72 protein-coding genes (2 of these 72 running past the window's edge) are annotated in these 57671 nt (G+C 27.2%); 8 read left to right on the top strand and 64 right to left on the bottom strand.

The features are described 5' to 3' along the window. Window positions 1–100 carry the 5' end (the start) of a Cys-tRNA(Pro) deacylase gene (ybaK, locus tag J2Z25_RS12180; protein ID WP_209740785.1) on the bottom strand. It extends 368 nt beyond the left edge of the window, so the window shows 100 of its 468 coding nt (coding positions 1–100); it begins with the start codon at window positions 98–100; its stop codon lies off the left edge, out of view. 367 nt (window positions 101–467) lie between these two features. Here ybaK and J2Z25_RS12175 point away from each other — a divergent pair, with 367 nt between their 5' ends. Further along, window positions 468–1619 carry a double-cubane-cluster-containing anaerobic reductase gene (locus tag J2Z25_RS12175; RefSeq protein WP_209740784.1) on the top strand — a complete coding sequence of 384 codons (1152 nt, stop codon included), beginning with the start codon at window positions 468–470 and terminating at the stop codon, window positions 1617–1619. A gap of 9 nt (window positions 1620–1628) precedes the next feature. Next, window positions 1629–2402, top strand: a complete 774-nt coding sequence (locus J2Z25_RS12170; protein WP_209740783.1) for an acyl-CoA dehydratase activase — start codon at window positions 1629–1631, stop codon at window positions 2400–2402. A gap of 29 nt (window positions 2403–2431) precedes the next feature. On the opposite strand, the gene J2Z25_RS12165 is transcribed toward J2Z25_RS12170, so the two are convergent. From J2Z25_RS12165 to J2Z25_RS12155, 3 genes are all read right to left on the bottom strand, one after another. Next, entirely contained in the window at window positions 2432–4459 is a 2028-nt protein-coding gene (locus J2Z25_RS12165; protein WP_209740782.1) for a PAS domain-containing sensor histidine kinase, read from the bottom strand. A gap of 552 nt (window positions 4460–5011) precedes the next feature. After that, complete coding sequence (locus J2Z25_RS12160) at window positions 5012–5878, bottom strand: SDR family oxidoreductase (RefSeq protein ID WP_209740781.1); 867 nt, start codon at window positions 5876–5878, stop codon at window positions 5012–5014. Further along, window positions 5871–6035: a hypothetical protein gene (locus J2Z25_RS12155; RefSeq protein WP_209740780.1), complete on the bottom strand. Its 165-nt coding sequence runs from the start codon at window positions 6033–6035 to the stop codon at window positions 5871–5873. The genes J2Z25_RS12160 and J2Z25_RS12155 overlap by 8 nt, the downstream gene beginning before the upstream one ends. A 147-nt stretch (window positions 6036–6182) precedes the next feature. On the opposite strand from J2Z25_RS12155, the gene ilvA reads away from it, so the two are divergent. Then, a complete protein-coding gene (gene ilvA / locus J2Z25_RS12150; RefSeq protein WP_209740779.1) occupies window positions 6183–7382 on the top strand; it encodes a threonine ammonia-lyase in 1200 nt (399 codons plus the stop codon). Window positions 7383–7471: 89 nt separating this feature from the next. Here the strand turns inward: ilvA and J2Z25_RS12145 are convergent, their stop codons facing one another. The 9 genes from J2Z25_RS12145 to J2Z25_RS12105 form a co-directional block, all read right to left on the bottom strand. Beyond that, on the bottom strand, window positions 7472–7624 hold the full coding sequence (locus J2Z25_RS12145; protein WP_209740778.1) for a hypothetical protein: 153 nt from the start codon (window positions 7622–7624) through the stop codon (window positions 7472–7474). Between the two features lie 69 nt (window positions 7625–7693). Beyond that, complete coding sequence (locus J2Z25_RS12140; RefSeq protein WP_209740777.1) at window positions 7694–8206, bottom strand: hypothetical protein; 513 nt, start codon at window positions 8204–8206, stop codon at window positions 7694–7696. Between the two features lie 104 nt (window positions 8207–8310). Next, on the bottom strand, window positions 8311–9039 hold the full coding sequence (locus J2Z25_RS12135; RefSeq protein WP_209740776.1) for an HAD-IB family hydrolase: 729 nt from the start codon (window positions 9037–9039) through the stop codon (window positions 8311–8313). A gap of 47 nt (window positions 9040–9086) precedes the next feature. Beyond that, on the bottom strand, window positions 9087–10751 hold the full coding sequence (locus J2Z25_RS12130) for a ribonuclease J (protein WP_209740775.1): 1665 nt from the start codon (window positions 10749–10751) through the stop codon (window positions 9087–9089). A gap of 129 nt (window positions 10752–10880) precedes the next feature. Beyond that, a complete protein-coding gene (locus J2Z25_RS12125) occupies window positions 10881–12389 on the bottom strand; it encodes a DUF1846 domain-containing protein (protein WP_209740774.1) in 1509 nt (502 codons plus the stop codon). A 246-nt stretch (window positions 12390–12635) separates the two neighbouring features. After that, on the bottom strand, window positions 12636–13568 hold the full coding sequence (locus J2Z25_RS12120; protein ID WP_008679053.1) for a DUF6414 family protein: 933 nt from the start codon (window positions 13566–13568) through the stop codon (window positions 12636–12638). Window positions 13569–13644: 76 nt separating this feature from the next. Further along, the gene (locus J2Z25_RS12115; protein WP_008679054.1) at window positions 13645–13977 is read right to left on the bottom strand and encodes a hypothetical protein; all 333 of its coding nucleotides are present in this window, start codon (window positions 13975–13977) and stop codon (window positions 13645–13647) included. A 129-nt stretch (window positions 13978–14106) separates the two neighbouring features. Further along, window positions 14107–15003: an HD domain-containing protein gene (locus tag J2Z25_RS12110; RefSeq protein ID WP_209740773.1), complete on the bottom strand. Its 897-nt coding sequence runs from the start codon at window positions 15001–15003 to the stop codon at window positions 14107–14109. A 145-nt stretch (window positions 15004–15148) separates the two neighbouring features. Next, window positions 15149–15343 (bottom strand): hypothetical protein, encoded by a 195-nt coding sequence (locus J2Z25_RS12105; RefSeq protein ID WP_008679058.1) that lies wholly within the window; start codon window positions 15341–15343, stop codon window positions 15149–15151. Window positions 15344–15503: 160 nt separating this feature from the next. Between J2Z25_RS12105 and J2Z25_RS12100 the strand changes: the two genes are divergently transcribed. Both J2Z25_RS12100 and J2Z25_RS12095 read left to right on the top strand, forming a co-directional pair. Continuing rightward, the gene (locus J2Z25_RS12100) at window positions 15504–15893 is read left to right on the top strand and encodes a PadR family transcriptional regulator (protein ID WP_008679059.1); all 390 of its coding nucleotides are present in this window, start codon (window positions 15504–15506) and stop codon (window positions 15891–15893) included. Between the two features lie 343 nt (window positions 15894–16236). Continuing rightward, entirely contained in the window at window positions 16237–16716 is a 480-nt protein-coding gene (locus J2Z25_RS12095) for a hypothetical protein (RefSeq protein ID WP_209740772.1), read from the top strand. Between the two features lie 29 nt (window positions 16717–16745). Here J2Z25_RS12095 and J2Z25_RS12090 read toward each other — a convergent pair whose 3' ends face one another. The 11 genes from J2Z25_RS12090 to J2Z25_RS12040 all read right to left on the bottom strand — a co-directional run bounded on the left by J2Z25_RS12090 (window position 16746) and on the right by J2Z25_RS12040 (window position 24888). Next, window positions 16746–16943 (bottom strand): hypothetical protein, encoded by a 198-nt coding sequence (locus J2Z25_RS12090; protein WP_209740771.1) that lies wholly within the window; start codon window positions 16941–16943, stop codon window positions 16746–16748. A 74-nt stretch (window positions 16944–17017) separates the two neighbouring features. After that, window positions 17018–17551 carry a hypothetical protein gene (locus J2Z25_RS12085; protein WP_195954435.1) on the bottom strand — a complete coding sequence of 178 codons (534 nt, stop codon included), beginning with the start codon at window positions 17549–17551 and terminating at the stop codon, window positions 17018–17020. 15 nt (window positions 17552–17566) lie between these two features. Next, window positions 17567–17749: a hypothetical protein gene (locus J2Z25_RS12080; protein ID WP_008679067.1), complete on the bottom strand. Its 183-nt coding sequence runs from the start codon at window positions 17747–17749 to the stop codon at window positions 17567–17569. Window positions 17750–17789: 40 nt separating this feature from the next. Further along, on the bottom strand, window positions 17790–18371 hold the full coding sequence (locus J2Z25_RS12075; RefSeq protein WP_111927841.1) for a hypothetical protein: 582 nt from the start codon (window positions 18369–18371) through the stop codon (window positions 17790–17792). A gap of 502 nt (window positions 18372–18873) precedes the next feature. Then, window positions 18874–19053, bottom strand: a complete 180-nt coding sequence (locus J2Z25_RS12070; RefSeq protein ID WP_097032952.1) for a hypothetical protein — start codon at window positions 19051–19053, stop codon at window positions 18874–18876. 170 nt (window positions 19054–19223) lie between these two features. After that, window positions 19224–19487 carry a hypothetical protein gene (locus J2Z25_RS12065; protein WP_209740770.1) on the bottom strand — a complete coding sequence of 88 codons (264 nt, stop codon included), beginning with the start codon at window positions 19485–19487 and terminating at the stop codon, window positions 19224–19226. A gap of 514 nt (window positions 19488–20001) precedes the next feature. Next, on the bottom strand, window positions 20002–20787 hold the full coding sequence (locus J2Z25_RS12060) for an ABC transporter ATP-binding protein (RefSeq protein WP_209740769.1): 786 nt from the start codon (window positions 20785–20787) through the stop codon (window positions 20002–20004). A 10-nt stretch (window positions 20788–20797) separates the two neighbouring features. After that, the gene (locus tag J2Z25_RS12055) at window positions 20798–21820 is read right to left on the bottom strand and encodes a FecCD family ABC transporter permease (RefSeq protein ID WP_195954433.1); all 1023 of its coding nucleotides are present in this window, start codon (window positions 21818–21820) and stop codon (window positions 20798–20800) included. Further along, window positions 21813–22820, bottom strand: coding sequence for a FecCD family ABC transporter permease (locus J2Z25_RS12050; protein ID WP_209740768.1), 1008 nt, complete (start codon window positions 22818–22820; stop codon window positions 21813–21815). The genes J2Z25_RS12055 and J2Z25_RS12050 overlap by 8 nt, the downstream gene beginning before the upstream one ends. Window positions 22821–22981: 161 nt before the next feature. Further along, window positions 22982–23926 (bottom strand): ABC transporter substrate-binding protein, encoded by a 945-nt coding sequence (locus J2Z25_RS12045; RefSeq protein WP_209740767.1) that lies wholly within the window; start codon window positions 23924–23926, stop codon window positions 22982–22984. Window positions 23927–24036: 110 nt separating this feature from the next. Continuing rightward, complete coding sequence (locus tag J2Z25_RS12040; RefSeq protein ID WP_008679084.1) at window positions 24037–24888, bottom strand: helix-turn-helix domain-containing protein; 852 nt, start codon at window positions 24886–24888, stop codon at window positions 24037–24039. Between the two features lie 61 nt (window positions 24889–24949). Here J2Z25_RS12040 and J2Z25_RS12035 point away from each other — a divergent pair, with 61 nt between their 5' ends. Continuing rightward, window positions 24950–25684 carry an alpha/beta hydrolase gene (locus tag J2Z25_RS12035; RefSeq protein ID WP_195624210.1) on the top strand — a complete coding sequence of 245 codons (735 nt, stop codon included), beginning with the start codon at window positions 24950–24952 and terminating at the stop codon, window positions 25682–25684. 185 nt (window positions 25685–25869) lie between these two features. Here the strand turns inward: J2Z25_RS12035 and J2Z25_RS12030 are convergent, their stop codons facing one another. Both J2Z25_RS12030 and J2Z25_RS12025 read right to left on the bottom strand, forming a co-directional pair. After that, window positions 25870–27147 carry an FAD-dependent oxidoreductase gene (locus J2Z25_RS12030; RefSeq protein ID WP_209740806.1) on the bottom strand — a complete coding sequence of 426 codons (1278 nt, stop codon included), beginning with the start codon at window positions 27145–27147 and terminating at the stop codon, window positions 25870–25872. Then, complete coding sequence (locus J2Z25_RS12025; RefSeq protein ID WP_209740805.1) at window positions 27147–28082, bottom strand: sulfide/dihydroorotate dehydrogenase-like FAD/NAD-binding protein; 936 nt, start codon at window positions 28080–28082, stop codon at window positions 27147–27149. Before J2Z25_RS12025 ends, J2Z25_RS12030 begins: the two co-directional genes overlap by 1 nt. On the opposite strand from J2Z25_RS12025, the gene J2Z25_RS12020 reads away from it, so the two are divergent. Continuing rightward, a complete protein-coding gene (locus J2Z25_RS12020) occupies window positions 28083–28568 on the top strand; it encodes a helix-turn-helix domain-containing protein (RefSeq protein ID WP_209740766.1) in 486 nt (161 codons plus the stop codon). Window positions 28569–28658: 90 nt separating this feature from the next. Here J2Z25_RS12020 and J2Z25_RS12015 read toward each other — a convergent pair whose 3' ends face one another. The 12 genes from J2Z25_RS12015 to J2Z25_RS11960 all read right to left on the bottom strand — a co-directional run bounded on the left by J2Z25_RS12015 (window position 28659) and on the right by J2Z25_RS11960 (window position 36490). After that, window positions 28659–30998, bottom strand: a complete 2340-nt coding sequence (locus J2Z25_RS12015; RefSeq protein WP_209740765.1) for a type IV secretory system conjugative DNA transfer family protein — start codon at window positions 30996–30998, stop codon at window positions 28659–28661. Continuing rightward, the gene (locus J2Z25_RS12010; RefSeq protein WP_209740764.1) at window positions 30995–31267 is read right to left on the bottom strand and encodes a hypothetical protein; all 273 of its coding nucleotides are present in this window, start codon (window positions 31265–31267) and stop codon (window positions 30995–30997) included. The genes J2Z25_RS12015 and J2Z25_RS12010 overlap by 4 nt, the downstream gene beginning before the upstream one ends. Window positions 31268–31281: 14 nt before the next feature. Then, window positions 31282–31710, bottom strand: a complete 429-nt coding sequence (locus J2Z25_RS12005; protein ID WP_209740763.1) for a hypothetical protein — start codon at window positions 31708–31710, stop codon at window positions 31282–31284. A gap of 298 nt (window positions 31711–32008) precedes the next feature. Beyond that, window positions 32009–32290, bottom strand: coding sequence for a hypothetical protein (locus J2Z25_RS12000; RefSeq protein WP_209740762.1), 282 nt, complete (start codon window positions 32288–32290; stop codon window positions 32009–32011). 9 nt (window positions 32291–32299) lie between these two features. Further along, window positions 32300–32500, bottom strand: coding sequence for a hypothetical protein (locus J2Z25_RS11995; protein WP_209740761.1), 201 nt, complete (start codon window positions 32498–32500; stop codon window positions 32300–32302). Beyond that, entirely contained in the window at window positions 32482–33354 is an 873-nt protein-coding gene (locus J2Z25_RS11990) for a ParM/StbA family protein (RefSeq protein WP_209740760.1), read from the bottom strand. Before J2Z25_RS11990 ends, J2Z25_RS11995 begins: the two co-directional genes overlap by 19 nt. A 189-nt stretch (window positions 33355–33543) precedes the next feature. After that, window positions 33544–33750, bottom strand: a complete 207-nt coding sequence (locus J2Z25_RS11985) for a helix-turn-helix transcriptional regulator (protein ID WP_209740759.1) — start codon at window positions 33748–33750, stop codon at window positions 33544–33546. A 52-nt stretch (window positions 33751–33802) separates the two neighbouring features. Beyond that, window positions 33803–34012, bottom strand: coding sequence for a LexA family protein (locus J2Z25_RS11980; protein WP_245173313.1), 210 nt, complete (start codon window positions 34010–34012; stop codon window positions 33803–33805). 19 nt (window positions 34013–34031) lie between these two features. Next, window positions 34032–34289: a hypothetical protein gene (locus tag J2Z25_RS11975; protein WP_209740758.1), complete on the bottom strand. Its 258-nt coding sequence runs from the start codon at window positions 34287–34289 to the stop codon at window positions 34032–34034. 260 nt (window positions 34290–34549) lie between these two features. Continuing rightward, the gene (locus J2Z25_RS11970) at window positions 34550–34975 is read right to left on the bottom strand and encodes a hypothetical protein (RefSeq protein ID WP_209740757.1); all 426 of its coding nucleotides are present in this window, start codon (window positions 34973–34975) and stop codon (window positions 34550–34552) included. A 54-nt stretch (window positions 34976–35029) separates the two neighbouring features. Then, on the bottom strand, window positions 35030–36061 hold the full coding sequence (locus J2Z25_RS11965; RefSeq protein ID WP_209740756.1) for a tyrosine-type recombinase/integrase: 1032 nt from the start codon (window positions 36059–36061) through the stop codon (window positions 35030–35032). Window positions 36062–36154: 93 nt separating this feature from the next. Further along, on the bottom strand, window positions 36155–36490 hold the full coding sequence (locus J2Z25_RS11960) for a hypothetical protein (RefSeq protein WP_209740755.1): 336 nt from the start codon (window positions 36488–36490) through the stop codon (window positions 36155–36157). A 166-nt stretch (window positions 36491–36656) separates the two neighbouring features. Between J2Z25_RS11960 and J2Z25_RS11955 the strand changes: the two genes are divergently transcribed. Continuing rightward, entirely contained in the window at window positions 36657–36851 is a 195-nt protein-coding gene (locus tag J2Z25_RS11955) for a helix-turn-helix domain-containing protein (RefSeq protein ID WP_209740754.1), read from the top strand. 109 nt (window positions 36852–36960) lie between these two features. On the opposite strand, the gene J2Z25_RS11950 is transcribed toward J2Z25_RS11955, so the two are convergent. From J2Z25_RS11950 to J2Z25_RS11825, 26 genes are all read right to left on the bottom strand, one after another. Beyond that, on the bottom strand, window positions 36961–38055 hold the full coding sequence (locus tag J2Z25_RS11950) for a P63C domain-containing protein (protein WP_209740753.1): 1095 nt from the start codon (window positions 38053–38055) through the stop codon (window positions 36961–36963). A 203-nt stretch (window positions 38056–38258) separates the two neighbouring features. Next, entirely contained in the window at window positions 38259–39170 is a 912-nt protein-coding gene (locus tag J2Z25_RS18610; RefSeq protein ID WP_245173311.1) for an N-acetylmuramoyl-L-alanine amidase, read from the bottom strand. Window positions 39171–39172: 2 nt separating this feature from the next. Further along, window positions 39173–39460, bottom strand: a complete 288-nt coding sequence (locus J2Z25_RS11940; RefSeq protein ID WP_209740752.1) for a hypothetical protein — start codon at window positions 39458–39460, stop codon at window positions 39173–39175. A gap of 1 nt (window position 39461) precedes the next feature. Then, window positions 39462–39743 (bottom strand): hypothetical protein, encoded by a 282-nt coding sequence (locus tag J2Z25_RS11935; RefSeq protein ID WP_209740751.1) that lies wholly within the window; start codon window positions 39741–39743, stop codon window positions 39462–39464. 199 nt (window positions 39744–39942) lie between these two features. Beyond that, window positions 39943–40413 (bottom strand): hypothetical protein, encoded by a 471-nt coding sequence (locus J2Z25_RS11930; RefSeq protein WP_209740750.1) that lies wholly within the window; start codon window positions 40411–40413, stop codon window positions 39943–39945. A 9-nt stretch (window positions 40414–40422) separates the two neighbouring features. Next, on the bottom strand, window positions 40423–40707 hold the full coding sequence (locus tag J2Z25_RS11925) for a hypothetical protein (protein WP_209740749.1): 285 nt from the start codon (window positions 40705–40707) through the stop codon (window positions 40423–40425). 1 nt (window position 40708) lies between these two features. Continuing rightward, window positions 40709–41854 (bottom strand): hypothetical protein, encoded by a 1146-nt coding sequence (locus tag J2Z25_RS11920; protein ID WP_209740748.1) that lies wholly within the window; start codon window positions 41852–41854, stop codon window positions 40709–40711. A gap of 207 nt (window positions 41855–42061) precedes the next feature. Then, entirely contained in the window at window positions 42062–44125 is a 2064-nt protein-coding gene (locus tag J2Z25_RS11915) for a polysaccharide deacetylase family protein (RefSeq protein ID WP_209740747.1), read from the bottom strand. A gap of 2 nt (window positions 44126–44127) precedes the next feature. Continuing rightward, entirely contained in the window at window positions 44128–44352 is a 225-nt protein-coding gene (locus J2Z25_RS11910; RefSeq protein ID WP_209740746.1) for a hypothetical protein, read from the bottom strand. 15 nt (window positions 44353–44367) lie between these two features. Then, a complete protein-coding gene (locus J2Z25_RS11905; protein WP_209740745.1) occupies window positions 44368–47181 on the bottom strand; it encodes a phage tail spike protein in 2814 nt (937 codons plus the stop codon). A gap of 34 nt (window positions 47182–47215) precedes the next feature. Next, window positions 47216–47908, bottom strand: coding sequence for a phage tail family protein (locus tag J2Z25_RS11900; protein ID WP_209740744.1), 693 nt, complete (start codon window positions 47906–47908; stop codon window positions 47216–47218). Between the two features lie 10 nt (window positions 47909–47918). Beyond that, window positions 47919–51278: a phage tail tape measure protein gene (locus J2Z25_RS11895; protein ID WP_209740743.1), complete on the bottom strand. Its 3360-nt coding sequence runs from the start codon at window positions 51276–51278 to the stop codon at window positions 47919–47921. 61 nt (window positions 51279–51339) lie between these two features. Beyond that, on the bottom strand, window positions 51340–51714 hold the full coding sequence (locus J2Z25_RS11890; RefSeq protein ID WP_209740742.1) for a hypothetical protein: 375 nt from the start codon (window positions 51712–51714) through the stop codon (window positions 51340–51342). Window positions 51715–51770: 56 nt separating this feature from the next. Continuing rightward, window positions 51771–51998, bottom strand: a complete 228-nt coding sequence (locus tag J2Z25_RS11885; RefSeq protein ID WP_209740741.1) for a hypothetical protein — start codon at window positions 51996–51998, stop codon at window positions 51771–51773. Window positions 51999–52029: 31 nt separating this feature from the next. Next, a complete protein-coding gene (locus J2Z25_RS11880; protein WP_209740740.1) occupies window positions 52030–52434 on the bottom strand; it encodes an esterase in 405 nt (134 codons plus the stop codon). A 12-nt stretch (window positions 52435–52446) separates the two neighbouring features. Further along, a complete protein-coding gene (locus tag J2Z25_RS11875) occupies window positions 52447–53001 on the bottom strand; it encodes a hypothetical protein (RefSeq protein ID WP_209740739.1) in 555 nt (184 codons plus the stop codon). Between the two features lie 14 nt (window positions 53002–53015). Continuing rightward, window positions 53016–53351 carry a hypothetical protein gene (locus J2Z25_RS11870; protein WP_209740738.1) on the bottom strand — a complete coding sequence of 112 codons (336 nt, stop codon included), beginning with the start codon at window positions 53349–53351 and terminating at the stop codon, window positions 53016–53018. A 4-nt stretch (window positions 53352–53355) separates the two neighbouring features. Further along, the gene (locus tag J2Z25_RS11865; RefSeq protein WP_209740737.1) at window positions 53356–53703 is read right to left on the bottom strand and encodes a hypothetical protein; all 348 of its coding nucleotides are present in this window, start codon (window positions 53701–53703) and stop codon (window positions 53356–53358) included. After that, entirely contained in the window at window positions 53700–54149 is a 450-nt protein-coding gene (locus J2Z25_RS11860) for a hypothetical protein (RefSeq protein WP_209740736.1), read from the bottom strand. The genes J2Z25_RS11865 and J2Z25_RS11860 overlap by 4 nt, the downstream gene beginning before the upstream one ends. Continuing rightward, window positions 54121–54444 carry a hypothetical protein gene (locus J2Z25_RS11855; RefSeq protein ID WP_245173304.1) on the bottom strand — a complete coding sequence of 108 codons (324 nt, stop codon included), beginning with the start codon at window positions 54442–54444 and terminating at the stop codon, window positions 54121–54123. Before J2Z25_RS11855 ends, J2Z25_RS11860 begins: the two co-directional genes overlap by 29 nt. Next, on the bottom strand, window positions 54444–54656 hold the full coding sequence (locus J2Z25_RS11850) for a DUF7210 family protein (protein WP_209740735.1): 213 nt from the start codon (window positions 54654–54656) through the stop codon (window positions 54444–54446). Before J2Z25_RS11850 ends, J2Z25_RS11855 begins: the two co-directional genes overlap by 1 nt. Before the next feature lie 57 nt (window positions 54657–54713). Next, on the bottom strand, window positions 54714–55748 hold the full coding sequence (locus J2Z25_RS11845; RefSeq protein WP_209740734.1) for a major capsid protein: 1035 nt from the start codon (window positions 55746–55748) through the stop codon (window positions 54714–54716). Window positions 55749–55767: 19 nt separating this feature from the next. Beyond that, window positions 55768–56121, bottom strand: a complete 354-nt coding sequence (locus J2Z25_RS11840; protein WP_209740733.1) for a hypothetical protein — start codon at window positions 56119–56121, stop codon at window positions 55768–55770. 14 nt (window positions 56122–56135) lie between these two features. Next, window positions 56136–56750: a phage scaffolding protein gene (locus tag J2Z25_RS11835; RefSeq protein WP_209740732.1), complete on the bottom strand. Its 615-nt coding sequence runs from the start codon at window positions 56748–56750 to the stop codon at window positions 56136–56138. Between the two features lie 142 nt (window positions 56751–56892). Continuing rightward, window positions 56893–57426, bottom strand: a complete 534-nt coding sequence (locus J2Z25_RS11830; protein ID WP_209740731.1) for a DUF1643 domain-containing protein — start codon at window positions 57424–57426, stop codon at window positions 56893–56895. An 88-nt stretch (window positions 57427–57514) separates the two neighbouring features. After that, a protein-coding gene (locus tag J2Z25_RS11825) for a hypothetical protein (RefSeq protein ID WP_209740730.1) crosses the window boundary here: on the bottom strand, window positions 57515–57671 show its end. Its footprint extends 170 nt past the window's final position; only the last 157 of its 327 coding nucleotides appear in the window; the start codon falls outside the window, past its right edge — the gene reads right to left on this strand; its stop codon occupies window positions 57515–57517.

Here is a 57671-nt window from a genome sequence, read left to right as displayed (position 1 = left end):
CCTCTACCCCACTTATTGCATCAGTATCTACGTAAGAGTAACTATTATATTTAATCTTCTTCTTATCTAAAATTCGCATTACATTTGTTTTTTCATCCATTTAGTATCCCTCCAAACAATACAATTATATCATTTTATAAAAATATTTCCATTTATAACATATCATAATTTAATCTATCTGTTATCATAAAACTATTCTATTAATATAGTACACCTATAGACTCTCACATTACTTAACATTAGATTCTTATATCCAAACCCTTTCATGCAAATTATTCAAAATTCATGTTGCAATAAATAAAACTTTATTAAATCGTTTTCTGTAATATACTTCCGTGTTAAAATATTAATATACAATATATTAAAGATATAATTTCTCATTTTTAAATTCTATAAAAAATATATTGTAAACACATTTTACTTGTTTACTTAATATTTATTAACATTATAAAAGGAGATTGAGATTTATGAAACTACAAAAAGAACTGCCAGAAATTTTTGAAACCTTTGGGGAAATTAGAAGGAATTCATTTATTACGGCAAAGGAACAAAAAGAAAAGGATATACCTCTTATAGGAGTATTTTGTACCTATTTCCCTCAAGAAATAGCTTTAGCAATGGGTGCTTCAACAGTATCTTTATGTGCATCTTCAGATGAAACTATACCAGATGCTGAGCAAGACTTACCACGTAATTTATGTCCATTAATAAAATCTAGTTATGGATTTGGTAAAACAGATAAATGTCCTTTCTTCTATTTCTCTGATTTAGTAGTTGGAGAAACAACTTGTGATGGTAAGAAAAAGATGTATGAATATCTTTCTGAATTTAAACCTGTTCATGTTATGGAGCTTCCAAATTCTCAAAGTGAAGATGGATTTAAGCTTTGGAAAAATGAAATTATAAAGCTAAAAAATACTTTAGAAAAACAATTTAACGTTAGTATATCTGAAGAAAATATAAGAAAAGCTATAAAAATAAAGAATAATGAAAGAAAGGCTCTTAAAGAATTTTATGAACTAGGAAAGCTAGATCCTGTACCTGTAACTGGAACAGATATTTTTAAAGTTTTAAATGGGACAACCTTTGCTTTTGATAAAGAAGCTATCCCAAAACAATTAAATGAATTAGTTGATAAAATTAAAACTGAATATAAAAATACAAAAAAATATAAATCTAAACCTAGAATTTTAATAACTGGCTGCCCTCTTGGAACAGCAACAGAAAAAGTTATTAAAGCTATAGAAGATAACGGCGCTTATGTAGTTGCTTTTGAGAATTGTAGCGGTGCAAAAGCTGTTGAAGATTTAGTTGATGAAGATAATCCAGATATATATGATGCATTAGCAAAGAAATATTTATCCATTGGTTGCTCTTGTATGACTCCTAACCCAAATCGTATTAAACTTCTTGATAAAATGATAGATGAATATAAAGTGGATGCTGTAGTTGACGTAATTTTAACTGCCTGCCATACTTATAATGTTGAAACATTATCAATTAAGAGATTTGTAAACACAAAAAAAGACATCCCTTATATGAGTATGGAAACTGATTTTTCTAATAGCGATATTGGACAATTAAATACAAGAATGGCAGCATTTATTGAAATGTTATAGGTAACATTTATGAGTATTTACACTTTAGGAATTGACTCAGGTTCAACATATACAAAAGGAGCTTTATTTGATGGTAAAAAAATAATTAAAACCTATAAAATAAGAACTTCTGCTAAGCCAAAGGAAAGTATTTATTTAGTCTATAATAATCTTTTTAATGAAAATGTTAAATATACTATTACTACTGGCTATGGAAGAGATTTATTAAAAGAAGCTGATAAAAAGGTCACAGAAATAACTTGTCATGCACAAGGAGCAGCTTTTTTAAATGAAAAAACTAGAATCATTATAGATTTAGGTGGACAAGATTGTAAAGTAATAAAGCTTGATAATTCATTAAACGTTATAGATTTTATTATGAATGATAAGTGTGCTGCAGGTACTGGACGATTTATAGAAGTAATGATGCGTATTCTTGAAGAAGATATCAAAAACATAGATGAATTTGTTAAGAATAAGAATAAAGTAAATATTTCCAGTATGTGTACAGTTTTTGCCGAAAGTGAAATCATCAGTCTTTTATCTCAAGATGTTGATAGAGGTGATATAGCCTTAGGAGTTATTCATTCAATTGCTAAAAGGACTGCAAATTTTGCTAGAAGATTAAAATTAGAAAACGATGTGTTTTTCACAGGTGGCCTTGCCACTTCAAATTCGTTTAAAGAAATATTAAGTGAGTATTTAAATTTTAAAGTTATAACTGGTGAATTAAGCCAATATGCCGGAGCAATCGGTGCATCTGTTATAGGTTACAAAAAATATAAAAAATTATGTACTAAATAAAAATAGCCAAAAATTTTGGCTATTTTTATTTAGTCGAGATATATGTTGGAAAATTCCATATCCATAGTTTGAACTAATCTATTGTCCATAAGATTCATATCTACTACTTTAGTATCAGTTGAAATAACTTTATTAGGAAGTATGATAGTAAAAGTACTGCCTTTTCCTAATTGACTTGTTAGTTCTATTCTTCCGCCCATAGAATTTATAAGAAGCCGAACTAGGCATAATCCTATTCCTGTTCCTTCTGACTTTCTTGTTAAATCATTATTTACTTGTCCAAACCTGTTAAAAATAACATCTTGCTTTTCTTTTGGAATACCTACACCCTCATCTTTAACATTAATATTAGTAAATCTATCATTAGAATCTAATTCTACCTTTACAGTCTTACCATTTTTAGTAAATTTAATTGCATTTGATAATAAATTAAGCAATATTCTTTCATATTTTTCATCATCAACAGCTATGATTTTTTTATCAATATTACAAGTAAACTCAAGATTAATATCCTTTCGCACAGCAAAGCTTCTAACAGATTCAGTAATTGCTTTAGACATACTTACAATATCATAATTACGTAAATTTACATTTAAATAACCAGCATCAGCTCTTGTTATATCTAAAAGGTTATTTACAAGTCTTAACTGCTGTAGTGTACTTAAATTTATTTTATCAATATAACCTACAACTTTTTCAGGTAAATCTTTTCTATAAACTAAATTTAACAATTGAGTTGTAGAACTCATAACTGTTAATGGAGTTCTAAACTCATGAGCAATAAATGAAAAAAATTCCTCTTGTGTTTTTAATATTTCTTCTAACTCTTGTTGATGGCTTACCTTATCCGTTATATCTATTCCAACTTTTATAACTTCCTTAATTTCTCCGTCAACATCAAAAATATATTGATAAAAAGTTTCTATATATCTCTCTTTTCCACTTAGTACCACTTTAATATTACTTCCACTAATCATAGCATTATTTTTTTGCTCTTTATCTAATGTTTCTCTATCATTACATGAAATTTGTAAAAACTTTGAGTAAATATTTTCATTTGAATATATTATTTCTTCTTTTACTTTTTTATTATAATGTATTACTTTAAAATCTGGATATGAAAATCTACATATAAGCAAATCTAAACTATTTATAATATTATAAAAATTGTCTCTTTGCTTTTTCAAGCAATTTTCAACTCTCAATGAATCATTTAGGCATCTAATACTTGTTATTGCTCCAACTATCTCATTATTCTGATTATACAAAGGATTACAACTTATATCTGTTTTGATAGTTTTATCTGGTCTTTCAGATACAACCCTCATGCTAGTTATATTTTCTCCCTTTAAAGCCCTTGCAGATGGTAGTTCATTTATTTCTAATGTATTTCCATTTAAATCATAATACCTAGTGTTATCAAGGGTTTGCCCTAATACGTCTAACTTATCTGGTTCATAGAAAAATTCTTCAGCTGCTCCATTTAAAAATTCAACTTTTCCCTCTTTATCAAGAAAAATTAAACCATCAGTCATATTTTCAACTACGTTTTTATATTTAAAAAACTCTTCACTTAGTTTTATATTTTCTTCCTTTAATTTTGAATTCTCCTCCTTTAATTTTAAAATTTCTTTTTTTAAATTCTCTTTTTCAACAGCACTTTCTGTTACATTGAAAAGTGTTATTATCAAAAAAATTAGTGAGTTTTCTTCCTTTACAGGAGTAACTACACACTTTAAATAATCTGTATAACCATTCTTATTTTTATAAATAAACTCTTGAGATATCTGTGTTTTTCCGCTTTTTATAGCACCTTTTATTAGAGTTAATATAATATCTTCTTCCTTTACATTCATAATTTCTTGAAGTGACATCTTTAAGTATCCTGCTCTTTTAATACTTATATTTTCTAATATATCTTTATAAAATTTATTTGATTTAATTAGCTCTAAATTAGGGAAACTATAAACCCCCGTCCCTGACTTATCTTTGTTCAACAAGTCATCTAATGGAACTACCTCGTCTAAACAATCTCGTTCTAATTTAGAATCTTTCATACAAAAATTAACTAAATTACCCATTCTTTTCACCCTAATCCCACATAAAATATAAAATAAAATATATTATTTAATAAACAATATATATAATACCATATTTTATAAATTATTACCACATTTCACCTAATAAATGTAAGTTATCTCTATATTATAGCTTTATACTTCGACACGATTCGAAGATAATTTCAAAAAATAATCTTTATAATCGTTTTTTAACTTATTTTTTTATTATTTATATATTTAATTATACTTTTAGCTTTCTTAATATTAGAAAATCATAATTATATTTTTCCTTCTGTTCTATCTATAATTTTAGTATATTTTGAGTACCATCGAGCAATTTTTTCTCCAGTACTAAAATTATATTTAAGGCAAATATACCTCTAACAAATCATATATATTTAAATATTTTATTATGTAAATTCCCTTTATTTTTAGTAATAATTTAATAAAATCATATTGAAAACATATATAATAAAAAAATAAAAGTATACTTAGATAAATAAGTATACTTTTATTTTTTTAGTTTTTATATTTAATAACATAAATATTCTATGAGTTTACAATTTCTCCTCCATTAACATGAATAGTTTCTCCTGTTATGTATGATGCGCCCTCACTTGCTAAGAAAACATAACTTTCTCCAAGTTCAATTGGTTGTGCTGCTCTCTTCATTGGACTAGTTGTACCAAAGCTAGCTACGTCACTTTCAGCAAATGATGCTGGAATTAATGGTGTCCATACTGGTCCTGGGGCCACAGCATTAACCCTGATTCCTTTGTCAGCTAAATTTAATGCTAAAGATCTTGTAAATGAAGTTAATGCACCTTTAGTCATTGAATAATCTATTAAAGTTTTATGTCCATGATAAGCAGTAATTGAAGTAGTATTAATAATACAATCTCCTATATTTAAGTGTTTTAAAACTTCTTTTGTTATAAAAAATGCTCCAAATACATTAGTTTTAAATGTTCTCTCAAACTGTTCTTTAGTTATATCTGTTAATGTGTTGCATACATGTTGTTCAGCGGAATTATTAACTAATATATTAATTTTATTAAACTTACTTATTACTGAATTAACTGCAGATATACAGAAGTTTTCATCACCGATATCTCCACTTATTAAAATACATTCTCCATTCATATCTTCTATAAGCTTTTTAGTTATTTCGGCATCTTGATGTTCATTTAAATAAATTATTGCTATTTTTGCTCCTTCTTTAGCATATGCTAAAGCTACAGCTCTACCAATTCCACTATCTCCACCTGTAATAATTGCCACTTTATCTTTTAACTTATTACTTCCTTCCTTAAATGTCTCTGACTTAAAAATTGGCTTTGGATTCATATTTTCTTCTATTCCAGGCTGTACATTTTGATGTTGTGCTGGAAACTGAGTAGGATAATTATTATTCATTTGATTTCTCCTTAATACTATAATTATTTTTGAAATTTATATTAGCTTCTACACTTTCTAAGTAGTTAGTCTTATTTACTATATTCTTTTCAAAGCTTTTTACAGCATTTCTAGTGAAATTCCCTATATTTATTAAATCACTATATTCTTCACTCATAATAACTTCTCCTTTCTTTATCTTAATATTTATATTTTTTATAATTTATCAAAAAAATATACTTTTCTGAAATTTATATTCTTCATATATTTACGCAGCAGTGATATAATATTTTTATCACATAAAATTTACTAGAGGTGGAAGTTTATGCATTTAAGTGAAATTAAAAAAACCCGAGAAAAAATTAAAGACGTTATTAACAAAACTCCAATTTTGTATAGTCCCATTTTTTCAAAAATGACAAATTGTTCTGTATATATGAAGTGTGAGAATCTCCAACTTACAGGGGCTTATAAAATAAGAGGTGCACTTAATAAGATTCGTTCTTTAAGTGATGAGGAAAAAAGTAAAGGGGTTGTTTGTTCCTCTGCAGGTAATCATGCACAAGGTGTTGCTTATGCCGCAAGTCTTTTAGGAGTTGAATCTACAATAGTTATGCCTAAAACTACCCCTTATCTAAAAATACAATCTACTAAAGACTTTGGTGGTAATGTAGTTCTTCATGGAAACTGCTATGATGATGCATTTTTAAAAGCTAAAAGTATTGAAGAAAGTAATAATTCAGTATTCATACATCCTTTTAATGATATTAATGTAATTTATGGACAAGGAACTATTGCTTTAGAAATGCTAGAAGAAATAAGTGACATTGATATAATCCTTTGCCCAATTGGTGGTGGCGGCTTAATCAGTGGAATCTCTTTAGCTGCAAAAGAAATTAATCCTTCTATAAAGATTATAGGTGTACAAGCTGAGGGTGCAAATGCAATGGAGCAAAGCTTTAAAAATGGTAATTTAATATCTTTAGATTCTGTTAATACTATTGCTGATGGTATTGCTGTTAAATCTCCTGGTGATTTAACATACAAGATAATCAAAGAATATGTTGATGATATTGTTACAGTTTCTGATCAAGAAATAGCTGAAGCATTTTTAATATTATGTGAAAAGCATAAATTACTTGCCGAAGCTTCAGGTGCTGCATCTCTTGCTGCATTAAAGAAATTAAATTATACAAATAAAAAGATAGCATGTATAATTAGTGGTGGTAATATAGATATGATTACTATTTCATCTTTAATAAATGATGGTTTAGTTGAAAGAGGTAGATTATTTTGCTTTACTCTTGAACTTCCAGATATACCTGGACAGCTTCAAGAAATCTCTAGAATACTTTCAGAATTAAATGCAAATATTGTTCAACTTGAACATAATCAATTTAAAGCTTCTAATAGGTTAAAAAATGTTTTATTAGAAGTAACTATCGAAACTAATGGTATTGAACATATAAATTTAATCAAAGATACTTTTATAAACATGGGCTTCAAAATAAATCAAATGTATTAAAAATAATTAATACTTTTATTTAAAATATATAGCAGTTTTAAATAAAAAAAATAATATCTAATATAATATTAGATATTATTTTTTTATCTTTATTTCATTTTTCTTTTGACTTTATTTATTTTTTTATATAATTTGGCGTTATGAACTATATCCATAAAGTCATCAGCCATTTCGAATAATAAGTTACTTTTCATCTTCTTTCTTTTAAAGTTTCTCTTAACTTTTCTCATTAGTTTACTCATGTTTAATCCCTCCTAAGGTTGTACTTTACATTTATAGTTTCCCCTTAAGAGTAAATTTTATTATAGAAATTAAATTATAGTAGTTATTATAGTATTTATAAAATCTTCCTTTTTGGAATTTAAATACTCACCATAATAATCATTGTTTAAATCAGCATTGATCTCAATTATACTAGATAATATAAAATTATTTATGTCCATAGAGTATCTAATTTCTATTTCATTTTTAATACTTCTGAATTCTTCAATTCCACCATCTTTTCTATATTTTCTAATTAAAGAATCTAAATAAGTATTATATTCCTTTATCTTGTAAATTATTTTTTGAACATATTTCTTTTTAGTTTTTATATAATTTTTTTCATATTCTAACTTTAATTTAAGCAACTCTGAAATAGAATATTTTCTTTCTAAAACTTCTATATATGCATATTCATTTTGAAAAGAACTTTGTAATATAAGAAGTGCTAATTCATTATCACTTTTTATAGTTTCTAAAAGTTCTTTTCCTCCGACTATTTCAATAGCTTTTCTAAGCTGTTTTATTTTTTCTTCTAACATTTTATTATTAATAGTTAACATAGCATTCTCCTTAAATAAATGACTTTTCCTTTGTAATCCATTAATTATTATATAACCTAAGGAGTTTATTGTCTATTGTATTATTAACTTCATTATATTAACTTTTATAAAACATTTATACAATTTATATCTAAGTTATAAGTTACATCTTTACGCTCTACAATAACTTTTATCTTTTCTCTTATTTCTTTATCTTCCATAACTTTATCTAGAAGTTCTTTTGTAGGATTTATTGCATATGGTATTCCTACAGACTTAAACATAGTTATATCTCCCGATGTATCTCCATATGCATAGCTTTTGCTTAAATCAATATTATATTTCTTTTGAAGCTCATTAATAGCATTTAATTTACTTTCATGATCCCACATAGGAATTACTTCACCACTATACTTATTATCACCATCTAATTTATAAATTGTTCCTCTATAATCATCCATGTTATATTTCTTAGACATTTCTTTTACTAATTCACTTGGAGATCCTGATATTGCAATAACTATATGACCTTGCTCCTTATGCCACTTTATTCTTTCTCTACTGAATGTATATACTCTATCACCCTTTTGTTCTATAACTTTTTTAGCTATATAATCTATGTGATATTTATCTATTCCTTTTATTGCTTCAACATAAATATCTACCATCTTTAATAAATAAGTATCATAGTCTCCTTGTCTTTTATCCCATTTGATATATGAAGGTCTTACGTCTTTATACCATTTATTTTCACTAACTAGTTCATATTTTATTATTTTTTTAAATACTTCTGTAATTAATCCTTCTCTGTATATAGTCCCATCAATATCAAAAAATGCTGCTACGTTTTTCATAAAACCCCTCCTATTTACTTTTTACTATATATTATATATGAAATTTTTTAAATTTCCATAATTATTGGTATAATTGTAGGTCTTCTTTTTGTTTTATCGTAAATATATCTCTCTAAAGCTTTCTTTACATTCGTTTTTATTAAATACCATTCTAAAATTTTATCATCCAAACAATTTTGAAGCTCATCAGTTGCAATTTGCTTTAATTCCTTTATTAAATCTTCAGATTCTTTTACATATACAAAACCTCTTGTAATTATATCTGGACCTGCTATTATGCTATAGCTTTCTTTTTCTATTGTAACTACTATATTAACTAATCCATCTTGTGCCAAATGCTTCCTATCTCTTAATACTAATGTTCCTACATCTCCTACACCTAATCCATCAACTAAAACTGTTCCTGTAGTTACTTTTCCAGATATTCTAGCCCCTTTATCACTTATTTCTAATACTTCTCCACGTTCCGTAATAAATATATCTTTAGAATCCATTCCTAGACTAATTGCTAAATCTTTATGATGTTTTAAATGTCTATATTCACCATGAACAGGCATAAAATATTTAGGTTTTATTAATCTATGCATTAATTTTAATTCTTCTCTATATGCATGACCTGATACGTGTACCTCTTCTAAATCTTCATAAATAACATCTGCACCTTTTTTAAATAATTGATTTATAACTTTTGAAATTAATTTATCATTTCCTGGTATTGGTGATGCAGAAATTATAAATAAGTCATCTCTTTCAATTTTTATTTTTCTATGATTTCCAAAGGCTATTCTTGCTAGTGCAGCCATTGGCTCACCTTGGCTGCCTGTTGTTATAATAGTTACATTTTCATTTGAATAATTATTTATATCATCAATTTCTATTAGCATTCCTTCTGGTATATGAAGGTAGCCAAGCTCAAAAGCTACCTTTGATATGCTTTCCATGCTTCTTCCTGAAAAAGCTACCCTTCTCTTATTTTCTATAGAAGCATTTATTATTTGCTGCATTCTATGTATATTTGATGCAAAGGTTGCTATGATTATCCTCCCCTTTGCCCCTCTAAATATCCTATTAAATGTATTACCTATTGATTTTTCAGACATTGTGTAACCAGATCTTTCAACATTGGTACTATCAGCCATTAATAAAATGACTCCTTCTTTTCCTATAGTTGATATTCTATCTATATCTATAACTTTATCGTCTATAGGTGTTAAATCTATTTTAAAATCGCCTGTATGGAATATAACCCCAAGAGGAGTTTTTATAGCTAAACAGCATGATTCTGCTATACTGTGTGTACTTTGTATAAATTCTACACTTATATTTTCTAAATCAATCTTTGATCCTGGATCCACACTAATTAAATTGCTAGTTTCTATTAAATCATGTTCTCTTAATTTATTTTCAATAATAGCTAATGCTAATTTTGTTCCATATATAGGTACATCTAATTGTTTCAATATATATGGAATTGCTCCAATATGATCTTCATGACCATGTGTAATAAAAAATCCTTTTACTTTATCTTTGTTTTGTATTAAATATGTTATATCTGGAATTATTAAATCTACTCCATACATTTCTTCATCTGGAAAAGCAATTCCACAATCTACTACTATTATTTCATCGCTAACTTCTATAGCTGTAATATTCTTTCCTATTTCTCCTACTCCACCTAAAGGAATAATTTTAACTGATAAATCACTATTCATTGAAAAAACCTCCTATTCTATTAAGAATAGTATTTCCTAAATATTGATTTAAAATTATAATATAAATAGAAATTTTATTGATTTATAAAAAAACTATCTCTAGAATTCTCTAAAGATAGTTTTAATTTACTAGTTATTATAATATAAGCTTTCACTTTGATATTCTGGATCACAAGTTATATCTATTCCAAGCCTTCTAAATGTTTGCTCGTCATTTGTAGTTATAATAGTTGTTGAATGAGCTTGACATCCTTTTAGCATTTTTAATTTATCTAAAGCTACTTGTGCTGTTGGATTAGTAGCAGCACATATACTTAATGCTATTAATATTTCTTCACAATTTAAAACTGTATTATTTATTCCTAATGTCTTTAGCTTTAAATTTTTAATTGGTTCTAATATTACAGGTGATAAAAGATGTATATCATCTGATATATTAGCAAGATGCTTAATAGAATTTAATATAACAGCTGCTGATGCATCCATAATTTCTGATCTTTTACCTGTTATTATGCTTCCATCTTCAAGTTCTAATGCCACTGCTGAGCATATATCATTTTTATTTGCTAAACTTCTTTGTTTTAATAAATATTCTCTTGATGGAATAACAACATTTCTATCAGTTTCCTTTAAGCTTAGTTCTTCCATGATTAACTTAGCTCTATCGGCTGTTTCTTTATCTACATAACCTTTTTTATATTCACAAATAGTTTTAAAATATCTTCTTATTACTTCTTGCTTTGAGGCCTCTTTAACTACTTCATCATCAACTATTCCATAACCAACTCTATTTACACCCATATCTGTTGGCGATTTATAAACTGATTCTTCCCCAGTAATCTTTTCTATAATTCTTTTTAATACTGGGAAACTTTCTATGTCTCTGTTATAATTTACAGCTACCTTATTATAAGCATCAAAGTGGAATGAATCTATCATATTCACATCTTTTAAATCTACAGTTGCTGCTTCATATGCTATATTTAAAGGATGCTTTAATGGAACATTCCAAACTGGGAAAGTTTCAAATTTAGAATATCCTGCGACATTTCCCCTTTTATTTTCATGATATAATTGACTTAAACATGTTGCAAGTTTACCACTTCCTGGACCTGGTGCAGTAACTACTACTATAGGCTTAGTAGTTTCTATATAAGGATTTTTTCCATACCCTTCATCGCTTACTATAGTATCAACATCTGTTGGATAACCCTTTGTAGCTTCATGCTTATAAACCTTTATTCCTCTACGCTCTAACTTATTTATAAAGACAGTTGTAGCTGGTTGTCCATTATATCTTGTTATAACAACACTATTTACATCAAGTTCATAGGCTCTTAAATCATCTATTAATCTTAAGACTTCTAAATCATATGTAATACCAAAATCGCCTCTTATTTTATTTCTTTCTATATCTCCTGCATAAACACAAATAACAACTTCAACTTTTTCTTTTAGTTTTTGTAAAAGCTTTATTTTAGCATTTTCGTCGAATCCTGGTAAAACTCTTTTTGCATGTAAATCAAACATAAGTTTTCCACCAAATTCTAAATATAATTTATCGTAATCATTTACTCTCTCTAATATATATTTAGACTGTTCTTCTAAATATTTCTTATGATCAAATCCTACTTTCATCTTAATGCCTCTTTTCCTTTTATTCTTTATGTTACTCATTAAATATTAATTATACATCAAAAAATTTATTCTTTCCAGATTAACTTACAAGAGTATGTATATAAAATTTATTTAATAACTTGAAGAAATAAATATAAACTAGTTCTATTTTTTAGGTATTTATATAATAAGATTTTATGTAATAACAATTTTCAAAATCTAAATCTCATATTTTCTTTTACTAAAAAAGTATATGCTTATTATAATTTATAAGCATATACTTATAGGTAAAATCATTATCATCTTCCCTTTTACATTACATTCTGGTTTTTTAGGAAGAATTATATTGTTTTCTTTCAAAACTTCTAAATATGGATCTATAGAATCAATTACTTGTTGGTAATATTCCTCTTGAGATGATTTCCTTAATAAACTTATACACTTATCAGTGTCTTCCTTTATCATCATAACCTTACCAAAAATCTTACAAGAGCAATGAACTAAGTCAAACATATGAGAATGATTATTTAAAAAGTTATTTTCACTTATTGTAAGAACTAATGATGCCTTATCATTTTGTATAAGTAAGTCATGAGTTCCATTTGCAGTTATAGATTTCCTTAAACCTTCTAAAAGTTTGCAAATTATGGTAAAATTTAATGTTTTTAAATCTTTCTTTTCTAATAAGGTATTTAAAAAATCTACTCCATAACAATTAATAGTATCAATTAATGTATCTATATAAAGTGGAAGTGAAGTTTCTTGTACACATCCAGTTATTTGAATGTAATCTCCTTCTTTTATATCTCCATTTTCAATAGAATTACCATCTACTTTCTTAACATTTTTACTAGTATACATCTTATTTAATAAATCATTATGAAGAGTAAATATAGTACTAATCTTTTTAATTTCTTGCTCATTTCTATCAAAATCTCTTCCTTCAAACCCTAAACTTCTATCTCTTCCATTTTGATAATGGTCTTCACACGTTTTATGTTTAGTTTTATAGCCTTCTATTTTATCTCTATGATCTCTGAAATCTGAACCATTAGATTCTCTATCTCCTATTTTTACATTTCCTCCAAAAGTTCTGTCCTTGATTCTCCTATATGTTCTTATATCAATATAGCCATTTAATGCTACTGAATTTAAATTTTTAATTAATACTTCATCTAAATATATTAATAAGTCCAACATTAGTGTCCTCCTAAAGCAATAATATACTTTTACACCATATTATATTAGACTAAATCTTATTTAATAACTTTAGAAACTATTTTTTATTTTTATTTAATAAGATACTTTCAATTTCATTTAAAAGTTCTTCATCTCCATTTTCTAAGATAAGATTCCCCTTCTTGCTCCCTTCTATTATTCTTAATATTGTTACTTCATCTTCTAGCTCTTTTATCTTTTTATTTATTTCACTTTTATTTTTTTTAGATAATTCAAAGGAGTATACTTCATTGCCACAAACTAAGCATTTTCCATATAGCTTATCATAAGTAATTTTCCCTATATTAAACTCTTTACTTTCTTTGCAACTATTAACTTCTATATCTTGAATCTTATTACATTTTTCACAAAAACATCTACTTTGTTGCATAACTTCACCTCTAATATATTTTATTAATATATTGTATCATACACTTTAACATTTTTTATGATAATATTTGTACTATAATAATAAAATATTATCTTCACTTAAAAATTATTAACTATATTATATTTCTTCCTATATATATATTCTTCCATTTATTCTTTTATCAAAATTTGTCCACTCACCGCTTTCTAAACCGTTTGATATTATACTTATCTTGTTTAATGTTGCATCCACATAATCAGCATAATGAACTATATAAGCTTCCATTGAGTTTGGTTCTTTTGGAGATCCAAATTCAGGTTTACCATGATGCTGAATAATTACAGCCTTTAATCTGTTTATAAAATCACTAGAGTAAATTTCTCTATTACTATTAAAAGCTTCTTCTAACATATTTAATCCAATAATAATATGTCCTTGAAGTTCTCCTTCTAAAGTATAAGAAAATGGTCCATCATAAACCATTTCTCTTATTTTTCCTATATCATGCAATTTTGCTCCTAATATAGCTATTTCTTTATGTTTGCAATGATATTTATAAGATAAATCACGAGCTAAACTTGTTACTGCTAAAGTATGCTCAGCTAAGCCCCCAATATAATTATGGTGATTAAATACTCCTCCTATTGCCTTTTTAAATTTATTTAAGAACTCTTCATTATTAAAAAAATAATCATCCATTGATTTAGCCTCTAAACTTTTAAATTCAGATTTACTTATATCATTTAATTCACTCATAATTTCATTTATTGATTTTTTAACTGAAGGTAAATAATCTAATATATCTATTTCTGAAATCTTCTTTATAAAATTAACTTTAAATTTTGATGCTAATTTCCCTTTAACTAATATAACATCTCCTATATTTATAACTGTATTTATATTTTTTATATAAGCCTTTATTTCTCCTGAATTATCTCCAATAACTGCAATAAAATCATTTTTATCATAAGATAATATTTTTATCACCATAAAGGTATTTTCAATAATTTCATTCATTTTTGCTTCTTTTAAATATAACTTTTTCATATGTACCACCTTATTTATCTTATTCTTATAAATTATTATTAGCCTATATAGAAAAAAAATTCTTACATAAATCTATATTTGACATTAGCTTTTAAATTGGGATTTTAATAATAAAAGGATGCTAATGCACCCTTTTATTATTTTACTACCAACAGCCGCCTAGTAATAATAACCATAATATTGGGAAGAATCCTCCACAACCGAATCCGCAATTACCAAAACCGCCGCCGAAACCTCCGCAGCCTCCGAATCCACCTCCACAACAGTTATTACAGCCTCCTCCGCCACAACAACAGTTATTTCTACAACAGCACCTGTTACATCTTGATCTTCTTGACATGTTAATCAACTCCTATTCTTTGGTATAGTACATTGTATTCATTACATATTGTTTGTGTTCAGTAATATTTCTTTTATTTTTATTATCATTTACGAGTATATTATTTAAATGTACTTTTATTAATTTATATGCTAAACTATAAAAAAAGGAGGTATGTACTATGGAAAAAAGAAATAGATTAGTTGCACCTAGAAATGTTGTAAATACAAAAATGCTTTACAGCTTTTATATATTAAAAGAATTATCAAAAGGAAATGTTATATTTGGAAATAGAGTTCTTGAAGAATTTAGAAATAGATTTTCAGAAACTTCTCTCCCATTTCCTGTTTCATCTAGTACAATATATGAAACTCTTTATGATTTGGAATTAAAAGGATATGTTAAAAGTTCCTGGACTGGTGATGAGTTTTTAAATAAAAGAAGTAAAAAAGTATATTCTATAACTGACAGTGGAGTCGAATATTATAAAAATCATATTGCAGATTATATTAGTAACCTAAATAAAACTAAAGCTACCTTAGATATAATGATAGATATGCTGATGAAATAATCAGCATTTTTTATTTTATTAATATAACTTATTTTATAAAATAACTTGTAACTTTTCTTAGCCCTAGAAATATTATAGTTAATATATATGCTTGCAAGCTTCTATTTTATCTAAATTAATATACTAAATTTAATACTATTAGGATTAATTGCAACATATATTAAAACATATATTTTAAATGGAAATCTTTAGCATTTTTTATAATATTATAAAAATATATTATAAATACATTTCTATTTATTTGATTACCTAATAAAATAGTTTTAATTTTTATATAAGTTGTATTTATATTCACTTAAGCAATATTAATACAGCTTATATAATATTTCTAAGGAGGAATATTATGAAGGAAACTAAAAATATTGATAATTTTTTTAAACTACATCTTAATAACTTTAATATTTTAGAAAAAGATATAATTTCTTTTGAATTGAAAGATGATACATTATCCCTAAATTTTGATAATATCAACTATTTACTTTCAAACAAGATATCAGTATTTTTAAAAAATATTAAAACACGCGAAATATTTAAATGCTCTTCATTTATAAACAATAATAACTTAAATATTGACTTAAGTAATTTAAAATATTTTTGTACTGATTATGAATATAGTATTATTATAATCAATGAAGTTAATAACTCATCAACAATGATTTATCCTAAATATAAGAATAAAGCTCAAAACTATTCAGTAATTGGTAATTCATCTAATAAACATATTAAATGGTTTTTAAGATTATTAGAAAATGGAGAGTTTAGATTATCTGCAATTGCCTTATTTCCAAATTACAATAATATTGAAGAAAATATTTCATCATAAAAATAAGGGTACCTGCTTAAGGATACCCTTTAAAAATACTTACGATTTAAATTTTCTATAAAGCATTTTTTAGAACAATAGATATTTAAATCTTCTTTATCTATGTATGCATCTTTAATGTAAATATTTATACTACAATATTTACATTCTACAGTTAATTCATTTGCTATCTCTTCTTCTAAATCATCATTATTAAATTTTTCTATAAAACTTCTTAACTGGTTCATAAATAATACCCACTTATATAATAATTAACACTAATTATTATGATAACTAAGTATAATTTATGTACTAAAAAAATTCATAATAAATTATTAGATTTTGCAATATTAAAATAGTTTTTTATATTACCTTCATCTATATTATCTTTATCATAAAATAATGGAAACTTTAAATTATAATTTCCCCATATTGTAACTGGTCCTTTAGTAAAATAAAATGTTATAAAAAATAACTCTCTAGTACATAACTTAGTTAGTAATTTTATATACTTTTTATCACTTATTTCAAAAAACATATCATTTATAGTTCCTGAATTTAAAATTTCATTAAATATTTTTATTTCTTCTAAATCAAGATTATTTTCAATAAATTCAATGCTATCTTTATCTAGCTTGTTTTTATAAAAATCTACTATTATTTTATTTTCATCATAATTTAAATAAAAAAAGCTTTCTAATGTTTTAATAAAATCCTCTTCGATTTCTATCTTTTCTTTATCTTTTCTAGAATAAAGCTCAACATAATTAAATTTATCAAATCCTTCTAAAATATTATCAAACTTTATTTTTATTATTTTATCAAAATCTGCTTTACTTATGGCTTTAATCCCCATATTTCCCCCTAATTCTTATACAATTTTATTCCATTCATAAAGTTGCTTTCTAACTTCACTTATTAATTCATTTAAATTCTCTGTTTCAATTTCTGTAACTTCATTTAAAGTATTATTTTTAATTACCTGTTTATATTTTACTATCTTATTATGATCATAATTCCAAACCTCTTGTATTTTTCCTTTTTCTATTTCCATAACAATTCTCCCTTTATATAATAAATATTAAAGGATAATATTAAACCTTAAAAACAGCTTTTTTCTCTCCAACAGCATCACTATAGCAAATACCTATCTTTTGCTTAGTAATTTTACCTTTTTCAAATAAATATCCATTATAGTAACTCTTATCATTTAGTATATCCCTAATTATATAAATTACTAACACATCTTTTTTCATTTCTAAATTTGACGTATTAATTATATTGTTAAGATAATCTATGCGTGTATTTGATGAAGTTTCCAATATTTGTATATATATTTTATTTGGATCTTCTTTTAATTTATACAATAAGTTTTGTATTACTTGTAAATCATTAACTAAATCATTTTCTCTAAAAAGCTGTAATTTTATAGAACTTGAGGATACTGTATTAAAATCATACTCTTTCCACGATACTTCAATATTATTTAAAAAGGCTTCTTCATTATTATTAAGTCCTTTGTGTATTACTGAATAGCCTAAAAGTTGTCCAAGCATTATAAAATATTTAATTTCTTTTTTTACTACTTCAAATTTACTACTATTCTTATTTAAACCGAAATTAACATAATTTCTTATAAATCCACTAAATATATTCATTAAATCAAAGTCTAACATCTTAACTCCTTACCCTAAATTTATATATAGTATTCTATCATTTATATTCAGATTATACCACCTAATATAAATTTAAAGTTCATTATTAATATATATGTTCTAATCAATAATCTACCATATTACTATTAATATAGAATAAAGAATTCAATAAACTAAATTGAAACTAAGGTGCAATATATTATTTATTTTTATATAAGTTTCTACATTGCTATCTTTATTTAGCCCTTCTTATTAAATTATAATATGCTCTAAACACAATAATAAATTCTCAAACTAAAATCAAAGCTAAAACATATAAAAAATGAAAATAGATTTTGTAATATAAGAAATAGCTCTGCTATGGTAACATATAAATGAATAATATAAAAAATCACTAAATGATAAAAAGCAAAGAGGCTATTTCTTATAAAAGATAATAGCCATCCTATGCTCTAATTTATTACAAATATCTTTTTATTATTATGTACCTGTTAAACAATTTAAAATCAAGCTCTATAAAGTATTATTTTTTTAAGCATTTATTACAAATACAATAAATTAATCTAGAATACTTAATCTCTCTATCCATTTCCACCCTAGGTCTTGTTTCCACTGTCTTTTTACATTTATTACATATATACTTATCAACAATTATTCCTCCTGTTGCTTCAGAAACAACAGTAATTTTTTTTACTATTTTCATCATTCTCCCCCAAAGTTAGCTTTTATGAGCTTATAATAATAAATTATTTAACTTAATAAGAACTACTATAGATAGGTTTTATTAATGCTATGTTAACTTTATGTTAATTTCAAGTTAAATAATTTTTTTAATAACTTAAAAAGAACTTACATTCCGTAAGCTCTCAAAATTTACCAAAGCAGTTCATTTTCTATATATCCTAATGAATCCGCATAAGATATACCTATTATTCTTATTCCATTAAGTTCTTTTAAAGTTAAATCATCATTATACATCCTTTTATAATGTTCTAACTTTTTATCAAAATTCTCTGATTCATTTATTGTTATCTCTGGTCTTTCAAATCCTTTAATTTCAACTTTAATTCCTATGTATGCAACACCTTTCTCTTTTGCCGTTTTAAAAGATAATTCTAAATCGCTCATTTTTAACATATTAATACCCCTATCTATATTAAACTTATTTTAATAACTTTGAATTCCTATATATTAATTGTAATTTAATCGTACTTTTATGTTAGCGAATTATGTTAGCGATTTTCATTATAAAACTTACTAATATTTATTTATATTACTTATACCTGTTTAATTAAAAATGTAAATAAATTATAGTCAATCTTAGATGCTGCAAATTATATTAGTAATATATATATTATATATATTCTGTTTTAATATTTTTATTACATCCAAATATAAAAATCTATAATTATATGATATTAATTACTCTCTTAACTACAACTGATCCATAATCTAGTTTCGGAATCCATCCCACACTCTCATGTTGCTGGTCAAAAAGCCTATAAGTTTCCATACTTCTCATCTTAATATATTCATTGAATATAAAATAAAATTGACATGAGTTAAATTAAATTTTGACTCATGCCGTATAATATTAATTTTTATATTCTATATTTAATAGATACATTACTAATCATTTCTATTTCTTTATTTATAATAATTCATAATTTAAACATAATGGAACATTATAATTTTCATTTGTTATAAGTTCTGCATTTATATTATAAATATCTTTTAAAACTTCTTTTCTCATTATTAAATCCGGAGTATTTTTATATAATATTTTTCCATTCTTCATTGCTACAATAAAATCTGAATACTTTGCAGCATGATTTATATCATGCAAAACCATTACTATAGTACATCCATGTTTATCATTTAAGTTTTTTACAATATTAAGTACTTCGAGTTGATGTGACATATCTAAAAAAGTAGTTGGTTCATCTAGCAATAATATATCCGTTTCTTGAGCTAAAGCCATTGCAAGCCAAACTCTTTGTCTTTGACCTCCTGATAAATCAGATAATTCTCTATGTCTAAACTCAAAAGTATTTGTAACTTTTAGTGCCCATTCAATCTTCTGCTTATCTTCATTCGATAATTTACTTACATTTGTTCTATGAGGATATCTTCCATAAGAAACCAACTCTTCAACTTTTAATTGAGAGGGTGCAGTAGGATTTTGAGATAATATAGCTAACTTTTCTGCAATCTCTTTACTTTTCATATCATTCATATTCTTATCTAAAATGAATATTTCTCCATTTTCCTTTTTTAGTATTCTACCTATACTTTTTAAAAGCGTAGATTTTCCACATCCATTTGCTCCAATAATGCTAGTTATTTTTCCTTTTTTAAGGCTAAGATTCAACTCTTCAATTATTATTTTTTTATCATATCCTACTTTTAAATTTTTTATATTAATAGCATTTTTCATATCTTACCTCTTATGATTTGTATAATAAATATATAAAATAAGGAATTCCTATTATAGATATAACTATTCCTACAGCTAATTCTGACGGTGCAAAAACAGTTTTGGCAATAAAATCTGATAGTATTAAAAGGAAAATACCAATTAAAGCAGTTACTGGCATAAGCTTTCTATGATTTAATCCTACTAACTGTCTAGCTATATGAGGTGCCATTAATCCTATAAATCCTATATTCCCTGCAACACATACACATGAACTAATTAAGCCAACACAAGCAAATAGTAATTTTCTTTTTTCTTTATCTATATCTATTCCAAGGCTTACTACACTGCTTTCTTCTAATTGAAAATAATCTAGTAAATGAACTTTCTTATATAGATAGAAACTTAAAATTATTATCCAAGGTAACATCATATATATAAAAGTCCAATTTGCGTTATATATTGAGCCCGCTTGCCAAATAGCTGCAAATTCAAAATCTCCTGCGTTCATCTTCATTGAAAAAAGCATTGAAACAGCTGAAAACCCACTGTTTACTGCTATACCAGTTAAAATAAGTCTTTGCATATCCATCTTTTTATTATTTTTTGAAAATATTAATATTATTAATGATGCCAATAGTCCTCCTATAAAGCCAAACATAGGCATGGCGAATATCCTTAGAAAGTTACCTCCATCAGTTCTTGTTGGACTAAAGTTAATAAAATACATATATATAATTACTGCTGCTCCTGCACCTGAATTTATTCCTAATATTCCTGGATCAGCTAACTCATTTTTTGTAATTCCTTGCAAAAAGAGACCTGCTATTGATAACCCTATTCCGATTAATATAGCTATAATTATCCTTGGAAGTCTAAATTCAAATACTACTAATCTAAATTTCTCATTATCATTTAAATTAAATAGTGTTTGAAATACTTCAACAACACTTATATCAAACATCCCATTGATTAAATGCAAATAAAAGACCAAACAGATTAATAGAAGTAATACTGTTATTACAAAATAATATTTTATTTTTTTCTTATGCATCTTTTGATCCTCCCTTTGTTTTTATCATATATAAAAAGAAAGGTACTCCTATAATAGCTGTTACTGTTCCTATAGGTGTTTCAAAAGGAAATGCTATGTATCTACTTAATAAATCACATAATCCTAAGAAAAAAGCCCCTCCTATTAAGGAATATGGAATAATATATTTATAATCATGCCCAACTATCATTCTCGTAATATTAGGTATTACGAGTCCAACAAAAGCAATCTTACCAACTAATGCAACAGATGTTGCAGTTAGTAATACCACAGCTCCCATAGACAGATATTTTACTATATTAGTTCTTTGACCTAAGCTAATAGCTATATCCTCTCCCAATGAGCTTATAGTAATATCTTTAGCTATTATTATTGCTACTATAATACCAATAACTCCTATTGGCATTATAATCTTTAGTAAGTCACTATTTACTGTATGAACTTTTGTGTTATACCAAGATGAAATACTTTGAGATACTTGGAAGTACATGGCGATAGCAGAACCTAGACTACTTAAAAAACTCCCTACTATTGTTCCTATAATTGCAAGTCTAACTGGTGATAGTCCATTTTTTATAGATGATCCTATTCCTAAAACTAGTACAGCTCCAATTACAGACCCTATTATAGATACTAAAATTAGACTTCCATTTGAAAGTCCTGGATAAAAAACCATTGCTATAGTGATTAAAAATGCTGACCCATCATTTACTCCCATAAGTGATGGTGATGCCAAATAATTTCTCGTTATACCTTGCATAATTGAACCAGCTACAGCTAAAAATCCTCCAACTACTAATACAGCAATAGATCTTGGTAACCTATTATTTCTTATTATTATATGATCTACATTACTTTCATCAAAATTAAAAATAGCATCAAAAACTACTTCTTTTGGTATTGATTTAGTTCCCATTCTTACAGATAAAACAGTCACACTAACTATCCCTACTAAACATATTATTAAGATTAACAAAAACTTCTTATTAAGATTTTTCATATTTATCCCCTTAAACTTATACTACCGCACAATGTTAAATGTATAATTAAAGAAGAAACTCCTTTCGGAGTTTCTAAAATAGATACATTTTTAGTAACTTAATTACAAGTATGTCAATAATTCTATATCTTTAATTTTAATCTGCTGCGATAGCACTCCTATTATTTTAATAAATTATCTACAACTGCATCTAAGAATTTAACCTTTGACCAAGCTGTTCCCCCTTGAGCTAAAGGTTCAACAGTATTTACGAATACTTTATTATTTTTAGTTGCTTCTAAACTTTCAAATATAGGATTTGCTAAAAGTTCATTGAGAGCTTCTGGCGCATCTGCATTTTCACTATCTTCAAATTGTAAGAAAATAGCATCTGGATTTATTTCTGCTAAAGTCTCAATTGTTAATTGAGCTTGTGCTTTTGCTTGAGTAACTATATCAGGAATTTTTAATCCTAAATCTGTATATAAAACTGGGTTTAAATATACATCTGCTGGATATACATACATTAATCCCTTTCTTACTCTAATAACTAAAATATTTTGATCCTTATATTTATTTTTTATATCTTCTTTTGCCTTTAAAGATTTTTCTTCGTAGTCTGAAATTAATTTATTAGCTTCATCCTTCTTATCTGTTATTTCTCCTAAAGCTATAATGTTATCTTTCCAGTTAGCTGATATATGTGAATATGGTAATGTTACTGCTATCTTGTTTAACTGTGCCATTACTTCTTCTGATAATTTTGAAGATCCTATAATGACATCAGGATTTAAACCTAGTATAACTTCTGCATTAGGCTTCATTTTATCTCCAACTAAAGTTACATCTTTAAAGTCATCTGCTAAATATTTGGGAACTTGTCCAGCAACCTCTAAAACACCTGCTGCTTTAATACCTAAAACTGCTGCATCTTCCATTCCTTCTAAACTTGCAAGAACTATATTTTCAACTTTTTTATCGAAAGAATAGTCTTGCCCTAAATAATTTACTATAAATGATGTATCTTTACTTTCTACTTCACCTACTTCTGAAGATTTCTTTGCTGTACAAGATGTTAAACTTGCAAATAAAACTATTAATAGCAATAATGTTAAGTACTTTTTCATATTTATCCCCCATTCATAATGATAATCATTTTCAATTCATGATTATTTTAGCAAAATTCTTTAAATGGTAAAATGGACTTTTATAATATTTTTTTGTACTTTTGCCGAATCTATTTTTTAAATACTATACCTGTATTAACATTATTATTAATTTCTCTATATTTTCTAGGGCAAACACCTACATTTTTTTTGAAAGCTTTACTGAAATAAAAACAATCACTATATCCAGTCATATCAGCTATTTCTGAAATTGTATAACAAGAAAACTTCAATAATCTCTTAGCTTCTTTTAACCTATATTCCGTTAAATATTTTAATGGAGACAATCCTGTAACTTCTTTAAAAACTTCACTAAATCTTCTTCTATCTACTTCTAAAATATCTGATATTTCACTTACTGTTATTAATTCGTTGAAATTCTTATTTATATATTCAATCCCCTTATTTACTAATTTTAATTTATCACTATATTGTGAGGTTCTTACATTTTTTATTAAGGAATTTATTAAATTTACAAAATCAACTTTACATGAGAATTTTGAGTAATTATCTGGACTTAATGATTTATCAATAATCATTTCACAGTATTTTAGCAAATGTAGCCTATCCTCAATTTCTAGATAAAAAGATTCTTTTTCTATGTTTTTAAATTTTTCTGTAGTCAAAATATTTTTGTAATGAACTACATAATATTCTATTCCTAAATCTCCTGTCTCCACTTCTATATCCATACTTGATCCACAATGTAGTATTGTATTTTTGTTTAAATTATATTTTTTCCCATCTACAGAAAATGAACATTCTCCTCTTATAGGTATTACTATTCCACATAAATTTTTTGCCGTTTTTCTATTAATATCTTTTTCTTTCGGTAGTAAACTACTTTTAAAAATATCGATAAACTCCATAGAACTTTCTGAAAAATATTCAATTAACCAATTGATACTTTGTTTCATAATCATTGACCTTTTCCTTTTGTTATTTTATACTTATTACTAAATCTTAACATAAAGGAGTCAACTTATGAATAATTTTAAAATAAAATCATGCTATACTAATAGCTTTTATGATATTAATTTCTATATTCCTGAAGAATCTAAAACAGATAATTTGCCATTAATAATAGTTCTAGATGGTGGAAATTGCTTTGAAGTAGTTAAATCTTGCATAAAGCAACAAGGTCAACTTTATATTAAAACTGGGGTCAAGCCTTCAATAGTTGTTGGCATCTCTCATCAGGAATATGAAAAAAAAGAAAAAAGATTTTTAGACTTTACAGCTCCAGCTGAAAAATACTTTATTCCTGAGGAAACTAAATTTAAAATTCCTAAAAATCTTGGAGGCAGTGAAAAGTTTAATGAATTTATAAAAAAAGAACTTCTCCCATTAATTGAACCTAATCTTAACTTTGACAAGAGTAATATTTCTATAATTGGTCATTCTTTAAGTGGCTATTATGTATTATGGAATTTATTAAAAGGATCAAACATCTATAAAAATATAATTTCCTTTAGTCCCTCAGTTTGGTGGAATGATTATGAACTTTTAAACTTACCTAATTTAGAAAATACCGAAAAGAATATATTTATAGGTGTTGGAGAAAAAGAAGGTTATATGGTTGATGGTGCAGAAAAAATATACAATAAAATTAAGAGCTTTAATAATAATTGCACCCTCTATGTTGCACCTGAAGAAAATCATGGTTCTGTAGTCATTACTAGTATGAGTAGAGCTCTTAGATATATCTTCTCACTTTAACAAAAATATTGTGCATTTTAGATTTGTAAAAAGACTTGTTATTTATTTTTAACCAAGTATTTTTTTTACTTAATACTATTTCCTTTAAAAATACATCATGTACTTTAGTTTTTAATCCTAGGTATTAGTATATAAAATAAAAGAGAATAATTATTATTCTCTTTTATTTTATATTTAAGTTATTATTATATTAATTTTTGATCAAATACCCCATTTAAATTAACTTTTCTGATTCTATCTTTTATCTCATCTTTATTAACAGTATATAGTCCTAACTCCTTCATTCTCTTAAAGTATTCTGCTCCAGCAAATGTATATCTATTTTTTCTACCTTCTCTTGTACCTGCTTTTTCATTTGCATAAGATATTATATCGCCTATTGCAATTGAGCCTGGTAAAATTAATAGAGGTATTCCCATTGCAAGTCTTACTGCATTATGTCCTGCTAAGCTACCTGTACAAATTGCTTCTGTATGACCAACAAAAAGACCTGATTTTTCTCCTGCACAAAATAAATTATCTACTCCTTTTACTTTTAAATCATTTGTTCTTGGAGCCACGGATAAATATCTTATTGAATTACCTTTACTACCTGCATATGGATCTACATATTTTGCATTTTCTAATCCTTCAATCTTTCTTAGTTTCTTTAATGGGTAGTAGGTAGTCATAAGTTTAGCATGTCCAGTATCTAATAAAATTATATTTTCTGCAAATTCTTTTAAAGCATATTGCTGACAAACCTTGGCATTAAGCTTATCATAATTTACATCTTCCTTTGGAACTTCTAATATAACACATCCTGTTTCATCTAATTGCTTAATTATTTCTTTTGATAAACTTTCCTTAGCCAACTTACAAGAACCTGAAAATGCCCCTAATGTATCTTCATCTCTTTCTCCTTGTATATCTGCTACTCCGCATCTTTCACTTATACTTATTCTTGGTCCAAAGGCTGGACATCTTAAAGCACACATAGAACATCCATTTCCATATCTTAAGCAATTCCCCATTGGCCCTGTTGTTCCAGTAGTTTCAATAAATACATCTCCCTCTTCATAAGTACCATCGCTAAGGTAAATCCCTTTAATCTTACTGCCTTCTAACTTAACATCAGTAACTCTACTTTCTATATGAATATTTATCCCCATTTCCTCTAAATATTTACTAACTTTACCTTCGATTAAATTTACATCATATAAAGTTGCATGCTTATGACCTGGAAATTCTATATCTTTATGTCTTGCAGTATCATCTACAATATCAATTAAATCTCCAGCACCAAGCTCTATTAATTCTTCGGAAGCTGTCCATCTTCCGTTATTTCTCATTATTCCTCCAACATTTCCAAGTCCTAATAATAAATCTGTCTTTTCATATAAATGAACTTCTGCTCCTGCTTTCTTAGCTGTGATAGCTGCGGCGCAGCCAGACCAACCGCCCCCAACGATAATAGTCTTTATCATATAAATCTTCTCCCTTCAAATACATTTCTTGGATCAGCTTGAACTTTACAAAAACGCTTTACTCTATGGCCAGAAAATCTAGCGGTACAACTTCCGCATACCCCTTCTCCGCAGCACATTTTTATATTATTACAACAAGATAACTTTATATCTTCACCTTGTATCTTATCTAAATAATCAATTATTTTTACAGTTAATATATCAGCCCCAGCAATATGAATATAATTTACATTTTTATCTTTTATATAGGATTTTATAAGAACTTTTACTTCATCAGTTAGCTGACCTTTATCTAATACTGATTCTTCAATTACATTCACATCATATTCGGATAAATATTCTTGAACATAATTATCTGTATAAGGTGCCTTATCTAAAATTAAATTTATATTATTATTATTTAAGGATAACTTTCTAATTACTGGCATCATAGGAGCCATTCCAATTCCTCTAGCTATTACTAGTACATTATTATTAACTTGCTTATCTAAATTTTTAAGACCAAAAACTCCATTCCAATATGGTCCTCTAATAGTTATTTCTCCACCTTCTTTTATATCTAATAATTTCTTTGTTTTAATTCCTCTTATTTCTATCATTATAGTTATTATATTTGTTTCAATATTTGATTCTAAAATAGAAATAGGAACATCAAAATAGACATTTTCATTTGTTCTTATAAATATAAAGCTTCCAGGCCTTACTAGATCAATAGCTAATTTATGTGGAGCTTTAAATTTAATTAAAAGAACATCATTTTGATAAAGAACCTTTTTTTCAACTAAACAATTATATGTTTTTCTTCCTTCTTTTGCCTTAGATCCATTATTTATAAATTCGTGATATATACATACCCCATTCCAATTTAAGCAATCACAAAAGCAGCTTCCTTGTAATTGAGAGCATAATATACATTCATTTGATTCTGCCAGATGGCAAGGACAAGCTTAAGTTACCTAACAACAGAAAACTGGAATACTATAGTAATAGATATAAAAAAATTTGAAGTTTCTAGTAAATATAATGATATTCCTTTTTTAATTAGCGATAAGCTAAAGTATCATAGAATGCTTTTAGGTTTATCTTGTAGAAAATTAGAAAGTGAATTAGATATTTCTCTTAATGCTATACATACAATAGAATTCAAAAAATGTTATCCTTCTAAAAATATAAGTATGAAATTGGCTTCTTACTTTAATATAGGAACAAAATACTTTTACGATGATTATCTTGAAAATTTACATACTATTCCTAAACAACTAAAGGAATATAGAAAATCTAAATCTTTAAGTTTTCAAGAAGCAGGTAACCTAATAGGAGTTTCAGGTAATGCTTGGTTAGGATGGGAAAATGGTAGATATACAATAAAAAGAGAAAATTATCTAAAATTAAGAGAAAAAGAAATATTAAAATTATAATATATCTGCTTGAAAATAATAATTATGTTATATATTTATTTTATAATAATTAATTTAAATAAGAGTAGGTAAATTTAAACCTACTCTTATTTAAATTGGCTTTGGAAGTTTAGTTATAAAACTACTATACCCTTCTGAATATTGAATCACATTTAATGAACTCCATTTCTCCATACTTGTTAAATCCTCATATGTGAAATCTTCCCCTATTTCCTCCTTAAAATATTCAAAGTCTTCTTTTAAACTGCCTTTTAGCAACATGAAACTGGCACCAGCACCTTTAAGATCCTCTATAAAATTCTTTTCTAATTGAAATAATCTTTGACCACTTAATACTGGTTTAAATCCATATTTTCTAGTTTCAGTGATAATAGTATCTAGATAATTTTCTGCAGTTTTAACTTGACTAAGTTCATCAATAATTATGTGGCTTCTAGTAGGTTTTTTATGCAAATCACCTCTAATCTCTGCACTTGTCCATAATTTTGTTATTAAAAATGTAGCTATTACATTTTTAACATATTTTTTAAATTTACTTTGGGGCATTCTTATTAGTACAACCTTTCCCTCTTCCATCAAATCAACAAAATTAACATTATTCTCAGGTGTTTTATTAAACATCATCTTAAGATAATAGTCTCTTTTTAATAAAGTCATTCTATCAAGTATTCCTTCAATTTTGCTTTCTCTAGTACCTACTTTTTCAGCTGGATTATCCTTAGAAGGTCTTGACCACTCATCAAGTTCTTCTAATGAAGCAATATCTTCTTCAAAAAAATTTATATAGTTTTTTGGAAGAGAATTAATAATATCCTCTCTGTATTTATAATCAGTTAAGCATCTTATAATATCTTTAAAAGTTGCATTTTCATCTAGAGTAAAAACTATATCACATGCAGCAATCAGAAACCTCTCCATTTTAGGGCTAAATGGTTCTCCATTAATATTAATGCTATTTACTAATTCTAATGTTAATTGGCTCTTCTTATTTGCTACTTCATATCTATTTTCAAATGTATCAATTTTAAATTTCAATTCATTATAAGCAAGACTTTGCATTGAAGCTATATCTGAGAAATCTAATATAACTAATTTATCCTTTGGAACGACACTTTCAATATCCTTAGTCATTTCATTATTTTTAATAAAATCAATTACAAATATACTTTCATCTCTAGCCATTGCATATCTACAGTAATTAGCAAGGTATGTAGATTTCCCACCTCCTTGTCTTCCTAAGATCATTAAAGGTAAAGATCCTACATCATAATCATCTTCCAAATATACAGCTGATATTGTACCTTTATTTTTATTGTTACCCAAACATATATACCCAGACTTTAGTTGCTCCGGAATCTTAACCTCTTCAACTTTAATATGATTTATATTAAAGTAATTCAATAATGTTCTTCCTGGAATTTGAATGAAATTTGAAGCTTCTTCAGTACTCATTATATTTTTTTCTATATTAAAATCATATTCATTAATGTCAAATTCCTTTTTTCTTTTTACTTTTTTGTATGTTAATTCATTATCTTCATCCAATACTCTATAAGCTTGGCATACTGATAAAGCGTTATTTTCTTTTCGAGTTTTATCTTCTCCATCGGCAAGTATTGCTATTTGTGCATTTAATATAGTTGCATCTTTTTTCTTTTTAGTGGCAGCACTTAATTCTCCTTCTTGCTTTATAACTCCTAAAACCTCTTTATATAGGCTATTTTTATCTTCTAATTCTTCTCCACCTACAAAATCATTTACTACACTTAAAACGCTATCTATTACATTTAATAATAAATATATTCCATTTATAGCTATACTGGCAAATGTCAATTTGTTTTTATCTACAGGTTTCATTTCCTTAATCTTATCCATGGTTTGATTATATTTATCAATCCATCCAAATTGAGTTGATGGTATAAAATTATAAACTATTGTAACTCTATCTTCATCTTTCATAATATCCATTACATTCAATATAGAATTAAGTGGTTCATTACTTTTTCTATCAACTTGAAGAGATAATGCATCTTCTTTTTTATAGCTTAGTTGGTACATTTCCATATTTTCAGTAAAGGGCATCAAGCTCCCTACTAATACCGATATAGTAGCCTTTGTCCAAATCTCTTTTATTTTCTCAATTAATATGTTTTTGAAAATTTCTGGTACAAGAAAATAAAAGTTAGCATTACATTGATAAATATCAATTATATAACTTATTTTGAAGCTAGTTTCAAAAAATAACTTTTTTTGCTCAAATTTTATCTGTTTATTTATAGTTTTATAAGTATAAGCTATAGCTTTAGCAATATTAGAAGAATTATAATTTCTAATTGATTTATGAGGTGTAACCTGAATATATACATAATTAGGTTTTATTATTTTTAAATAATCTGATACTTTTATGCTTTTTTCTTTTTGGAATATCATATTAAAACTCCTTTTATTGCTTGCAATATGAAATAAAGAATAACACTTAAAGTTACATACTTTCCTGCTTTCCTTTGTCCTCCAATATACAAAATAAGAGCTGCTATACAAACAAATAAACACACCCAATAACTGTTATTAATAATCCCTACCCCTATCCATTTAAAAAAATTTAATAATCCATTTTTTATACCTTCTAAGATACCTGTGACTATACTAGTTTTTAAGCCTTCAAATGACTTATCTATATGCATTTTAATAGTTTCCATATACTCTTATCCTCCTATTGAAATGCTGCTGCTATAAACCTAAATATTGCAGGTAGAAAATAAAATGAAGAAAAAATTATTAACCATTTAAATATAGTTGATAAAACTTCATTCTTCCCCCCACCTTTTTTGAATACAGCTATCAATATTTCTAAAATACAACCAATTAGACATATCCAAAAACCTACTCTTTGTATAATACTTAAAAACTCTGCTCCAACACTATCTACTTTATTCAATGCATCTTCTGTAGAAGCTAAAACTTTATTAGCAATATTTAGACAAGCTGTTGTAAATATAAGTACTTTAGATATTCTTTTATCTTTCATTAAATCTCCTATAAATAAATCTGCTTTATTTATTTCCTTAATTTCTTTTAGTGTTAATTCTCCTCTTTCATATGATAGAAATTGAGGAATAGTCATTGTTATTTTTTTACTCATTTCAAAATCCTCCTTGAATAATAAATTTAAATGCGGAAATAATATAAATATTAAATTAATCGGAGGTGCATTATGATAACAGCATTTGTACTTGGTTATCTTGGTTGCTTTGCAGTAGCTTGTGCAATAGTTTATTTATAATCTACATAATATAGTTAAATTTTATTAATGATAGGAAATTTAGTATACTTTTAATATATGCCTGCATAAACTGCTAGTACAGCGTACGCAGTAGCGACGCAGCAGTTACCTTAGCCTAAGTCTACTCATCTAGATTTAGGCTTATTTTTTATTGTTTTCAGATAAAATAAATACATCCATCAGGTTTCATTTCATATTCTTCAGTAACAAATTTTACTCTTCTATTTAATTGAGTCCCACTTTGACATATGACAGTAGCTCTAGTAATTCCCAACTTCCTATTTTGAATATCGATTAGCTTACAATCTTGCCAACCTTCTATATCATCAACATATACTTTCCACTCATATACGAATTGCTCATATTCCATGATGTACTTCTTGCAGTCTTCATTATTTTCAATATTAAATCCTAACTCTTCAAAACTTTTTAACTTCATAATAACCTCCTATAAATTCATAATATCTTCAATGCTTTCACTTATATCATCATTAGCTTCTCTCTTATCCGTAATAGATTTATTAGCTGATAAACCTCTGAGAACATCTTTAACATATCCTGATAGACTACTATGTTTTTTAAGTTCTTCATAAAGTTTTATATCTTCTGGTGTGTTTTTAAAGTTAATTACTATTCTCTTTCTTTCCATTTGGCCACCCCTACATTTCTAAATCCATTTACATTTGAAAACATATAATCATCTAATAAAATCAATCCTGGTATTTTATTTTTTAAAGGTAACTTTAAAAGTTTTGTTCCACCTCCAGTTAGATAAACTGTATTGATCCTAATTTCAAAGTTCCTTAATTCATTCATAAGATCATTTATAAAATTATCTGTTATTGATTTTATAAAGCTCCAATTCACATCTTCACCATCAACTCTTAACCCTTCTTTTAGTATGCTCTCTATATCTTCTAGTTCTAGCTTTAAATTATACTTAGAATTAAGATAATCTCTTATTCTGTTATAGAGTTCTATCATACCTTTAGCGATTGTAGTACATTTATCTAACTTTCCATTCTTAAAGCTAACTATATTAGTAGTGCCTCCACCTATGTCAATAATAACTGCATTCTTAGACCTACTTTTTATATTAAAATAAGCTCCTGCTCCTTCTGGAAAAACTATTATATCTTCTATTATTATTGTTTTTTCTTCTCCGTTTAACTTTAAGTTATACACCTTATTATTTAATAGTTTCTCTCTAAAAACTTCCTTATTATTCTTATAAGCTAGTACTGGTAAACCAACAATTATTTTAAAATGGTTTTCTTTTTGTATTGCTAAAGAATATAAAAATAATATTATATTAGTTTCCTTATTAGCTTTATCATAATTGTTTTCAAGTTTTCCTTCTTTAATGTAATATTTGAGTCCTTCGTATTCTAAGACATCTCCTGAAGCTCCTAAAATATTTTCTGCGATTGAATATCTTGCAGGGAATATATCTCCTTCGCTTGTCTTTACGTTCCAATTTCCTAAATCAACACCAAGTATCATATTTACACCTCTTTACACATTTATTGCCTTTTATAGCACACATTTTAATAGTGAGTGTATGTCCTTGTTTGCCTTTATACTTAATTGTATGCATTATATATAAAAAAGTTTCCTATCAAGAAAAAATATTTTCAATTTTAACTTTTTATATCCTTATAGGGAATTTAAGCATAAAAAAAGAACCTCTAATTAAGGCTCTTCTTCAAAATAAACAATATCGTTAATATCAATATTTAATTTACGAGCTATTTTAAAAAGCACGTCTACTGTTATTAATAAATTGTTATTTTCAAGTTTATTATAATGGCTTTTCCCAATACCCAAAAACTCTGCAAAATCTTTCTGTTTTTTGTATCCTAATTTTAATCTTATTTCTAACAATCTATTCTTAACCATACAATCACTCCTTACATATATTTTACAATATATGTAAAATAGAGTAAATATGTTAAGTAATTTTTAAAACTCTAATACTCCTAGGTGAATCTTTAATCATCTTAATATATCCCATCTTCTCTAACCTTTTAATATGACCATGTACCGTTGATGTAGATTTCAGCCCTGTCATATCACATATTTCCCTTACCGTTGGTGCTATTCCCTCAGTCATAATATAGTTATTAATTATTCTTAATATATCCTCTTGTCTCTTCGTCATAATGTCCCACCCTTTATTTTTAAATTTTAAATAATATCCATTTATAATTTTTTATATCATATTTTAATTCAAATATCTTTTCTATACCATTTATACAACTACTGCATATAAACTTCTCCATTATATTGCCTGCTAACTTTTCTTGATCTCTTTTTAAAATCTTATCTATTTTAATTACTTTATTTTCTTCTTCATTTATTTTAAATTTAATTGGATTAATAGTTCCATCTTCATTAAACCAAGCTATCATTTGTATTGGTTTAGCTATAACTTTCAAGGATATCCCTCCTTTGGTAATTCTCAAATTAATTATAACGAACATACGTTCTTTTGTAAAGTAAAATATTTCTATAAAAATATAATTATTATAGCTTGTTTAAAAATCTTAATAATGGAAATAATCACAATGAGGTGATTCTATGAAAAGAGAGTTTATAAAAATAGATTTATGTATTAAGCTGCTTATTATAACTATAATTGCTGCTATAATGCCTGCAATAATATAGAAGCACTTGGAATAAACCAAGTGCTTCTATATTATATTTCATTCATCAATTTCAAAGCATATTTATTAAGTTCGTCCATACATTTTAAATGCAATGAAATTTCTTTTAAACGTCCTGGATCATACTTACTTTTATTCTCAACTAATATTTTAATTTTATTTACATCAACTTCTTTTACCAATAAAGATGTATCAATAAAACCTCCTAAATGATACTTAAGCCTTCTTTCATCCGCAATTTCATTCTTCAATCTGTCATTTGTAGCAAGGTTCTCAATCGTTCCCTTTATATATTCTAAAACTTCTAATTCATCATATAAATTTTCTATTTCATTAATATTTATATGGAATATATTAATATCACACATTTTTTTAAGCTCTAAATATTTATTTTCTCGTTCATATTCTAATTCCTTAACTTTTCCTTTTAAAAATTCAATTATCTCTTCTTTATTCACAAATCTCATCTCCCTTTAAATTAATTATATAATATAAATATACATTTTAGAATACTAGCTTACTAACATTCTATAGCTATGTTCTACATCACTTTGGTCTAATTTAGCATAAACCTTAAGTGTAATTCCGACATCTTCATGTCCTAATATTCTTTGTATTATTTCTGGTTTCATACCACTCTTTAAAGCTTGAGTAGCAAAAGTGTGTCGGAATATGTGTGGTGTTAATTTTACTTTTTCATCTAATCCTGATTTAATTTTCATTGCGTTTACTATTCGTTGCATACCTCTTTGACTAAGTTTTCTATAAGGTTTTACATCTGTTATAAATAAATATTCAGAAGTATCCTTTCTAGCATTTAAATAATTTAATAAAGCCCTTTTACACCTTTCTGTGAAATATACTCTACGTTCCTTATTCCCTTTTCCAATTACTAAAAGTGTTTTGTTAGTAAAATCTATATCATTTATCTTTACATCTAATCCTTCACTAAGTCTACATCCAGTTGATAAGAAAAATTCCAATATAGCCTTTTCTCGCCTCGTAAGCATAGTATCTCTTAATGTCTCCACTTGTTCTTCTGTGAGTGGTTTCCTCATTCGCTTAGGCTCCTTCATAGGTTTTATCCCTGCACATGGATTTTTAATAATAAATTCTTCATTTTGCATCCATTGGAAAAATAATCTTATAGGTGTCATGAAGGTATTAAGAGAACTTGCTAATTTCTTCTCAGCTTCAGCATACATTAACATTTTTATATCTGCAGTAGTTATAGTTGAAGCTGGTTTATAAAATGTATTTTGTAGCTTTCTTAAAATATATTCATAGTTCCTTAAAGTCCTCGGAGATAATCCCTCTAACTTTTTAGTAGCTAGGAAATAATTTATTTTAGCTTCTAAATCACTTGTAGTTAAAGCGGTTTCTCTACTAGTAACTTCATAATTATAAAGAACTTCTTCTATTACTTTCCTTACTTTTAGTTGCTCTTGAAAGTCTACCTCTAGTATTGGTAATTCATTAGTTATTTTCCCTAACAGCTTGATCATTATTTCATCATTGCAATTTCTATAAAAATTTGTTTCCATTTTTCTTTTCCCCCTTGTTAATAAGGAGTAGCCTATGCTATACTTAGTTTGGTTGTAGGTGGTAGCTTAGGTTACTGCCTTTTTATTTTAATATTATACTGGATAAACTATATATGATAATAATTCACCTTCTTTATTAGCAATTCTATAACACCAGTTATATTTACCTATAATATTATCTGGTCTTTCAACTTTCAAAACTTTTGTTTCTTCATTAACTTCTAATCTTGCTCCAGCAAATAGGACTTCTAAATATCCCTTCTCATAATTAATATCTGCTTTTTCAAAATTTAGCTTTATGATTAATTCATCTTTTGTATAAAGTAAAAACGCCTTTTCTCCACACAATTTTAAAACATTGAATTCTAACAAATTATCTATTAACTTATCCTTATCGCTCCCTAATTTATAAAAAACTTTCTTTTCCATTTAAATCACTCCTTGAACACTTATTAAACTTATAGTTATATATTATAACTATAAGTTATATTTGTCAATTATAATTATAATTATTTTTTATATTTTATATCTAATAGTTGTAAATATATATTATTAGCTATATAATTCTAAATATAAATATTAAGGAAGTGATTTAATGAATATAGTTACTGAATTGAAAAAGTTATTTTTAGATGCTAATATGACACAATCTGATGTAGCTGAAAAAATCGGAACTACTCAAGCTAATTTAAGCAAAAAATTTAAAAATAATACTGTATATTCAAAAGATATTGAAAATATTGCTGAATCGCTTGGATATGAATTAAAAATAGAGTTTATAAAGAAATAAAAAAAGGCTAGTAAGTAAGATTGCTCCTACCTACTAGCCTTTAAAACTAATATAGTTCATTTATGATAATAATTTATAGATATTTTTTTCTATTCATCATTTAATGAAATTACGTATTTCTCGATTCTAATTCTAACTTTAATCTAGACAATGTTTCGATTTTATCAGAAAATGCAACATTAAATTTTTCATCAAAATCTTGTTTATCTTTAGAAAATTTCATTACAATTATTAATTGTTTTAGATGTTCTCTTAACTCTTTAATCCCATCCTCTGTCAAATTCCTAAAAAGTCTATGTTTTCTATCAGCTCTATTCGTATTTGAATTGTATATAGGAGGATTAATTCTATTTAACTCTTCTACAGCATTAGGAGCAAGCATTTCATATACATATTTTAAATTGAACTTAGCAAAAAATCTTGGTCTTTTATTAGTAGTTGGATCATATGGTAATCCGTATATTCTAAAAAGTTGTTCAAAATATTCTGCTGGAAACTCGTTAGAATAATTTTGTAATTCCTCCGTTATAAATTTAGAAAGTAAAAGCTGTAATTCATCTTTTCCCCTCATGTCTTGGTAATTAGTAGCTTCATCAATTAAGGCTATTATACCAACTTTAGCCAAAGACCTAAGTAATATCTTGCACTTTTCTAAAACATGTTTCTGACCTGCAGTTATTGTATTATTATTTTCTACTTCTAAATATAAATCACAAACTATAGGCAAAGCATTAGCATCATACCATAAACCTGTAGTCCCCCTATATTCTGCTACCTCTATTCTATTTATTGGAGATTTCTCTTCACCATATAAATCTATATATGCTTGTGCTAAATTTTTTGCTCCAATAATAGCATCGAAACCTTCTATACGTGTTTCTCCTTTTCTAGTTCTATCGATAGCATTAAATAAATCTTTATCTTTTATAACTCTAGTTCCATCATTTAAAACACAACATTGAATTATAGAATCACCTATTACTAGTGGTTTTTCCTTAACTACAGCCCTAGGTAATGTAACTAAATAATTAAAAGATAAAAAATCTTTATTTTTTTCAACTATTTCTTTTTGCTTAATATCAAAGTATTGTTTTTTCTTTTTACTATCTATAGATGTATATATCTTTTCTTGACCTACACGATAATATCCTACAACATCTGTATGTGGCATTTTCAATGACTTCTCAACAAATCTTATTTCCATTACTTCTCCTTAATAAATTAATATCATTGGTTATGGTCCATCTATTTATATATTTTCTTAAAATATGGACCTTGTTATAATATCATAATATTATTTATATTGAATTAGAAAGTTAATGGATATTATTGAAATATATACCTATTACTAATAAAACAAAAAGGCTAGTAAGGATTTATTCCCACTAGCCTTAAAATTTATATTATTTATTTTGCATATCCATAACTTTCACCTGTTGATAAATCTTTCACCTTTAAATATCCAGTACTTCCATTATTCCTAGCATATTCAATCCAGTTAAAACCATCTTTGTTTAATATAACATGATGATATATTACTGACTCTCCAGCATAATAGACTACATCTGTCTTTGTATTTTCTTCTGGAGCTGTTCTAACAGTTACAGCTGTATTGAAATAATATGTTCCATTTTCAGCATATCTACTAGAATTAGTTGCTTCTACCTTTTCTATAGGATATACTTTATTCCCCTTGCTATCAAATACTCCATATCCATTTTGACAAAACTTTTTAGCACTTTCTAAAATTCTAAAAGCTCCTATTTGTGAAGCAGGATCTCCCCAACTCTTTCTTATTCTATACATTTCTTCATTATTAACATTATTATTTGCAGTCGATGTATTTAATTCAGCTTGGATCATATTAAGAAATCTTTGCCAACCTAAATCCAATGTCAAATGAGGGCAATATTTATTGCTAAAATCTCTATGTTTCTTTACATTACTTATTCCCCATCCATATTGTTTTAGCAATTCTGCAACTTCTTTAGCTGCTCTTTTCTCAGCATTTATAAATTTTAATCCTCCTGATTTTGAATAACAAATTTCAACAGATATATAATTTCTATTTCCATCTCCTGTTGATCCATCTCCTGCATGCCAAGTGTTCCTATTAAATGGTATTCCTACTATAGCTTCATTATCATCTATTGCAATATGAAATGATGTAGAGTCATTATTATTTTGCATGTAAGAAATCTCATTACTTGCTGGAGCATCATTTGCAGTATTATGAATGCATATACCCTTTGGTGTCATTGAATAAGGACATTTTAAACTATACTTATCTTGTGATATTAATTTTTGTATTAAAGACATATCTATTCCCCCTTTCCTACTTGTCCTATTTTTACTAATAGATCATGTATAAAATTGGAACCTCTACTTATTAATATTCCTGTTAATACAATACCTAGATAAGGAATACTTGTCTTTATATCTATTAAACTTAAAATATCTAATCTAGTACCTATAGCTAGTAACAATGCTACAACTAAAGCACCTATTCTATCTACAGATATCTTTCCTTCTTGCCAAGTCATTTTAAGTGTTTCCCATACGCTTTCTGCTATTAAAGCAATCATTATAATTATTAATAATTTTTCCATGCTATTTCTCTCCTTCTATTCCATCTATTCTTTTATGAGCTGATTTACAACTCTCTTCTACCCTTATAATTTGTTCTTTCATCTCTTGCATTTCTCTTTGTTGAGCTTTGATATCAATTCTGATATCATCAACACCTCTACTGATATAATCTAATTTAGTCCTTGTTTCTGCTTCTTCTTTAGTATCTGCCTTTAAATCTTTGGTTCTGTTCTTGCTGAATGTAGCTATCCCTATTATAGCCCCTACTATCGAGCATATAAGGGCAATGCTTATTGTTTCCATACCTCACCTTCCTTTTTACAATATAAAAAGAGCCTACATACAGTAAGCTCTTCTTTAACATAATACATTTATTTAGTTATTATATTATTGGAGTTAACTATTTACCAGATAGATATTAATTTTACTGATTCTACCTGGTATTTTTATTAAATAATTCATATAAATATTAACACACATTAATGTGTAATATGAATCTAAGTTATATTCCAGAGTAATACTCTTTTAAAGCCTCATAAAAATTATGAATTAACTTTGTAACTTCGCATTTATAATGCTCGAATCTAATATTATTTATATTATTATCAGATGCATAAACTAATTTTTCATCAACTTCAATTAATATATCCTTAATTTTCTTATAAAACTCTTCATCGAAGTATTTATAGAACATTGATTTAGATAGTATATCCATAATAATATTTTGCAGATTTTCACACGTTAAATCATTATTTCTATTTGAATATTCTAACTTTGATAAAGCCCTTGGCATATCCGTTATAATATTAGTAAAAAATATTTCTTCAAAAAATTTTTGATTCAATGTTTTCTGCGCTAACTCTTTGTTAAATCTGCTATCTTTCCTCCATGTTGCAATAGAAATTATTATTGCAATAAATGCTAAAATAGAACTTATTATATCCATTAAATTATTGTTAATAAAATTTTCCATTTGCTTCCCCTAAAAATATACAGATTTTTGGAATTTATTAACAATTTTATCATCTGCTTGAATTATAAAATATTTATTAAATTCATCTTTGCTAATTTTTTCAAATATTTCGTAAGTAAATCCTTGAACAAATGAAATTGCAATATCTTCAATATAATCTGGTATTATAATTATATTAGTATCATTAAAGTTAATTTTATCTTTTACCTGATTAATGTAAGTAGATTTTCCAAATGCATTTCCTGCCAATCTACTAATAGTATTATTAAATTTCAATTCAATTATATTTTCCACTTTAATTCTCCTTTATTAATAATAAGTTATATATAGTTCCAGGTACAGATAACGCTGATTTGTTAATTGTTTGTTTAGATGGAGCATGATTAAAATAATCTCGTTCTTTATTGAATCCGATAAATCTATCTTCTGATATAATTAAGTATTCCGGCCTAAACAATAAGACATTATATCCACTTAATACATATGAGTAATCCGCTTCACATTTACCAATTATATTTTCAATTAATCTAGTTAGTCCTGTTCCGTTATTCCCCGACTTTAGATTTCTACTTGTTACATGATTTTGAAATGCTGTAATAAGAAAAAAATCATCTTCTGTATAATGACTGTCAAATAAATTTTTATGATTATTATATGCCTTATAAATTCTTTCGTACAAAGAATCTTTTTCATTGTACTTCTTATTACATATATTATTTTTTATTTTATCAAAAAGTCTATACTCTGAGTAATTAATAACAGCTATATTTATCATTGTTCTATTTATTTTTTTGATATCATTTATTTTACCTATATTCTTACTAAAATTAATATCTAATAAACAATCTCCCTCGGTATGAGAACTAACATTACATACCAGTTCTGAAACCACTTCAGATATCCCATCTACCCATTCAGAATCATCTGAAATTTGTTTTACAACTGAAGCAACTTCACTTGCTATAATAGAAGGTATTTCATCATTTTTTAAAACGTCTTTAGAAATAACTTTTCTATAAGTATTCCTATTACTATAATAATTTTGTTCATAGTACTTTATAAATAACTTCCTATCTATATATCCAAGTTCTTTTTGTACTCTATATAAAGCCGTACTAGTAAAACCACCACTATGTATATTACTATAGTCTTGTTTTACACATGTTATATCTATATTAAAATTACTTCTTTTTAACAAGTCATATATTATTGCATCTAGTATCAGATACGTAATCTTATCCTTAAATATTAAATTTGTAATTTCTAGATTAATATCATATTTACAAAAATTATATCTAAGTAAATATTTAAATCTCGCTATAATATTATATAAAACACTACTATCAATTTCTTCTGAATTTATAGTTATTTTTATTGGTTTCTTCTTATAATCAACTTTTATTTCTTTCACATTATCATAAATCAACTTTATATTATTCATTTTAAACCTCTCTCGTATTGCTTAAATTATAACATAAAGTCCTTAATTTATTCTATGCTTTTTTATAGTTAAAAATTACTTTTTTACAAAAAAATTATCTTTTACTTTATTTCTTATAATTTAAAAGAAACCAGATTCCTCTAACCTCCAATTGATATAATTCTTGTACTTAATTTATTTAGGTTGGTGCGTGATAGTTATCAATTATTAACAAAAAGACATTTTAAAAAATGAATTATAGTTATTCCCAACACTAGAGTAGCATATATATAATGCCTTATCTTGAATATATCCTAAAATATTTCTATTACCACCAGCAGTTCCTAGTACAGTAGGACTAGCAGAATTTGTAGACAATTCGCTTAATGTCCATATCTCTTTTGTTAATGTTGGTTGTTCTCCGCCACTAGAATGGAACTTTTCAATATATAAATATTTATCAATAATTGTTGGCGTTTTTTGAAAAGATGTTGACATATCTAAATTAAAGCAATTGGAAGATATTTTTGTTGCAATTAATTCCCATACTCCCCATACTGTAGTTTTCCATTGTCTTTTATAAATAAAACCACTAGTCGCTAAAAGAAATGTTTGGTAACTAAATAAATCATCTGCTCCATTTCGGTATGTCGTTAAAACCCCAGCTTTCCCTTCAGGAAATCCTGCATTGTCAAAGTTCCCTATTCTTGTAATAGTTATTTTATCTTTTACAAAAGCTGTTATCGGTGTGTCGTTTTTCATTAATGTGTTGGATATTAAATCTCTCATAAGTTCAAATTCACTCCATGAAGTTCCATTATAAAACCTTCTATATTCGTTATTATTATTGCGGACATAAAAATATTGGAATGCAAAATCATTTGTCCTGTGAGTTTCTACTATTCCACCAACTCCTTCTGGAAATCCTGCATTATCATAATTACCTATTTGGCAAATAGATAATTTATCTTTTGGGTATATCGTTATTCCATCAGTAGCTTTGACACTACCTTCTAGTAACTTTACTATTGGAATATTGCTATTTCCGTCTTTATCAATTACTATTCTGTTAATGCTATCGCTATCTCCACTTTCAACTAAATTCCCATGTATTTTGTAACCCTCATGTAAAGTTGTAAAAATAAAGTTTTTAGATTGAGCATATTTGATAACTTCTTCTAAATATCCTAATTGAGTTGCATCATTATCAGCATGATAAGGGTGTAAACAAAATATAACCCACCCATTATTAGAAAAAGCTTCATCTATTTTGCTTTTATAATATTCAAGTGTACTTACTTCATCTTTATTTCCAATATAATAACTACCAAATGGTATTCTGTGAATAGAAAACGAATCTAGCATACCTATATTATTTTTATTATCATATAAGAATCCACAATCGTAATATTTTTTTGATAATCTTTTAGTTATTACATTTGCAGAACCAACTGGATATACTATAGTATTTACTTTATATCCCACATCTTCCATTTGCTTTTTTGATTCTCTTAATTGATAATCCATTTCTTCAGGTGTCAGTGTTCCTAGTTGTAAATGGTCAACTGTATGAGATGCAAATTCCCAACCGTATTTATTTTGTAATTCTAATCTTTCAGATATATTTGTCATATTATTTGTTATTAATGCACAAGTTGCAGGAATCTTATATTTTTTTAAAATTGGAGATATAACAGTTATTTCTTGCGACCATCCATCATCCATAGATATTGTTATAGTTGGAACTCTTTTTAAATTTTTTAACATTCCAATATCTTTATTTACCTTTTGTTCCAATGACGCATTAACTTTATTAACTTGAACTTGTAAATTAGCTGCATTATTTTCGTCTAACATTATAGTTTTTAGATTTTTATAATCACCTTCAATTTGATCTACTGTCTTTTTGAAAGTATTAAATTCATTTGTTGCTTCTACTGCTGAATCATTCAAAACTTTAGTTCCAACTAAAATAAAAAAAGATGCAGTAGTCATTTGACCATTAGCATCTATTAACTGTAAATCTAATTCTACAACTCCTTGTGATAGAATAGAATTTTTCAACACTATATCTAAATTATTTTTATCTATAGTAAAACCATCATTTTGTTCTTTTAAGCCTACTGATGTCTTAGCACCTAATCTAATAGTTTGTCCTGTGATGTCAAATGCAACTGAATTTTTAAATAAAGCTAATTTCAATACTACATCATCATGCTCTTTTAAAGTCCATAAAGGTAGTAAATTTTCTTTATCTACATTAAGATTTTTACGTGGTAAATTATTTTTCATATTTACACCTCACATGCTAATCTGAAATCTTTTACAGCCTTATCATAATTAACTTTATTTTTCTCATACAATTCTTTATTAAATATTTGTGGAGCTGGATAGCTATATAAATCTTCATTTTCCTTTACTGCATATGCTATTAACACTAAAACCTCTCCACCATTAATCATGTCAGTTTCAGTTATTGTTAGATTTTTTTCTATTCTTATATTTTCTTTTACGTTCAATATCATCACCTCATTTTATTTATTAATTTTTAATCTTAGAGTACAAACAGGACTAAACTTAATGTAATTACTTCCATCACCTGTATAAAACATTGCACTTTTTATAGTTCCTGCTTTAAGATCCTGAACAAAGGATTTAGGTAAATTAAATGTTCCTCTTCCACCCCAAGCTAAACTACCTAAAGCGCCATAACTTTTAGTTACTGGCGGAGCAGAACCACCAGGACTTGTATGAGTTGTTCCACATAAATATATTGTTTGTGCTTGTGAATATCCTCCTGCATTTTCTCTTTGGAGAGTTATAGTAGAACCATCTAAAACTGTAGAATTTGCTAGAAATCCACTTATATCACTATTATTAAAAACGAATATTCCTCTATTATTCCCATATCCCCAGTTTCCTTGATAGACTGTTTTCCCGTTAGGATTCCAATTTCCGTATAAATCCGACCAATACCCATAATCACTATAACTAAACTCTCTATATTGATCTATTGTTGGTGGTATTGGTGGAGCTGTATGGAATGATCCTGTTAAAGATACATTTCCTAATCCAAATATTGAACCACTAGTTGCCTGTAAAGCTCCTATCGGTCTCCAACTTCCTGCGTTTGCTTCCCCAAAATGAATTATTGAACCATATACTGACCTGTAAACTACATTATTATTTCCACATAAATCTATACAGTTGACTCTAGAATTATAAGATGCTTCAACTGCTACATTCGCATTACACATATCATTTTGCCACAATTGTACATTTGAACAATATATTTTGGCTCCATGCTCTGTATTTTTACACCTAAACCATCCAGCAAATATTCTTTGGCAATTTTCTATTTTGATTCCTACTGATGTATCAAATAGACAACCATCATTACTATCATATCTTGTCCTATTACCATTTAATCTTACTGAATTACTTGTATTATTTATTTCTATAGCTATCCCACTATTTTTTACTATTAGATCTTTATTAAAATTAATAGAAATAAATCCTATACCTTTTAATCCCTCTAAGAATATCCTATCTCCTATTACCCCACTAGTTATTACGTTTATGATTATATCTTTATTTATAATAGGAGTTGAATTCAAATAATTATTGAGTTCTAAAAATGATGTAAATGGATATTCTATACTTCCATCTCTAACTATATTATTTGAATTATGATTTACATAAAGATTTGAAGGTCCTTCATAGATATTTTCAATATTATTTGCAAAGACTTTATCTGCCTTAAGTTCCGTCCAACTCTTTTTACTTGCTAAAGATGCAATAGTTTCTCCATTTTCATCATTTATATAGAACCCTTCTGCATCTAGTCTAGTTCTTGTATTATATTGTGAATGTGAAACCTGTATATAATCATCATCAATGTTTAATTGGACATTTCCATTATAACTAGTTATAACTCCTGTCTTAATCAATGCTGCATCTAATTCACCGGTAAGTATGCAACTAGCATTTATCTTTCCATCTATAGTAATTGCTAATGTATATGGTCCGTTATATCCACTTCTACTAAATGCTATACCATTTTTATTCATCCTAATAACATTAATAGCGCTTTCAACCTTCGGAGAATCCATTATTAAAATTTCATTTTTTCTAGCAACTACATATGAATCTTTTATGCCTGCAGCTATTAATTCAGATGCTTCCTTCATCGATTTATCAAGTATATCCTTCCATGAATTGCCGCCTAATTGCTCAACCACTTTACCAATAACTATCTCAATTTTATTTATATCATTAAAGATATTATTTTTTGCATCTCCAAGGTCTATATCAATATATCTTTTTCTAATATTATCATACCTATTAGCTATCATCTTTAATTTGACATTAAATCCATAGTCCTCTAAATTGGCTGTTAGTATATCCCCTTGAAAAATACGTTCATTAAGTTCATCACCCTTATACTGGTCTGTATTCTCTAATGCAGCAATATTAACCCTTAATGAGCATGTAGGCTTATCAATATTCTGTATATTAAATAAATCATTACAAGCTTTTCTAATAGCTTCATATACCTCTTCTAAAGTTTCATATCCTTCTTCACTATTATTATTCTCACTATATTTATATTTAATATTGTCAAATTTAAATTCTCTTATCTTTGGATGTGGATAGTTGTTGACTAATGGTGAATAGTAAATCCCTTCTGGCAACGTCAATCCATCATATGTAATCGCATTAATACCAGTACAAACAGCCTCTTCGTCAATATCACCATCATAAGCAGTTACATTTTTACCTATAGCTATTTCTACTCCTCTATCTTCTCCTACTGCCTCATTTACCGATATGTTGAAATTATCTAGTACTAAACAGCCTCCCCATCTTTCGATAAATGTATTATCTTTATTAGTACCAATAAGAGCTTCTATCCCATTCTTTCTAATCATTCTAGCACTGGCAACTCTATCTATATTAGAACTAATATTATATCTATGAGGATATACAGTACCATTAGATATTTGGTGTATTGCAACTCTACCAGACTTTTCAACAATATTTATATCTTGAATGAAATTATCATTAAAATCATACCCTATAGCGTGACCTGAAATAGATATGTACTTTCTATTCTTTTTATTTATTTTTAGTATTCTAAAAAGTTGCTCACCTTTTTCAGTAGGAACTTGTATTATTAATCCTTCTTTAATTGTTTCTGACTTATCAAAATCCTTTTTGAACTTAGCTTGAATTATCCACTTATTTTTTTCACTCCAATCTGTATATGAAGAAATAGCAATATCATCTAACACTTCAATACCATCATGTGAAAAGTCTGTTTCATCTTGTTTAAATATCTTTATCATACAATGGTACCTCCTTTCTAACAAAAAAGAGATACTACATTAAGTATCTCCAATTTGGAATAATTTCTATTTTGGATATATATCCATCCCAAGTAATATTATTTTCACCTTTTTGTAATATAGGATAATTCCCAATTTTTTTGTGATTTTGTCTTATAGTATCTTTATATGTCCTTAATTTATTAGTATCTACAGTTATATATTCTTTAATATCTTTTAAAGTTATTTGTTCATCACCAATAAATAAATTAATATCACCATTACCATAAATAGTTATTTTAGGTTTAGCGTAATAAGTTCCACTATTATAAATTATAGTATTTTTATTTTCAATTATTACTGGATCGTTATTTAACGCGTAACCAAAAGGTTGACATTTAAATGTAACTTCAAACTCGTACCAACTATTTTCAATTATTTCTCTTAATGGAATCTCATTAATAATTTTATAATAATAAAATCTATCAGGAACATTCGAAAATATAACTGTTCCACTATTCTTAAGAAACTCAACTAGTGCATCATACGTATTCCCTTCATAATATAATTTGCATTTTTTTATAATAGGCTCATATGTTCCATCACTAATAGTTAAATTGCCATCTAATCCAAGAACTTCTATTTCTTCAATTCTCTCTTTAGGTATAGATACAGAAGGCAATTCAACAACCACTATATTATTTTTAAAAGAACTCTCATTATTTAATATAATATAATCATCTTGCATAAATTACCTCCTATATTGTTCGCACTTCCTTGAATTCTGTTATTTCTTCAATTAATTCTCTTACATCTGATACACCTTCTACGATAACATCACCAAATGAATTATTAGTATTTCCTGTTTGCTTTATAGCAAATTCTATTTTATCTTTTAACCCTTCTATAGCTTTTACTATAGCTTCAAACCCAAACTTAAACTCACTTAAATTACCACTTCTATTACTCATTCCTTTAAGTATTTCTTGTGTCTGTCTAGCATTATAAACTGTTTCTCCACCTGTAAAGTTAATTAACTGTCTACCAGTAGCAAGTGTCATTAAACCATTACTTGATTGAATTAATTCAGTTCCATATTCTCCTACACTTGCTATTCCTGGCATTGCATTTTCAGTACCTGTAGCATACATTAAGTTTCCTCCACCTATTTTACCATCAGCGCTTCCTTCTGTTCTATAAATAACACGTCCTATTATAGGATTGTTTTCAACTCTCCATTTAGTGTTATTCCATTGTTTTTCTACTTGATTCATCGTTCCATTATCGGTTATATTTATATTAGCTTTCATGCCATCTGTATTTTTAACAGTATTTTGAGTATTTTTAAGTTTATTTATTACTTCTTCAGTATTATCATTAATCTTTATAGGAGTTCCATTAGTAGTAAGTATTGCATCTACAAGCTTACCATTTTCATCTTTAACTTTCCCTAAACTACCAATAATTTCACCACTTGCATCAGTAATTTTCCCTGAAGCATCTATATAGGCATTTCCTATAATAAGCGAGTTGATTAATACTCCCTCCGCAGTTTGTTGCCAAGCTGCAATTTCATCTTGTAAAGCTGCTGCATCACTTTCTGTCATTGCTCCAATATTTTGAGAATTTAAATCATATACTCCTAAAAGTTTTTTGGTAGTTTCATCTACCTTTATATAAACATCATCCCACGATTTAGTAGTTTCATTGTACATTTTTTGATAACCACTTTGAGTTATAGTTTCTAAATTACTATAGTGCTCTGACATTTTTATTAACTCGTTATAATGTTCTATATCTTGCCTAGCTAATATTTCACCATTGAATTTATTAATTACATTTTTTAATTTTTCATTAGAATCAATAGTTGTATCAATATCTTGATTCCACATTTCCTCAGTAAGTTGATTTTTTTGTTGCTTTTGCATTTCCCAATCTTCTATTTGAGCTTCTGCAGCTGTCCTTTGGGTTTCATCCATATCTGACATTCTAGATCTTGTTAATTGTATAAGAGTATCGTAATAAGCATTATTATCAATAATGGCATCATCATATTGTTTTCTTCTTTCTAGCAACATATTACTTGCATTTTCAGCATCCATTGTCTTGATTCTCTCTTGAAATTGTTTTTGAGCATATATTAATTCTGCTTCATTAGTGGATTTAGCTTCTAATTCTGCTTCTATTGCTGCTGCATAATATTCCATAATCATTTTATTATCAGCTTCGGTAAATTCATAACCTTCTTCTCTCTTTTTGCGCCTTAGTTCGTTTACTTCTTCCTGCATTGCTACTATTTGTTCCTTACTTGTATTAGCTTCATTTTCAAAAAAGTCTAATAATATTTGCTCGTTTTCATCTACTATTCCATCCATCGCAAAAGCATCTGAAAATGTAGATTGAATCTCACTTTGTTTATTTACTATTGCTTCTATAGCCCTATTGAATGTTGTATCTAATCTATCTATCATTTCATCAGCTTCTTCGTTTGTGATAATCTTATCTAATGTTATTTCATTCAATCTCATTTGAAAATCCCAAATATCTTTTGCACTTTCTTTTACAGCACTTTGAAATTCTGGCGATATATCATCACTAAATTCTTCCCAAACAAGCCCCATATCTATTAATTCTTTCTTAGAATAAGTTACTTTACCTGTTAAATCTGCAATAGCTCGTTCCATTAAAGATATTTCTTCACGTGATTTCGTGATTTTTTGATTTGCTACATCCATGGCCTCGTGCCAAACATAAAATCCTGCACCTATAGCAGTTAATGGCATTACTACTGCTCCTAATGAACCTACTAATCCACTTCCTGCTAATGAGGTTATTGAACTTACTAACCCTATAGTTTTACCTATTCCTGTTATAAGTTTTCCACCAATCATCATTAATGGACCAATTGCTGATACTGTAGCTCCTATACTTACTATTGTTTTTTGAGTAGATGGTGGCAAGTTATTAAATGCATTAACCATTTCAGTGATTTTATTAATTCCCTTAGTTAACATTGGTAATAAGGTCTTACCAATTGCTATTCCAGCACCTTCTAAACCTGAAGTAAATTCGTCCCAAGCACCTTTAGTATTATCCATCATTGTATCTGCCATTTCCCTAGCAGCGCCACTTGAGTTTTTAAAACTTTTAGTTAGTTTATCAAGTTGTTGTGGTCCAGCTTGAATAAGTGTTAACATTCCTGACATAGATTCTTGTCCAAATATTGTTGCTATAGCTTGTTGTTTTTGTTCTTCAGTCATATCTTTTAAAGAAACTCCAAGATTATTAATTATATCTTTTAAGGATAACATCTTACCATTGGCATCATATGCATTAAATCCTAATGCTTCCATCAACTCTGCTGCTTCCTTACTTGGATTAGCTAATCTCGTTAATGAACCTCTTAATGCTGTACCAGCTTGTCCTCCTTTAATTCCCGCATTAGACATTATACCAATAGCTGCAGTTACTTCTTCTAAACTTAAACTCATAGCAGCTGCAACTGGAGCAATATATTTCATAGCCTCTCCAGTATCAAGAATACCTGCATTTGTATCTGCTGCTGCTCTTGCTAAAACATCTGCAACATGAGCTGCATTACTTGCTTCAAGTCCGAATCCTCTTAATGTTGAGCTTGCTACCTCTGCGGCTGATGCTAAATCAATATTATCACTTGCAGCTAAATCTAATATACCAGGCATAGCAGACATAATTTCATTTACAGTAAATCCAGCACTCGCTAAATTCTGCATCCCCTCGGATGCTTCAGAAGCACTAAAACTTGTAGTAGAACCAAGTTCAATTGCTTGTTTCTCTAATTTTTCGAATTCTCCTCCAACCGCTCCTGTAAGCGCCTTTACTCTACTCATACTAGACTCAAAATCTACTGCTACTTTTACTGCTCCAGCTCCTACTGCTGCAAGTGGTACCGTAAGCCCTTTAGTAAGTGTTGAGCCTACACCAGTAATAACTCCACCTAAAGACTCAATTCTTGTACTAGATTCTTTAGCATTATCCATGAATGTTCCTAGTTGTTGCTTTGCACTTATCAAACTTGCATTAAACTTACTGTGATCTAAATCTAAATAAGCTATTGCACTCCCTACGTTTATGCTCATTTATTCCCTCCTTTCTTGAAATTTGGGCATAAAAAAAGAACCACTTAAGTGATTCTTAAATCTAATTTAATTCTTTTATATATTCCTCTAGCTTTTCTACATTATCTGATACATTTTCATAAGTTTTACTAGATTCTTCCCAACCTTTATCAATTTGAATTCTGCAATTATCAATAATACTATTACAACTTTCTATCATCAATTCTTTAGCTTTAGAATCCATAGAATTTTTTTCAATCTCCTCTAATATTTCTTTAGCCTTATCCTTAATTACTATATACTCTGAATCTTTTGTAACAAATGTTGTTTCCCCTAATTCATCAGATAGTACATGGATTTTTTGATAAATATCTTTTATTTCCCCAATAGCAATTTCTTTACTACCACAACTAACTAATAGCAGAATCAATACCATTACACTTATAATCTTTCTCATATTATACCCCCATAATAAACTCTAAATTTATACATATAATTATAAGATTAGAACAATTATCTGTATTTTTCAAGACTTTTTTCCATTTCTGATATCAAACTACTGTTATTTGAGGATTTTGTCTTTTTTATTTCCTCTATGTCAATCCATTTAGGATCTTTTATCCAACATTCTTGTTTATACATTTTATCACCTTCTTTTATTTCCTTAAAAGTTTTCATAGATAAAATATACTCACAAGCTTCATCAAAAATAAAAGCGAGATATGAATCATTTATATCCATAATCTCGCTAGGCCTCTGCTTGTATTTTTCACTAATTCTCAGTATTCTTAGAATCTTGCTGCTTTGTACGAAATGATGTAAGTGCTTTGACACCTATTTGAGTATAATTATATATCTCAAGTAATTGAGTATCTGTTAACTCTAATCCTATCTCCTCAAGCTCTGTATAACTAGGTTCAACCATAGCTGCTTTAGCCATTATAGTCAATAATTCCTTTTGCTCTTTCATATTAATAACGTCTTTAGTTGTTTTAGCTCCATTAAATAATATATAAGCTGCATTTAATAATGGATTGGGGATTTCTCCATTTGCAACCAATCCTAGCATACTAGGTCTTTTTAATTTACAAACAAAAGGTTCTTCTCCCCATCCTAATAGTTCGACTTCTTGTCCCTCTGCTATTTTTTTTAAATCATCTAAACTTGTTACTGCCATCTGTTAATCCTCCTACACTGGTAATTCGTCTAAGAAATCTAAATTATATGGAGCTGTACCCTTTTTAACTCTACTTGATATCGTATAAGCTGGTGCCATAAATTCACCATCTTTAAAGTTGAATGATACAGGCTTCCCTTTGCATCCTGGATATTCAAAACATTGATATCCTAACGTTTCTCCATCTCCATCTTTCTCTTCAGTAAATATTCTTAGTTTAAATCCTGTTCTATTTACTACTTCCCCCATTGCTGGTGGCCTATATCCTGTAACCTTATCAAGTGTTTTGGTTAATGTTCCACCATCTACTATAGCTAAAACTTCTGGAACCATTACAACTTGAGTAAGATTAACATCAGAACCGTATTGAATGTCTTCTGTTTTATTAGTAGCAAGTATTTTATTCTTTGCTCTTAATATGGTCTCTTGCCCTTCAGACACAACTGCTGCATATGTCGCTTCACTTGCTGTATCAAATCTGTATATTTTAGGTGTAGTCTCTTCTGTTTCAACTTCAACTCTTACTATATTGACAATTGATTTTTCGGTTATTTTTTCTACTGCCATTTAATCATCTCCCTTTATAATCTTTTATAGTTTTCATACATAATAGAAAAGGTTATAGCTTTTTTTTCATCATCTGTAACCATCCCTGTTTCTACTCCTGTATATTTCAAATTTTTGAAATTCTTCATAATTTCTTTAATTTTCTTTTTGAAAGGTTCACATTTAGTAAAATTGTTTTGTGGTACATAAAAAATTATATCTACATATCCAGTACCAACTTTACCATCCAAACTTCTTACACCATCATCTTTTAATACAACATAGTTTCTTGTACATTCCTCTTTATGTTGTCCTATAAAATAACACTCTATATTATTTTCTTTTAAAAAATCATATAACTTCACTATCATTCAATCACTTCCAAATCACTTTGGCCCAACCTTTTAATATTTCAGCACTAAGCTTTTGTATTGTTGGCCATAATATTGCAAATCTCTTTTCATGAGCTAATTCTAAATACTTAAAATGTGGTGTATTCCCTCTTATCTGTATTTCTGTTATAGTTCCCTTAGCTTGTACATTATAATCAATAGTTTGTCTAGAGTTGCCTGTTCTATCCATCCATGGAGCATTACCTTTTGCATCATTAACCATTTTGCTACCAGAAACATTTGCATAAAGTTCTGTCTTTTTAATAGATTTTTCCTCTAACTCAGATAATCCTTTAAATAAATTACTTGCATCAAAATTTATTCCACTCATTTTGTAGCCTCCATAAATTCAACTGAAGCTTCCATTAACTCATATATCTGACCATTTTCAGTGATTAAGTCATCCATTAGAATTAAACTATGTTCTTCCATTTTCATTTCAAAATATATTTCTAAATTCTCTCTTGGATCAACTATTTTATAACACTTGTTGCTAACAAACAAATAATCTGTAGCTTTAACCAGCTTTGAGGATTCATTATAATCTACAAGAAATATTTTCACATTTTCATTAATTATTTCACCTTTATCTTTTAATGAAATAGAAATATTCTTATTGTTTGTATTATTGTAAATAATTCCTGTTAATTTACAAACTTTTATATACCCTTCTTTTTCACCATAATGATTTTTAAATTCTCTAACAATAATACATTCGCTAGGCATAAGATTAATACCTTGAACAACTTTACTTCTTAAATATTCTTTGTCTAACAACTTCATCACTCCTACGCATTGAAGTTTTATAACCACTTGTAATATAACTTGATGCAGCTTTAGAAATATATTCTTTAGATAAATTAATCCAGTAATCTGCTCCTGGTCCTTCAATTTCTATTGGCCCTATTTTAATTTTTTTATCTCCATCAGCCTTCATTAAACTAAGCTTTGAAGCTGTAGTATAAACATCATTGTTATTACTCTCTAACATCAAACTTAATTCTTCATCAGAAAAATAAGGATATTTCTTTTCTTGTAAAAATAGCTTTAATAATTGAAGTGAATCAACCATTATTCCTCACCTTCTTTTTCTCCTGTATCTCCATCTTCATTTTTAGGTCCATCATTTTCATTAATTTCATCTAAAACTTCTACATACCCGTTTGATACTAACTCATCAATGTCACTTTTCCTAACTTTAAACTCCTTACCTGTGTTTACTACAGTTTTATCATATTTGATATTTACTAAAGCTCTTACTTTATAAGTTTTTACTTTTGCCATAATTTATTCCACCTTTCACAATAAAAAGAAAAGGATGCTTAAGCACCCCTTTACTCATTAATTTACTTTTGCAAAGAAACATTCATCTATTCTTTCGAAACTTGGCATACAAATTTGTGATACCTTAGTTTCAACAGTCACTGGATCTTCTTTACACATTGCAGTTATAGCAATACCAGTTCTAACAATTTGTGTATCAAGTTTTCCAGAACCATAAATTTTATCAGCTTCTTCTGGAGTTGTACCATAAACTGAATTTCCTAATGTTCCCTCAGGAATCAATGTAACCTTATCATCTTCGTATAAGCTTATTAATATTCCTGCTTCGTTATAACATTGTCCAGCTACTATGGCTACTGTTATATTTAGCTTTTCTTTTAAATAGTTCTTTACTAATTGATCAGTAATAATTACATTATTTATTCCTTTTATTTCTGCAATTATAGCAGTATTTGCTCGTATATAACCAAATGTTTTACCAGTCATTATTGCTCTAGATGGTTTAGCCATACCTTTATCAGTAAATACCTTTTGCCATCTCTCAAAATCCCCTACAACATCTGCTGCAGGATTAGACCACTTAGCATCACCAGCTAATACTTCTTTATTTGCTACATCTACACCGTAGTCAACTATAATTTCACCATCTTCTGATACTATATTAATTTGTCCATTTTGAAGCAATTGACATCTCATTCTTTTCATTTGAACATCTGCTCCATCAACTAGTGAAGTATAATTGTCAAATATTTGTGATGCTAATTGCATTACTAATGCTTCATTGTTTGAATTTAATGCTAATAGTAACATCTGTCTATCTTCTTCATTTATCAATACTGATTCTTTAAAAAATGGCATCCTCTTAGCATCAATTTTTAAAGTAGCATTTAGTGCCCTTGGCTTTACCGCTACATCAAATGTAGATTGTCTTAATGCTATTGGTTTATTCCTAGAACCTCTTATCCATTTAAGTTCCATACCTATTTGTTTTTTTCTTGGAAATAAACTTTCATCTAAAGTATCTACTGGTGGTAGTTTTCCTATATACGTTGCTATTTCTTTTGTATTTATATAATCTTGTATTTTTGGCATAAATTATTTTCCCCCTTAATTATAGAAATTGAATCATCTTCATTGCAGCTTTAGCACTAGCATTAACTACTTCTGGTAATACTGATTCTTTTACAAATCCAAATATAAGTACTGATACTGTTTCTTTTCCTGTTGAATTAGTAAAATCCACATCTTTATATAGCAATCCGAATGCCTTATCATGAGTTATTGTAGTTCCATCTACATACTTACCATCCTTAGATAATACTGTGCCAGCTTTAAGAACACCATTATCTAATTTTGATGATACATCAGTTTTAGTTACCTTAATATTAGTGTTCTGAAATAGTTCTCCAGCTAAAGCTAATATAGTTTTATTAGTAGCTGTTAATGTTTCTGATTTTGAATACATTCTTTTTCCTCCTTTTAACTAAAAAATTTATCAATGTCTTTATTAGTTTTAAGTGATGAAGCTTTTGCTTCTCCTAATTTTTCACCTAAGCTCTTATTGTCTAATTTAGTGCTATCTCCACCTGAAATAAAATCAGGAGCTCCTGGAACTTCTTTTTCAAATAAGAACTCATTTTCCTTTTTTATAGCTTCCATTTGCTCTTTAAGTCCAATGACAGAATCACCATCAACTTTTAATTTTTCATTATCCAATAACGCTTTAACTAACTTAGAATTCTTAACTTTAAATTCACCTAAAGCCTTATCTAAAGCATTCGAAAAATTAATTTTTTGAAGTTTAGCTTCATAATCTTCTTTTTGCTTCTTATTATCCTCTTCAAGTTTAGTAACCTTATCTTTAAGACCATCTACATCTTTATATTCTTTCTTAAGGTCACTTATCTGCGTATCTCTTTCTCCAACTTGCTTTTTATATTCCTTAACCTGTTCATTAACCTGATTAAATCTTTCTTTTGTTACAAATTTACCTTCCGATACATCCTCTAAGTCTTGTTTTTCAAGTTCCTTTTGTTTATCTTCTGGTAATTGTTTAAATAATTCTTCTCCTATGATTGCTTTTATATTTGCCATTTTATTTCCCTCCATTAATATCTCTAAAATTCACTTTTTACCGAGGTCGTGTCCCCGATTATTTAGAGTGCTCTTAAATTCTTTACCGCCTGCTTAACAGCTAAAAAAGGCGAAAATAAAAAGCCTTAGAACACTAAGACTTTTAACGTTTAAAATATTTATCTACTTTCCAATTCCACTCTTTTCTATATTTAGAAGGATGTAATCCTCTTTTACCTGCATTATTTCGATAACAAAATACTCTATCTTTCATTTCTAATTTTTTAAATAATAATTCTATTTCTTTTTTTCTATTTTTCCCTTCATTAATATATACTTCTGGATAATCATCAAAGCTATTGCCCCACCCTACAAAGAAATTACTCATTGTATTCTCTCTAATATATTCTTTGATAAACTCGAAATTTTCATTTTCCTTCATAGTATTATAATTATCTGATAACTTGGTTTCCATAATAGAAAATAAATTTAGTACTTTAATTCCACCATATTCATCTTTAAACTCGTAAACTAATCTATCTAATGTATTATCATTAAAATATAAATCTGCTTTTGATGGATTAAATAGAATACATATAATATATTTTTTAGTACTATTCCAAGTTTTTTCATATAAATACCTATATCTATTCTCACCTTCAGTTTTAATAATTACATCTACCTCGTATTTAATCATATAAAAATACCACCTCTTATACAATATACACAAAATATATATAATCTTTCAATGATTAAAAATTAACCATAAGTTATTTTAATCATATTTATCTTCCATATAATACTTTATAACTAGAACTTAATTCTAAATTTCTATGTTTTAATTTGTTAAATCTTTCTGTTAATGTGTCCAATTCCATAGGCTCAAATTTATCTTTATTTTTTATTTCTTCAGCTATATCATTCATAATTTTTATATTTTCC

It is taken from the genome of Clostridium tertium, from assembly GCF_017873245.1.
GTDB lineage: Bacteria > Bacillota > Clostridia > Clostridiales > Clostridiaceae > Clostridium > Clostridium tertium.
This window is presented reverse-complemented; position numbering and strand designations above follow the sequence as displayed.

Excerpts from the sequence above, each read along its gene's own strand:
- J2Z25_RS12175 (WP_209740784.1), top strand. The coding sequence starts at position 468 with ATGAAACTACAAAAAGAACTGCCAGAAATTTTTGAAACCTTTGGGGAA.
- J2Z25_RS12170 (WP_209740783.1), top strand. The coding sequence starts at position 1,629 with ATGAGTATTTACACTTTAGGAATTGACTCAGGTTCAACATATACAAAA.
- J2Z25_RS12165 (WP_209740782.1), bottom strand. The coding sequence starts at position 4,459 with ATGAAAGATTCTAAATTAGAACGAGATTGTTTAGACGAGGTAGTTCCA.
- J2Z25_RS12160 (WP_209740781.1), bottom strand. The coding sequence starts at position 5,878 with ATGAATAATAATTATCCTACTCAGTTTCCAGCACAACATCAAAATGTA.
- J2Z25_RS12155 (WP_209740780.1), bottom strand. The coding sequence starts at position 6,035 with ATGAGTGAAGAATATAGTGATTTAATAAATATAGGGAATTTCACTAGA.
- ilvA (WP_209740779.1), top strand. The coding sequence starts at position 6,183 with ATGCATTTAAGTGAAATTAAAAAAACCCGAGAAAAAATTAAAGACGTT.
- J2Z25_RS12145 (WP_209740778.1), bottom strand. The coding sequence starts at position 7,624 with ATGAGTAAACTAATGAGAAAAGTTAAGAGAAACTTTAAAAGAAAGAAG.
- J2Z25_RS12140 (WP_209740777.1), bottom strand. The coding sequence starts at position 8,206 with ATGTTAACTATTAATAATAAAATGTTAGAAGAAAAAATAAAACAGCTT.
- J2Z25_RS12135 (WP_209740776.1), bottom strand. The coding sequence starts at position 9,039 with ATGAAAAACGTAGCAGCATTTTTTGATATTGATGGGACTATATACAGA.
- J2Z25_RS12130 (WP_209740775.1), bottom strand. The coding sequence starts at position 10,751 with ATGAATAGTGATTTATCAGTTAAAATTATTCCTTTAGGTGGAGTAGGA.
- J2Z25_RS12125 (WP_209740774.1), bottom strand. The coding sequence starts at position 12,389 with ATGAAAGTAGGATTTGATCATAAGAAATATTTAGAAGAACAGTCTAAA.
- J2Z25_RS12120 (WP_008679053.1), bottom strand. The coding sequence starts at position 13,568 with ATGTTGGACTTATTAATATATTTAGATGAAGTATTAATTAAAAATTTA.
- J2Z25_RS12115 (WP_008679054.1), bottom strand. The coding sequence starts at position 13,977 with ATGCAACAAAGTAGATGTTTTTGTGAAAAATGTAATAAGATTCAAGAT.
- J2Z25_RS12110 (WP_209740773.1), bottom strand. The coding sequence starts at position 15,003 with ATGAAAAAGTTATATTTAAAAGAAGCAAAAATGAATGAAATTATTGAA.
- J2Z25_RS12105 (WP_008679058.1), bottom strand. The coding sequence starts at position 15,343 with ATGTCAAGAAGATCAAGATGTAACAGGTGCTGTTGTAGAAATAACTGT.
- J2Z25_RS12100 (WP_008679059.1), top strand. The coding sequence starts at position 15,504 with ATGGAAAAAAGAAATAGATTAGTTGCACCTAGAAATGTTGTAAATACA.
- J2Z25_RS12095 (WP_209740772.1), top strand. The coding sequence starts at position 16,237 with ATGAAGGAAACTAAAAATATTGATAATTTTTTTAAACTACATCTTAAT.
- J2Z25_RS12090 (WP_209740771.1), bottom strand. The coding sequence starts at position 16,943 with ATGAACCAGTTAAGAAGTTTTATAGAAAAATTTAATAATGATGATTTA.
- J2Z25_RS12085 (WP_195954435.1), bottom strand. The coding sequence starts at position 17,551 with ATGGGGATTAAAGCCATAAGTAAAGCAGATTTTGATAAAATAATAAAA.
- J2Z25_RS12080 (WP_008679067.1), bottom strand. The coding sequence starts at position 17,749 with ATGGAAATAGAAAAAGGAAAAATACAAGAGGTTTGGAATTATGATCAT.
- J2Z25_RS12075 (WP_111927841.1), bottom strand. The coding sequence starts at position 18,371 with ATGTTAGACTTTGATTTAATGAATATATTTAGTGGATTTATAAGAAAT.
- J2Z25_RS12070 (WP_097032952.1), bottom strand. The coding sequence starts at position 19,053 with ATGAAAATAGTAAAAAAAATTACTGTTGTTTCTGAAGCAACAGGAGGA.
- J2Z25_RS12065 (WP_209740770.1), bottom strand. The coding sequence starts at position 19,487 with ATGTTAAAAATGAGCGATTTAGAATTATCTTTTAAAACGGCAAAAGAG.
- J2Z25_RS12060 (WP_209740769.1), bottom strand. The coding sequence starts at position 20,787 with ATGAAAAATGCTATTAATATAAAAAATTTAAAAGTAGGATATGATAAA.
- J2Z25_RS12055 (WP_195954433.1), bottom strand. The coding sequence starts at position 21,820 with ATGCATAAGAAAAAAATAAAATATTATTTTGTAATAACAGTATTACTT.
- J2Z25_RS12050 (WP_209740768.1), bottom strand. The coding sequence starts at position 22,820 with ATGAAAAATCTTAATAAGAAGTTTTTGTTAATCTTAATAATATGTTTA.
- J2Z25_RS12045 (WP_209740767.1), bottom strand. The coding sequence starts at position 23,926 with ATGAAAAAGTACTTAACATTATTGCTATTAATAGTTTTATTTGCAAGT.
- J2Z25_RS12040 (WP_008679084.1), bottom strand. The coding sequence starts at position 24,888 with ATGATTATGAAACAAAGTATCAATTGGTTAATTGAATATTTTTCAGAA.
- J2Z25_RS12035 (WP_195624210.1), top strand. The coding sequence starts at position 24,950 with ATGAATAATTTTAAAATAAAATCATGCTATACTAATAGCTTTTATGAT.
- J2Z25_RS12020 (WP_209740766.1), top strand. The coding sequence starts at position 28,083 with ATGGCAAGGACAAGCTTAAGTTACCTAACAACAGAAAACTGGAATACT.
- J2Z25_RS12015 (WP_209740765.1), bottom strand. The coding sequence starts at position 30,998 with ATGATATTCCAAAAAGAAAAAAGCATAAAAGTATCAGATTATTTAAAA.
- J2Z25_RS12010 (WP_209740764.1), bottom strand. The coding sequence starts at position 31,267 with ATGGAAACTATTAAAATGCATATAGATAAGTCATTTGAAGGCTTAAAA.
- J2Z25_RS12005 (WP_209740763.1), bottom strand. The coding sequence starts at position 31,710 with ATGAGTAAAAAAATAACAATGACTATTCCTCAATTTCTATCATATGAA.
- J2Z25_RS12000 (WP_209740762.1), bottom strand. The coding sequence starts at position 32,290 with ATGAAGTTAAAAAGTTTTGAAGAGTTAGGATTTAATATTGAAAATAAT.
- J2Z25_RS11995 (WP_209740761.1), bottom strand. The coding sequence starts at position 32,500 with ATGGAAAGAAAGAGAATAGTAATTAACTTTAAAAACACACCAGAAGAT.
- J2Z25_RS11990 (WP_209740760.1), bottom strand. The coding sequence starts at position 33,354 with ATGATACTTGGTGTTGATTTAGGAAATTGGAACGTAAAGACAAGCGAA.
- J2Z25_RS11985 (WP_209740759.1), bottom strand. The coding sequence starts at position 33,750 with ATGGTTAAGAATAGATTGTTAGAAATAAGATTAAAATTAGGATACAAA.
- J2Z25_RS11980 (WP_245173313.1), bottom strand. The coding sequence starts at position 34,012 with ATGACGAAGAGACAAGAGGATATATTAAGAATAATTAATAACTATATT.
- J2Z25_RS11965 (WP_209740756.1), bottom strand. The coding sequence starts at position 36,061 with ATGGAAACAAATTTTTATAGAAATTGCAATGATGAAATAATGATCAAG.
- J2Z25_RS11960 (WP_209740755.1), bottom strand. The coding sequence starts at position 36,490 with ATGGAAAAGAAAGTTTTTTATAAATTAGGGAGCGATAAGGATAAGTTA.
- J2Z25_RS11955 (WP_209740754.1), top strand. The coding sequence starts at position 36,657 with ATGAATATAGTTACTGAATTGAAAAAGTTATTTTTAGATGCTAATATG.
- J2Z25_RS11950 (WP_209740753.1), bottom strand. The coding sequence starts at position 38,055 with ATGGAAATAAGATTTGTTGAGAAGTCATTGAAAATGCCACATACAGAT.
- J2Z25_RS18610 (WP_245173311.1), bottom strand. The coding sequence starts at position 39,170 with ATGTCTTTAATACAAAAATTAATATCACAAGATAAGTATAGTTTAAAA.
- J2Z25_RS11940 (WP_209740752.1), bottom strand. The coding sequence starts at position 39,460 with ATGGAAAAATTATTAATAATTATAATGATTGCTTTAATAGCAGAAAGC.
- J2Z25_RS11935 (WP_209740751.1), bottom strand. The coding sequence starts at position 39,743 with ATGGAAACAATAAGCATTGCCCTTATATGCTCGATAGTAGGGGCTATA.
- J2Z25_RS11930 (WP_209740750.1), bottom strand. The coding sequence starts at position 40,413 with ATGGAAAATTTTATTAACAATAATTTAATGGATATAATAAGTTCTATT.
- J2Z25_RS11920 (WP_209740748.1), bottom strand. The coding sequence starts at position 41,854 with ATGAATAATATAAAGTTGATTTATGATAATGTGAAAGAAATAAAAGTT.
- J2Z25_RS11915 (WP_209740747.1), bottom strand. The coding sequence starts at position 44,125 with ATGAAAAATAATTTACCACGTAAAAATCTTAATGTAGATAAAGAAAAT.
- J2Z25_RS11905 (WP_209740745.1), bottom strand. The coding sequence starts at position 47,181 with ATGATAAAGATATTTAAACAAGATGAAACAGACTTTTCACATGATGGT.
- J2Z25_RS11900 (WP_209740744.1), bottom strand. The coding sequence starts at position 47,908 with ATGCAAGATGATTATATTATATTAAATAATGAGAGTTCTTTTAAAAAT.
- J2Z25_RS11895 (WP_209740743.1), bottom strand. The coding sequence starts at position 51,278 with ATGAGCATAAACGTAGGGAGTGCAATAGCTTATTTAGATTTAGATCAC.
- J2Z25_RS11890 (WP_209740742.1), bottom strand. The coding sequence starts at position 51,714 with ATGAGAAAGATTATAAGTGTAATGGTATTGATTCTGCTATTAGTTAGT.
- J2Z25_RS11885 (WP_209740741.1), bottom strand. The coding sequence starts at position 51,998 with ATGGATATAAATGATTCATATCTCGCTTTTATTTTTGATGAAGCTTGT.
- J2Z25_RS11880 (WP_209740740.1), bottom strand. The coding sequence starts at position 52,434 with ATGGCAGTAACAAGTTTAGATGATTTAAAAAAAATAGCAGAGGGACAA.
- J2Z25_RS11875 (WP_209740739.1), bottom strand. The coding sequence starts at position 53,001 with ATGGCAGTAGAAAAAATAACCGAAAAATCAATTGTCAATATAGTAAGA.
- J2Z25_RS11870 (WP_209740738.1), bottom strand. The coding sequence starts at position 53,351 with ATGATAGTGAAGTTATATGATTTTTTAAAAGAAAATAATATAGAGTGT.
- J2Z25_RS11865 (WP_209740737.1), bottom strand. The coding sequence starts at position 53,703 with ATGAGTGGAATAAATTTTGATGCAAGTAATTTATTTAAAGGATTATCT.
- J2Z25_RS11855 (WP_245173304.1), bottom strand. The coding sequence starts at position 54,444 with ATGGTTGATTCACTTCAATTATTAAAGCTATTTTTACAAGAAAAGAAA.
- J2Z25_RS11850 (WP_209740735.1), bottom strand. The coding sequence starts at position 54,656 with ATGGCAAAAGTAAAAACTTATAAAGTAAGAGCTTTAGTAAATATCAAA.
- J2Z25_RS11845 (WP_209740734.1), bottom strand. The coding sequence starts at position 55,748 with ATGCCAAAAATACAAGATTATATAAATACAAAAGAAATAGCAACGTAT.
- J2Z25_RS11840 (WP_209740733.1), bottom strand. The coding sequence starts at position 56,121 with ATGTATTCAAAATCAGAAACATTAACAGCTACTAATAAAACTATATTA.
- J2Z25_RS11835 (WP_209740732.1), bottom strand. The coding sequence starts at position 56,750 with ATGGCAAATATAAAAGCAATCATAGGAGAAGAATTATTTAAACAATTA.
- J2Z25_RS11830 (WP_209740731.1), bottom strand. The coding sequence starts at position 57,426 with ATGATTAAATACGAGGTAGATGTAATTATTAAAACTGAAGGTGAGAAT.